Annotated in this window: 50 protein-coding genes and 1 pseudogene (1 of these 51 running past the window's edge); 11 read left to right on the forward strand and 40 right to left on the reverse strand. The window is 51.3% G+C overall.

Annotated features, from left to right (window positions below):
• From PGR23_RS16625 to PGR23_RS16635, 3 genes and pseudogenes are all read left to right on the forward strand, one after another.
• Positions 1-411, forward strand: a pseudogene (locus tag PGR23_RS16625) (relaxase/mobilization nuclease domain-containing protein); the annotation flags it as partial.
• Positions 412-608: 197 nt separating this feature from the next.
• Positions 609-887 (forward strand): hypothetical protein, encoded by a 279-nt coding sequence (locus PGR23_RS16630; RefSeq protein WP_117066691.1) that lies wholly within the window; start codon positions 609-611, stop codon positions 885-887.
• Between the two features lie 14 nt (positions 888-901).
• A complete protein-coding gene (locus PGR23_RS16635; RefSeq protein WP_001549598.1) occupies positions 902-1216 on the forward strand; it encodes a hypothetical protein in 315 nt (104 codons plus the stop codon).
• A gap of 49 nt (positions 1217-1265) precedes the next feature.
• On the opposite strand, the gene PGR23_RS16640 is transcribed toward PGR23_RS16635, so the two are convergent.
• From PGR23_RS16640 to PGR23_RS16660, 5 genes are all read right to left on the reverse strand, one after another.
• Positions 1266-1691, reverse strand: coding sequence for a hypothetical protein (locus tag PGR23_RS16640; RefSeq protein ID WP_001549600.1), 426 nt, complete (start codon positions 1689-1691; stop codon positions 1266-1268).
• 102 nt (positions 1692-1793) lie between these two features.
• Entirely contained in the window at positions 1794-2177 is a 384-nt protein-coding gene (locus PGR23_RS16645) for a hypothetical protein (RefSeq protein ID WP_001549601.1), read from the reverse strand.
• Complete coding sequence (locus PGR23_RS16650; RefSeq protein WP_001549602.1) at positions 2170-3816, reverse strand: hypothetical protein; 1647 nt, start codon at positions 3814-3816, stop codon at positions 2170-2172. Before PGR23_RS16650 ends, PGR23_RS16645 begins: the two co-directional genes overlap by 8 nt.
• Positions 3803-5173: a site-specific integrase gene (locus PGR23_RS16655; protein ID WP_430915641.1), complete on the reverse strand. Its 1371-nt coding sequence runs from the start codon at positions 5171-5173 to the stop codon at positions 3803-3805. Before PGR23_RS16655 ends, PGR23_RS16650 begins: the two co-directional genes overlap by 14 nt.
• Complete coding sequence (locus PGR23_RS16660; protein ID WP_430915642.1) at positions 5115-6407, reverse strand: tyrosine-type recombinase/integrase; 1293 nt, start codon at positions 6405-6407, stop codon at positions 5115-5117. Before PGR23_RS16660 ends, PGR23_RS16655 begins: the two co-directional genes overlap by 59 nt.
• Before the next feature lie 347 nt (positions 6408-6754).
• Here PGR23_RS16660 and PGR23_RS16665 point away from each other — a divergent pair, with 347 nt between their 5' ends.
• The gene (locus PGR23_RS16665) at positions 6755-7330 is read left to right on the forward strand and encodes a hypothetical protein (protein WP_015854628.1); all 576 of its coding nucleotides are present in this window, start codon (positions 6755-6757) and stop codon (positions 7328-7330) included.
• 33 nt (positions 7331-7363) lie between these two features.
• Here PGR23_RS16665 and PGR23_RS16670 read toward each other — a convergent pair whose 3' ends face one another.
• From PGR23_RS16670 to PGR23_RS16685, 4 genes are read right to left on the reverse strand one after another with little or no spacing between them, the layout of a single operon-like run.
• Entirely contained in the window at positions 7364-9211 is a 1848-nt protein-coding gene (locus PGR23_RS16670) for a UvrD-helicase domain-containing protein (RefSeq protein WP_038807056.1), read from the reverse strand.
• Complete coding sequence (locus tag PGR23_RS16675; RefSeq protein ID WP_038807057.1) at positions 9211-11190, reverse strand: ATP-dependent nuclease; 1980 nt, start codon at positions 11188-11190, stop codon at positions 9211-9213. The genes PGR23_RS16670 and PGR23_RS16675 overlap by 1 nt, the downstream gene beginning before the upstream one ends.
• Before the next feature lie 2 nt (positions 11191-11192).
• Positions 11193-11837 (reverse strand): hypothetical protein, encoded by a 645-nt coding sequence (locus PGR23_RS16680; protein WP_015854631.1) that lies wholly within the window; start codon positions 11835-11837, stop codon positions 11193-11195.
• Between the two features lie 2 nt (positions 11838-11839).
• Complete coding sequence (locus PGR23_RS16685) at positions 11840-13303, reverse strand: tyrosine-type recombinase/integrase (protein ID WP_038807059.1); 1464 nt, start codon at positions 13301-13303, stop codon at positions 11840-11842.
• Between the two features lie 147 nt (positions 13304-13450).
• On the opposite strand from PGR23_RS16685, the gene mutS reads away from it, so the two are divergent.
• Positions 13451-16018: a DNA mismatch repair protein MutS gene (gene mutS, locus PGR23_RS16690; protein ID WP_430915645.1), complete on the forward strand. Its 2568-nt coding sequence runs from the start codon at positions 13451-13453 to the stop codon at positions 16016-16018.
• Between the two features lie 81 nt (positions 16019-16099).
• On the opposite strand, the gene PGR23_RS16695 is transcribed toward mutS, so the two are convergent.
• The 3 genes from PGR23_RS16695 to PGR23_RS16705 are packed head-to-tail and all read right to left on the reverse strand — an operon-like array spanning position 16100 to position 18367.
• The gene (locus PGR23_RS16695) at positions 16100-16336 is read right to left on the reverse strand and encodes a non-oxidative hydroxyarylic acid decarboxylases subunit D (RefSeq protein WP_047078988.1); all 237 of its coding nucleotides are present in this window, start codon (positions 16334-16336) and stop codon (positions 16100-16102) included.
• A gap of 10 nt (positions 16337-16346) precedes the next feature.
• Entirely contained in the window at positions 16347-17774 is a 1428-nt protein-coding gene (locus PGR23_RS16700) for a non-oxidative hydroxyarylic acid decarboxylases subunit C (RefSeq protein ID WP_285177531.1), read from the reverse strand.
• A gap of 2 nt (positions 17775-17776) precedes the next feature.
• Positions 17777-18367, reverse strand: coding sequence for a non-oxidative hydroxyarylic acid decarboxylases subunit B (locus PGR23_RS16705; protein WP_047041933.1), 591 nt, complete (start codon positions 18365-18367; stop codon positions 17777-17779).
• Between the two features lie 173 nt (positions 18368-18540).
• Here PGR23_RS16705 and PGR23_RS16710 point away from each other — a divergent pair, with 173 nt between their 5' ends.
• Positions 18541-18960 carry a MarR family winged helix-turn-helix transcriptional regulator gene (locus tag PGR23_RS16710; RefSeq protein ID WP_047044293.1) on the forward strand — a complete coding sequence of 140 codons (420 nt, stop codon included), beginning with the start codon at positions 18541-18543 and terminating at the stop codon, positions 18958-18960.
• Here PGR23_RS16710 and PGR23_RS16715 read toward each other — a convergent pair.
• Entirely contained in the window at positions 18957-19844 is an 888-nt protein-coding gene (locus PGR23_RS16715) for a LysR family transcriptional regulator (RefSeq protein ID WP_396279452.1), read from the reverse strand. The two genes, PGR23_RS16710 and PGR23_RS16715, sit on opposite strands and share 4 nt — an antisense overlap.
• Positions 19845-19967: 123 nt before the next feature.
• Between PGR23_RS16715 and PGR23_RS16720 the strand changes: the two genes are divergently transcribed.
• Positions 19968-20345 (forward strand): DUF4440 domain-containing protein, encoded by a 378-nt coding sequence (locus PGR23_RS16720; RefSeq protein ID WP_047044290.1) that lies wholly within the window; start codon positions 19968-19970, stop codon positions 20343-20345.
• Between the two features lie 52 nt (positions 20346-20397).
• Here PGR23_RS16720 and rpoS read toward each other — a convergent pair whose 3' ends face one another.
• The 13 genes from rpoS to cysG all read right to left on the reverse strand — a co-directional run bounded on the left by rpoS (position 20398) and on the right by cysG (position 31625).
• Entirely contained in the window at positions 20398-21390 is a 993-nt protein-coding gene (gene rpoS / locus PGR23_RS16725) for an RNA polymerase sigma factor RpoS (RefSeq protein ID WP_015369990.1), read from the reverse strand.
• A gap of 157 nt (positions 21391-21547) precedes the next feature.
• Complete coding sequence (gene nlpD / locus PGR23_RS16730) at positions 21548-22690, reverse strand: murein hydrolase activator NlpD (protein WP_047044288.1); 1143 nt, start codon at positions 22688-22690, stop codon at positions 21548-21550.
• Between the two features lie 124 nt (positions 22691-22814).
• Entirely contained in the window at positions 22815-23441 is a 627-nt protein-coding gene (locus PGR23_RS16735) for a protein-L-isoaspartate(D-aspartate) O-methyltransferase (protein WP_015369988.1), read from the reverse strand.
• Entirely contained in the window at positions 23435-24196 is a 762-nt protein-coding gene (gene surE / locus PGR23_RS16740; RefSeq protein WP_015369987.1) for a 5'/3'-nucleotidase SurE, read from the reverse strand. Before surE ends, PGR23_RS16735 begins: the two co-directional genes overlap by 7 nt.
• Entirely contained in the window at positions 24177-25226 is a 1050-nt protein-coding gene (gene truD, locus PGR23_RS16745) for a tRNA pseudouridine(13) synthase TruD (RefSeq protein WP_047044285.1), read from the reverse strand. The genes surE and truD overlap by 20 nt, the downstream gene beginning before the upstream one ends.
• Positions 25223-25702, reverse strand: a complete 480-nt coding sequence (gene ispF / locus PGR23_RS16750) for a 2-C-methyl-D-erythritol 2,4-cyclodiphosphate synthase (RefSeq protein ID WP_047044283.1) — start codon at positions 25700-25702, stop codon at positions 25223-25225. The genes truD and ispF overlap by 4 nt, the downstream gene beginning before the upstream one ends.
• On the reverse strand, positions 25702-26412 hold the full coding sequence (gene ispD / locus PGR23_RS16755; RefSeq protein WP_047039060.1) for a 2-C-methyl-D-erythritol 4-phosphate cytidylyltransferase: 711 nt from the start codon (positions 26410-26412) through the stop codon (positions 25702-25704). Before ispD ends, ispF begins: the two co-directional genes overlap by 1 nt.
• Positions 26413-26431: 19 nt before the next feature.
• Positions 26432-26743, reverse strand: a complete 312-nt coding sequence (ftsB, locus tag PGR23_RS16760) for a cell division protein FtsB (protein WP_015369983.1) — start codon at positions 26741-26743, stop codon at positions 26432-26434.
• A gap of 138 nt (positions 26744-26881) precedes the next feature.
• Positions 26882-27208 carry a DUF3561 family protein gene (locus PGR23_RS16765; RefSeq protein ID WP_047044281.1) on the reverse strand — a complete coding sequence of 109 codons (327 nt, stop codon included), beginning with the start codon at positions 27206-27208 and terminating at the stop codon, positions 26882-26884.
• Between the two features lie 50 nt (positions 27209-27258).
• Entirely contained in the window at positions 27259-27864 is a 606-nt protein-coding gene (gene cysC, locus PGR23_RS16770) for an adenylyl-sulfate kinase (protein WP_047044279.1), read from the reverse strand.
• Positions 27864-29291 (reverse strand): sulfate adenylyltransferase subunit CysN, encoded by a 1428-nt coding sequence (cysN, locus tag PGR23_RS16775; RefSeq protein WP_047044277.1) that lies wholly within the window; start codon positions 29289-29291, stop codon positions 27864-27866. The genes cysC and cysN overlap by 1 nt, the downstream gene beginning before the upstream one ends.
• 9 nt (positions 29292-29300) lie before the next feature.
• Positions 29301-30209, reverse strand: coding sequence for a sulfate adenylyltransferase subunit CysD (gene cysD / locus PGR23_RS16780; protein ID WP_015369979.1), 909 nt, complete (start codon positions 30207-30209; stop codon positions 29301-29303).
• A 9-nt stretch (positions 30210-30218) separates the two neighbouring features.
• Positions 30219-31625: a siroheme synthase CysG gene (gene cysG, locus PGR23_RS16785; protein ID WP_396280090.1), complete on the reverse strand. Its 1407-nt coding sequence runs from the start codon at positions 31623-31625 to the stop codon at positions 30219-30221.
• 246 nt (positions 31626-31871) lie between these two features.
• Between cysG and PGR23_RS16790 the strand changes: the two genes are divergently transcribed.
• Positions 31872-32918: an aminopeptidase gene (locus PGR23_RS16790; protein ID WP_289578221.1), complete on the forward strand. Its 1047-nt coding sequence runs from the start codon at positions 31872-31874 to the stop codon at positions 32916-32918.
• Between the two features lie 73 nt (positions 32919-32991).
• Here the strand turns inward: PGR23_RS16790 and cysH are convergent, their stop codons facing one another.
• From cysH to cysJ, 3 genes are all read right to left on the reverse strand, one after another.
• Complete coding sequence (gene cysH / locus PGR23_RS16795) at positions 32992-33726, reverse strand: phosphoadenosine phosphosulfate reductase (protein ID WP_015369976.1); 735 nt, start codon at positions 33724-33726, stop codon at positions 32992-32994.
• A gap of 101 nt (positions 33727-33827) precedes the next feature.
• Positions 33828-35540, reverse strand: a complete 1713-nt coding sequence (gene cysI, locus PGR23_RS16800; RefSeq protein ID WP_015369975.1) for an assimilatory sulfite reductase (NADPH) hemoprotein subunit — start codon at positions 35538-35540, stop codon at positions 33828-33830.
• Positions 35540-37339 carry an NADPH-dependent assimilatory sulfite reductase flavoprotein subunit gene (gene cysJ, locus PGR23_RS16805; protein WP_396279451.1) on the reverse strand — a complete coding sequence of 600 codons (1800 nt, stop codon included), beginning with the start codon at positions 37337-37339 and terminating at the stop codon, positions 35540-35542. The genes cysI and cysJ overlap by 1 nt, the downstream gene beginning before the upstream one ends.
• Before the next feature lie 317 nt (positions 37340-37656).
• On the opposite strand from cysJ, the gene queD reads away from it, so the two are divergent.
• Positions 37657-38022 (forward strand): 6-carboxytetrahydropterin synthase QueD, encoded by a 366-nt coding sequence (queD, locus tag PGR23_RS16810; protein WP_162866946.1) that lies wholly within the window; start codon positions 37657-37659, stop codon positions 38020-38022.
• Between the two features lie 66 nt (positions 38023-38088).
• On the opposite strand, the gene PGR23_RS16815 is transcribed toward queD, so the two are convergent.
• Both PGR23_RS16815 and queE read right to left on the reverse strand, forming a co-directional pair.
• A complete protein-coding gene (locus PGR23_RS16815) occupies positions 38089-38877 on the reverse strand; it encodes an SDR family oxidoreductase (protein ID WP_213797107.1) in 789 nt (262 codons plus the stop codon).
• Between the two features lie 190 nt (positions 38878-39067).
• A complete protein-coding gene (gene queE, locus PGR23_RS16820) occupies positions 39068-39739 on the reverse strand; it encodes a 7-carboxy-7-deazaguanine synthase QueE (protein ID WP_047044321.1) in 672 nt (223 codons plus the stop codon).
• A gap of 512 nt (positions 39740-40251) precedes the next feature.
• On the opposite strand from queE, the gene PGR23_RS16825 reads away from it, so the two are divergent.
• Positions 40252-41361, forward strand: a complete 1110-nt coding sequence (locus tag PGR23_RS16825; protein WP_045395337.1) for an SDR family oxidoreductase — start codon at positions 40252-40254, stop codon at positions 41359-41361.
• A gap of 67 nt (positions 41362-41428) precedes the next feature.
• Here PGR23_RS16825 and eno read toward each other — a convergent pair whose 3' ends face one another.
• The 5 genes from eno to rlmD form a co-directional block, all read right to left on the reverse strand.
• Positions 41429-42727: a phosphopyruvate hydratase gene (eno, locus tag PGR23_RS16830; RefSeq protein WP_015369968.1), complete on the reverse strand. Its 1299-nt coding sequence runs from the start codon at positions 42725-42727 to the stop codon at positions 41429-41431.
• A gap of 80 nt (positions 42728-42807) precedes the next feature.
• Complete coding sequence (pyrG, locus tag PGR23_RS16835) at positions 42808-44445, reverse strand: glutamine hydrolyzing CTP synthase (protein ID WP_015703305.1); 1638 nt, start codon at positions 44443-44445, stop codon at positions 42808-42810.
• 279 nt (positions 44446-44724) lie between these two features.
• On the reverse strand, positions 44725-45516 hold the full coding sequence (mazG, locus tag PGR23_RS16840; protein WP_015703306.1) for a nucleoside triphosphate pyrophosphohydrolase: 792 nt from the start codon (positions 45514-45516) through the stop codon (positions 44725-44727).
• A gap of 309 nt (positions 45517-45825) precedes the next feature.
• Positions 45826-48063: a GTP diphosphokinase gene (gene relA / locus PGR23_RS16845; protein WP_045397579.1), complete on the reverse strand. Its 2238-nt coding sequence runs from the start codon at positions 48061-48063 to the stop codon at positions 45826-45828.
• Positions 48064-48245: 182 nt separating this feature from the next.
• Entirely contained in the window at positions 48246-49550 is a 1305-nt protein-coding gene (rlmD, locus tag PGR23_RS16850) for a 23S rRNA (uracil(1939)-C(5))-methyltransferase RlmD (RefSeq protein ID WP_047044242.1), read from the reverse strand.
• A gap of 110 nt (positions 49551-49660) precedes the next feature.
• Between rlmD and barA the strand changes: the two genes are divergently transcribed.
• Complete coding sequence (gene barA, locus PGR23_RS16855) at positions 49661-52411, forward strand: two-component sensor histidine kinase BarA (RefSeq protein WP_047044241.1); 2751 nt, start codon at positions 49661-49663, stop codon at positions 52409-52411.
• A gap of 157 nt (positions 52412-52568) precedes the next feature.
• On the opposite strand, the gene PGR23_RS16860 is transcribed toward barA, so the two are convergent.
• The 4 genes from PGR23_RS16860 to PGR23_RS16875 form a co-directional block, all read right to left on the reverse strand.
• On the reverse strand, positions 52569-53708 hold the full coding sequence (locus PGR23_RS16860; RefSeq protein WP_396279450.1) for a glycerate kinase: 1140 nt from the start codon (positions 53706-53708) through the stop codon (positions 52569-52571).
• Positions 53709-53774: 66 nt separating this feature from the next.
• Complete coding sequence (gudD, locus tag PGR23_RS16865; protein WP_396279449.1) at positions 53775-55115, reverse strand: glucarate dehydratase; 1341 nt, start codon at positions 55113-55115, stop codon at positions 53775-53777.
• 17 nt (positions 55116-55132) lie between these two features.
• Positions 55133-56473, reverse strand: coding sequence for an enolase C-terminal domain-like protein (locus PGR23_RS16870; RefSeq protein ID WP_396279448.1), 1341 nt, complete (start codon positions 56471-56473; stop codon positions 55133-55135).
• Positions 56474-56475: 2 nt separating this feature from the next.
• Positions 56476-57671, reverse strand: partial view of an MFS transporter gene (locus PGR23_RS16875; RefSeq protein ID WP_045397599.1) — the 3' portion only. Its footprint extends 157 nt past the window's final position; only the last 1196 of its 1353 coding nucleotides appear in the window; the start codon falls outside the window, past its right edge — the gene reads right to left on this strand; it ends in the stop codon at positions 56476-56478.

Consider the following 57671-nt stretch of genomic DNA (forward strand, 5'->3'; position numbering starts at 1 on the left):
CCTGCTCCTGCTCCTGCTCCTGCTCCTGCTCCTGCTCCTGCTCCTGCTCCTGCTCCTGCTCCTGCTCCTGCTCCTGCTCCTGCTCCTGCTCCTGCAACATTTTTAAAAACCACTGAGAGAAAGGAAAGTATCAGTGAAAAACTTGCTGAACTCGAACTGCAACTCAGAGAAGGCAAACGAAACGAGATTGTAGAAAAGATTCTTCAAAAGAATGTAGTACAACAGCAAAAGCATCACAGACTCAGTAGATGGGTTCCTTTACTACAACGGCTCATAGAGCTTCTCAGAAGCTATGGGAAGAGCATTCTTCATAAGACACCTACAAACTTCTCAGAAGTCTATTCAGCACATCATCTTAAACCGGTAAGAAAAACTCATTTAAAGACAGTCAATTACAAATGCCTTCTGTAACCGCACTTTTCCCACTAGTAAACAATTTGTGTTTAGTCAATAAAATATTGATCGTTATTACAGATCGATAATCGATATATGATAGATAATACCTATCAAGATACAATCATCGATCGGTACAAGCAATTTTACTAAAGCGAGTCGGTCATCGAGAATCTCTGTAAACGCACCATTTAATCTGCAACCTTGGGGTTGATATGAAAAACGAAACAATTAAGTGCCCGTTCTGCTTTCAGGAAAGTCCGTTTGGTGTCCGTGTTTGTACCGGCTGTCACTCAAAAATAAGTTATGGCGAAGTTTCACCCTGGTTATCGTTGTTCATAGGATTTATTTTATTAGCAATTGCCTACATCATACTTTATATAAGTCAAAGTTTTTTAGTAGCTTTCATTATTTTGTTGGTTTTAATGATTTCTACACGATTGTATATTCGTAAAAAATTTGCACATAGAGCCATTTTCACGCACCAACATTAATAAAGGGATTTAAAATGAAAACATATGCTATCATAACAATCATTCTTTCAACTTTTTTATTAACAGCTTGTGATTCTGAACCTTCCGATAAAGACATCTATAATGTATTCAAAAGTGTTGTAGATAGATCAAATGCAAGTATGAAAGCTTTTGATTCAAGAGTTTCAGAAAAGGATCTTTTAAGAATAGATTATGTGAAGAAAGTTAGCTGTTCAGAAGAAGCAAATAATGTATATAACTGCATTGTAGATGCATCTATTAGCAACAATAAACAAACGAAGCCAATTAAATTAGTTAAAGCTGATGGTGTATGGAAAGAAGTTCAGTAACAGCCGCAACCAAACACTCTCTGTTAGCCCCTACTTAGGGGCTATTTTACTACAGCCTAACGGTTCTTACGCGAACCTCATGAGTCAACTCTTGCTCGATTATTTTCATTTCATATTGTGCTCTGACCGTAGCATAGATTTCTTCTGCTCGTTCTTGATTATTATCAATATAGTTAACGAGAGAGTTTAACTCACGAAGAACAGCTTCTTTATTATTTAATTGCCTTAATAAACCACTCGTCAGAGATTTATACACAGAACTAAACATTGTCATAATGTTGTCTATGTTGCGATTAGAACGAGTATAAAGTTGTTTGGGATAGAAATACTTTAAGTGATAGCCAACGAACACTAAGTATAACTGGTGAGAAAAACTTTTATCGTTCGGCTGGTATCGTTTAGAGATATACTTATCAACGATAATAATAAGCTGTTCTTCCAGTGTTTCCACTGGAAAGTTGTTTTGTTTGTCCATAAATTGCATCCTTGCAAAATGTTTAAATGTCTTCCTGACAATACATATATAATTACCACATATTTAAAAAACATCAATAGACAAAACCTATTAATGTCAAAATTATTTTTTGTTTTCGGGAAAAATTTGATCTTCTCTAATACATTTACCATATGCAATCATTTGAAGATCTCTAACCATAAGTAGAAGCCTGTTATTTTCACTAACTAACCTCGAATTTTCTTTTTCTAATTTATTTATTTTATTCGAAGCATAGGCAAGACTTTGAGGACTTTTAATATGCTTAACAGTTTCACCTTTAATTCTCTTTTTCTGCTGATATGCATAAGCTATTACTGTATGTCTTGAAAGAGCCTGTCTCGTTGGTTTTTTACCGAAATGTTCCTCTACGGAATCACAAAGACTAACCCAGGTTAAATCGCCTTCCCAGCCATTTATTTTATCGAGAATGAATTCAATATCTTCCTTGTTAAACTTTTTACTCATTATGTTCTCCTCTAAGATAATAACTAACAATATGATTTATAATTCTACCAACTTCTTGAATTTCTCTTTCAACATAGTTTGCTTTCTGTGAATTATATTGGCTTCTGTATAAATTGTTTTTTTCTTCAAGTGTTTTTAAATGGTCTTTAAGTTTGCAAATGATTTCTTCCTTACTTCCTCCACCTAACTCCGAAATCATTTCATCAGCAAACAACACTCTTCGCTCGTTTTGTCTCAACTCCTCCCAAGTTCGATTGTCATACACATTATTTTGTTCAACATTTTTCCTCCCTGACCAAAAAGCTATTTCTATATCAGAAAGCATAGCTCTTTGAGCAAGAGTATTTAAAAGGTGTCTTGGCTGATGACTACTAAAAACCTCTTTCATACCATTAGGATGTAATGCCTTGTGCCGTTGAAAAAAATTTAAAGTAGTCTCCTTTCCTGACCTTTTTTTAAAGTCAGAATAAAATATCTTATCACTTGTTGGCAAGATACAGAATAAATCGACTCCTTTCTTCAAATGTAATTGGTCTTTATTTAGGAGTAATAATCTATTACTAAGTTTTATCGCTTTTGAAAATGTATCCCAGGGTTTAGTTTTATCATTATAATTAAAAACTTCATTCCAAAATTCCTTTGCACTAAGGACCCCACTCTCAACCCGCATTAAAATATTTTTGGTTTTAGCATTGAAGCACTTCTTACTATCTATATTTAAAAGTTCATACAACTTTTCATGAAAATATCTTCCATTCTCTTCAGTATCTAAACTATTATAGAACTCCAACTCCCCTTTTTCTCGTATGCTTGCTATACACCTTGCCATCCTGGATAATACCTTTAATCTTTGAATGGATAACTTTGCTATTGAGTGCATATTCCTTGGAACCCACTTTATACTTTCTCCATAGCCTTTTGCACTATGATAACGAATGCCATAGGTTCCTTTCCCCTCTTTATCTTTCCCTTCTACTTCACAATCAACCTCAAGGCTCAATACCTCAGATATTCGTGTTGGAGCACAAAGAAGCAGTGCAATGATAGATGTAGTAAATATATCTCTTTGACTTTTATCATTAGAACTAAAAACCCTACCAACAAGATCTATCACTTTATCTTCTGGTAATTTATTTTTAACTCTATTTTGTTCTGGAATATCCCTGATAGCTTTATTTCTATTTTTTCTCACTCTGGAGTTAAACTTACTAAGCTTTGGATTCACTATATTATTGATAGCCAATACATCTAAAATATTCTTTAATGCTTTCTCAATAGCCCCTGCCCGATCATTTGAGAATTTCTTTTCACCTTGAAGTATTATATCGTTAATAATGTCTGGGTTAATATTGACAATGTGTGGCTCAATTTTCATATTAATAAATGAATATTCCATTATCTTTATTGTCGCCAAATAAAGCAAAGATTTGCCCACATTAGGGAAGCATTCTCTGTATATAATAACTTTGGATAATTGTTGAAAATGTTCTCCCATTTCGTTGTATCTTTTTATGTGATTGTTATTTTTAAATGAAACCCCTTTACCCCATGACAAATCATCCCAATTTATAATATTTTCTTTTTTTGCCTGTGTCTTTACTTCATTAGCTAAGACTTCATAATTCTTATAATAACTCATTATTCATGCCCTCCCAGTTGAGCAATTCAACTATTTTATTTATTTTGCATTCTAAGATTGAGGAAAAGTCCGTTAGAATTTCAAACTCTGCTTGCTTCGTATAACCTGCTATTAATTCTTTAGTAAGCTCTTTTATGATTATCAAATCGTCAACCAATCCAAGTGTAATGTCGTCACTTTTTTTTGAAAATGAAGCGATATAAGGACTTACTGAATCATTTATCGCCTGATTAATTCTGAATGAAAACTCTTCATTGTTTTTTGCATACGATAATACTGATTTCAAATTGCTATGATCTAAAGCTTTTGCTATCGTTCCTAATCCATAACCTTTAAGTGCAAGCCTTGTGGCTAATGTAACCCTAAGTTGACGAGAGTTAATTTTTTTATTTTTATCTTTACTTACTCTCTTGCAAACGGCCTGAACCCTACGGGTTATTCTCTTAGAACTCATATGCAAATTGAAGAAATTATTTTCATATAATTCATCAAGCTTGTAAGTCGAATTAAAAAAATAAGGATCAATAAATAGGGGTAAATTGTTTAATTCCTCTTCAGTTAAGATATCTCCTACCTCACTCTGCACAAAAACTTTAGCTACTGATTTTAGTTCTGATAGTGAATTGAACAAATTATCCCCTATGCACAATTCGGAAAATTCTGTTCTGAAACTATCTCCTTGCTTTAATCTGGGTATGTTTAAATAATTACCATTTTTTTTGGCATAGAGATCCTTCCTTTTTAATTGGGCTATCTGCATCGGTCTTCTACCTGAATATATCATTAGCATGACTAAAAGGTAGTCATTCATAGTCATACTTCCCTCCTTGTATTCCTTTGTCATACACCCGATAAGATTCTTCAATTCATACTCTGATAATGGTCTTAACGACTCTTTACGCTCAATATAGGCAGTTGTCTTATTGGGCTTAGTTACTTTCCATTTGGAAATCAAATCCAGCATTTCTTGATCTAAGAATTCACCATTTAGTTCATAATGTTTTATTAAAAAGTACTTTAAACTTTCAACATGTGTATAACTTATTTTGTAATACGCATTGTAAAATCTATTTAGTAACCCATAATCAAATTTGTCCAACTTCCCTTGATTAAAAACAACAAGTTTCTTTATAGAAAAGAAAAACTTTCTTGCATAAGCTGAACTAAAATTAACAGCAGTATATGCAAGTGTATCTTTTATAGATGCTAATAAGTTAGCATTAATATTGCTTTCAAAATATGAGAAATTTAATTTAACATCTTTGCTCAGAAACCAAACACTGTCATTTAAACTAAAATTATTTCTGCTGTCTTTTGCCTTTAATACCAAGTAATTTTCTAACATTAATGCTTTCATCTATTTCTCCTTCAATTTTATTTATGATTTTATTATTTACCAAGTCTGCCTCTTCAAAAGCTTTTAAAGTTTCTTCGCTAATATAACGATTATTGTAAATCAAAGCCGTTTTGGAGTTCATTTTCCACCCCATTCTTACGCATCTGATTCTATCTAATTGGGTCAATCTGTATTGATCAGTGACCCCTATGTATTTCAAACTGTAAATATAATTCCATGTATGCCGTAGACAATGCCCTGTGAAATTTTGAAAAGATATTCCATTGAATTCAATTCTACTTATTTGCTTAATTACCTTATGATATGCACTTATTGATAGAGGAAACCCTTCCGTAGGACCAGATTTTTGAGTAATAAATAAGTAATTATGATTTAAGCTTTTCGAATAGAAAGACCTATCATTGTCTATATATGAAGAGATTTGCATAGACAATTTTTTGCTAATATTTAATTCTCGTTCAAATGTTTTAACAAGTGGTTGAAAAACCCTTGGATCTGCTGGGTCATTCACTCTTTTACAAACTTTAAGATATCTTTTCTCCTTGTTAAAATCAGAAATTTTCAAGTTCAATAGCTCCCCCCCTCGCATTCCAGTTTCCTGAAGAATGAGGATTATGAGTTGATTTCTTTTACGGCAACTGATATCAACAAATGGATTGTATTGGCTTTCAGGTTCTATACATTGCAATAGAATGTCTAAGCTCTCTTTTTCTAATGATTTAAAATCATTATTCAAATAGAGTTGAGAGTTTAATTTAGGTTTATGTTTACGAAAAAGTAAATTAACACTTTTTAATATAATGTTTGTCTCATATATTGTAGTGCTAAAATATGATTCATAAATCCAACAAATGTAGGAACTAATTACTGTCAATCTATAATGAAGATTTTCTTGATTGATCTTTTTATACTCTTTTATATCTATAACTTTTTGTTTTTTATTTTTAACTCTAAGTTGTTCTGACAAAGAATAGATTTCAGTAAAGCTAAGGAAGGTCTTAGATCTAATTCTTTCGATAAGATTTATATTTGATTCTATTAGATAATTTTCAAAAGCAATCAAAGTGTAAGCATTTCTCAATACTGTATTAAATGACTTATTCTTTTGCTTATATAGCAAACTAAGATAAATATTTTGATAATATAATGGCAAACCGTTTTTTGAATCCAAAATCATACAAAATCTGTTTCCATCACTCGCCATTATTTTCTTTACTGAATATCTCCTATTCATTATCACCCCATAAATTATTTTTTTATTTATAGGTAACATAATTTTTTAGCAAGTTACAAATTTATTTTCCATTATTTTTCAATTACCTTATGGTTCGCGGCCCAAATAAGTAATCGGCCATATATTCACCTTAAGGTGAATATATAACCCCCTATATTTACCTTAGTTAGTAACTTATTGATATAAAATGAATAATAGAAAAGTGTAATTTGTTTTGTAAAGTACAAATCAGGAATTAGTAAATATTGAAATGTACGGTGTACGAAAATTTAAACAACTATGTTAATGGACACTATATGATGATAAAATCACTGATCTAACGAGCTATATTATATGGGCAATGTTTCATGGGACGAAAAACTTCTGCATTTTTAAAGTTAATAGGAGTTATAGGTTCTTTATGCGGGATTATTGCGACAGCATTCGCAATCTATGCGCACTACAACCCGACCTCCCCTTCTACTCAGAGATATGACAGCATTGTAGGAAGCTGGCTATCTGATTACTCTTACACTGTAAAAGGTAATACCGTTAGGGTTAATGGAAAAACGACCTTCTTCTCTAATGGAAAATACAACTTTCATGGCAGTATCTCTATTGACTCTTATGCTCCAGGTGATCATATATTCATAGACTATCTTTCTGACGGTGCTGGTGATTGGCAACTATATGATAATGAGTTAATTACATCATTAAATAGCTTAAAAACAAAACCCATGAAGCTGGTTTTAAATAACAAAGATCTAGATCCACTGAAAATAGAGGTGGTAAACAATAAAAAGTTACCAACTATTGAGGAGAGTATGGCAGATGGGAAAAACCAAGCCTATAAAATAATTCAAACCACAAAGAGTCAGTTAACACTGGAAGTTATTAACGAAATAGGAAACAATTTTAAGTTTAACATGCACAAAGCAAACTAAGTCTGATGGCGATATAAAATCGCCATCCCATGATTAATCTTTATAAATCTCAGCTTCAAGACCACAATAGGTTAGCATATCCGTTATCAATGGGATCTCAGAAAAATTTTGTGAACATACTTCATCCCACCAGTTAGCTCTTTTTGCACAGCGAGTTAATATGACCTCTTCAATCGCTCGTGAAAATGCCACAAAGACTGTTTTTTGATTTTCTATCTGCTCTTCTTCATCGCCAAAATACGCACCAGGTTCAAGACCTACGACGATGACTTTTTTAAACTCCAAACCTTTACTTTTATGAATCGTCATAAGTGGTATCGTTTTATTTCCGAGTAACATATCAATAGCTGCTAATTTATTATCTTTGATACCTAAAGTTTCCAGATGTTGTGAAAGAGAATTAATAGTATAGTCCAAGCCATTTCCATTTATATATTGTGGGAAGTAAGACTTGATCTCATCGATACCAAATATACTTATTAATCCATATATATAATCAACAACATTTCCATTGATGTCCTTGTTCGATTTTATAAAACGACTAAGCTCTTTTTCCAAACGAGTAATATCTCTGCTTTTATTTACCCCTCTTATGTTGCATAAAAGTTCCATTGTAGAATTCCAGCCTTCAATAGACTTTTTATCGCAGGTAAACATTAGCATTTTTAAGATTAACTGAACTATTGCTTCATTGAGTAATTCCTGATAGGTATTCTCGATGCGGCACTTTATATCCAAGTCTTGTAGAGATGAGATGATTTTATCCGTGTAATGCTTAGACGGATTTCTGAATAAGATACATATTTCTCTTTCATCAACCCCTTTTTCAATCCATTTTTGGATACATAATGCTATGTATGCCCCTTCTATATTGCTTTCATCAAATTGTATTAACTTTGCTGAACCTTCATTCTCGATTAACTCCATCTCAGGTTTGTTATCAGCATGATTCATGAATGCCTCCATCATGCGTTGATAACTTATAAGATTTTTCAGCGATCTTCTATTACTTAATAATTCATTATGATGTTCAATCGCAAAGTCATTTTTAAAAATCTCAAATGCACTATGCAATGCTCCCGCCCATCCCATTATTCTTTGTTTAGTATCACCTACAGCTGTTATTTTTATTTTTTTATCTAAAAAAATACTTTTGAAAATTTCGTATTGTTGATAAGTAGTATCTTGAAACTCATCAATGAAAGCATATTCGTAAGTCGAATTAATAGCATTTGAAAGGAACTTATTGTTTCTTATGATATAATTCGCAAGGAAGTTTATCATTTTAAACGAAACTTTGGATTTTCCCTCCAATAAACGGAACCAAACAAATCGTTTAATACGAGCATCTACCGAATGCTCTTCACCCTTTTTATAAGGCCTAACAATATAATTATTTTCGAAATTGTTATGTTTTAATTTCTTAAGTTCCTCCGCAGTTAGTCCCTCAAAACCAACGGCATCTCGTTTAACCTCTTCTACGAATTTTTTATTTTCAGGAAAATATATTTCATAATCATCTGAAGGCCGATACGCCACTGGAAGTGTACTCTTAAATCTATCTACAATGCTTTTACAAAATGCATCGAATGTCGTTGACTCAAACTTTTGTCTATATTTCAAGTCAAGTCGTGAGTTAACTCGATCTTGAAGATTTTGCGCAGCATCTTTTTTAAAGGACAATGCAATTATTCTTTTATCCCTGCACTTTCCTGTCTCAATTAAGAAACATGCTTTCTGAGCTAATAACTCGGTTTTACCTGCACCGGGACCAGCAAGAACAAGATTATGTTCTGTGCTATTCCGTATTACTTTCATAGCCTCGTCTTCTACTTCTTGGATGTCTTTTAGAACCCAATCATCATCTTTTATTATTGGCATCACAGAAGACCTCTTACTGTTTCGATAAGTTCATTGAGAACTTCAGGACTGTTATCTCTTAACTTATCGTCTTCCATTTTTGATAGAACATAATTATGCGATAATGGCTTACCTCTTCCTAAAAATAAGTAGCGGTACCAAAAGTACTTCTCGAAGTCATCAAACTTACTAATATCAATATCTTTTTCTTCTTTTTTCAAAACTGAAGCTATTGCAGCTTTAACTTTCTTGTTATATTCAGGATCATCATCCTTTGGCAATCTTGGTCCTCCATTTTCAGGTACAAATTTTTTGTAATCCTCAAAGAATTCATTTAGCATTAGCCAATCTAAATCATAAGGGAAGGAAAAGTACACACCATATTCCTTTAACGACTCTATCCATGCAATTTCTTCATCCCTATCTTCATCCCATGAATGCATTACTTCTAAATCTTCGTCAGACAAAACCCCATCACTCATTTTAAGCAATATATTCTTGTCTACTCCAATTGAAATAAGTTGTTTTACCGCGTATTTAATCCTTCCCCAACCTCCACCCCCTCTCCTGAAATCATAATCGAGAAGAGTTACATGAGGAATTGAAAGCTCATTTAGAAGTTTCCAAAAATGATTAACATATCGACCACCCAATGGTGCAAATGTTATTAATGAAGTGTCAAGCTCTATTCCATTTACTTGTGCTATTTTAGGAATGACGATCTCTTCACTATCACCTTCACCAAGTATAACAACTTTTGCAAAATAAATTTCCGGATATGCTTTTACAGCTTCCTTAACATATGTAAAAGTATCAACATTCTCGGCATCATCTTTATCTTCCCTTGGTAATAATATTTCTTTGACAATTGTATTTTTATTATCATGAAGACGGAAATATCTTATATTCTCTGGCTCCACCCTATTAAGTAAAGATGGTGCATGTGTAGTCAAAACTACCTGTGCCCGATCATTCTCTGATATCTCTTCACACAGTTTAACTATCCTTCCTAAATATTGAGGTGAAAGGTGGTTTTCAGGTTCTTCTATTAATATTATAGTTAGATTTGGGGGGTCTAATGCTTCTACTGATATTGATAACTGTTTCCCATCAGAATTGATTATCTCATCTTCAATGTCAAACGCAGATTTGACTAAAGATAAATAAAATAATGATTTCATACCATCACTCAATCTTTCAGTTGGTAATGGTTGTGTATCTGGACTGGGTAAAAAGACAGTGTCGATATGTTTTAATACATCTTCAATTCCATTCACTACTGGCTTAATTTGAAGCTTTTCAAAGTAACCCCCAGTGAAGAGGGTTTTCCAATTTCTACCTAATGACGATGTTATCGTCTGAACCCCAACTTCTTCTTGGAACTGGTTTCCGATTGATACAGCAACCTCATCAACTGTTGACGCCATTTGATCAGACCATTCAACTGCATTTATCAGACGGTGCATGATGGTTCCGGCTGTTTGCTTCAGTTGTTGGGCAGGATCTCGGTATGCAGGGACATAATGAACATGAATTTTCGATCTTTCATATGCTGTTATATTTTTTTCATACTCCCCGATTTCCCACACTAGGTCGCTTTCTATATCTCCTTCTGCAAGGTTAGTCTTTGTCCATTTTGCTTTTAATTTTGCAGTACAGTATGGGATCTCTGCCGCTTCACTTGAAACTAAATGCTTAAAGAAATCTGCAACTGTATTGTCCTCACCATCTTCCAAATCTGCGAATTCGAATTTTACACGAACTGATAGCTCTCTTTCATCTTGAGTATCGATTTCATCCCCAGGAGGAACATAAAAATCATCAACTTGAATAATTCTATCGGAGCTTTTGACGCCAAACATTCTTGTTAATGCGAGTAAAACTGCCGTTTTCCCTGTTCCGTTCCCTCCAATTAAGCTGGTGAATGAATTTATATTTATAGTTTGCCCTACATTATCAAAGCTCTTAAAACCTTTGATCTCCATTTGTGTAATTTTCATTATCACCTCAATTGCTGTTTTAAAAAATCATAATCGCTAATTATTTCTGCATTTGTAATAATTTCTTCTGCGCACAACTTAAAACATTTTAAGAATATATTTTTATCATCTTTATGTTCCCAATGTTTCTTTAAAGCTTCTTCAATTGAAATCCAAATAACTTGCAAACCGTTATTAGATAATTCACCTGTTAAAACTGTTTCTTCCACACAGAGTATATGCCCTAAGATAACATCATCGTATATCTCAGTTTCTGATTTGCTAACTCCTAACCGTTTAATTTTTCTTTTTTGAATAATTTTACTTCTGACGATAAAAGGATGTTCTTCTATAAAGTCGGTCAATGATGTAAAAGCCAAACCACGAACCTGAGCACCATGCATTGAACTACTTACTTTATGGATATCTCTCCAAACTCGCAGATCACCTAATACATAGAGAACCCGCTGATTTCTCGCTTTCGTATCTTCTGCTTGGTATTGGATATAAGGTGGTCCTCCCCCATTTTGTCTATATCGGGCAAGGGTTTTGATGCTTATGCCAAGAAAGACAGAAGCAAGCTCACTATTTACAGTGGCAGAATCAGGCATTTGACCAAATAGTTTCCATACCTCTGAATACTCCCGCAAAACTTCCACCACACTCATCTTCACTCCCTCGTTTCAGGTAATGGAGGATACTTAGCCGAAGCAAGTAACACATTGTATAATTTAGGAGCAGTCATAAGCATATGCAACTCAATCCTTTGTAATGCTTCAAAAATTCGTTCTTGATCAGGTTCTGCATACCTTTCTGTTGGATCTGTTGTATTTCTGTGATTGAGCAATCTCTTAACGACGGCATATGAAACAAGTTCTTCAGCAACCCTACCAAATGTCCTTCGTAGATCATGCATACCAAGCTTCAGGATTCCCGCCTCTTGGCAGATATATTCTCTTAGACTTTTGCTATCGGAATAGTGACCAACTTTACTTCGAGAAGAACGGGCCGGGAAAACCCACTTCTGTTTGTCCTTCCGGGTTCCCGTATCGTTTACTATGTCTCTTCTATCTTCCAAAATTCTTTTGACGGCATCACAAATCGGAAGCTCGTGATCGTTTCGATTCTTAGTGTCGTAAAAACGGATAGTTCTGTTACTCAGGTCAACATAGCTTGTCGTTTTTGCTTCTTCATTGGTTAGAGCTTCCCTCCAACATAAAGATGCTGTTTCTTCCTTACGAGCACCTAAGAGAACGGTGAGTAGCAGATAATCGCACCCAAGGCGGTTGAAGCTTCTCTTATTATGTAATGCAGTCAAGAACCGACCAAGTGTATCTTTCGGAGAAAGTGGGTTTCGAACACCTTTCGCACGATAGCTATCCTCAAGCTCAGAACGAGTCCTAAACTTCTTCTGAACTTTCAAGATAGAGAATGGATTGTAGGACAAGGAGGGTTGTCGTTGCTGGGTCTGGGCATTGCTGGCTTCAATTTCGATTGCATGTCTGACAGCAACATTGATCCACCTAAAGGTCTGTTCCGCTGCTGTTCTAGCTCTTGAAGCAATCTCATCAAACTTCCGAAGAATTTCATTACCAGTAAGATCTTTAACTCGCAAACCAGCCCACTCAGAAAGCCTGTTCTCTGCTTTATCTAATACAGCCAAGGTGTTGGGTTTAGCTGGTTTCGCTCTACCCAGCAGATGCTGGCGGTATTGAGCAAAAACTTGACTGATAGTGAGTTCAGAAGCATCGGACTCCCGTTTTATCTTGTTAGGGTTCCTTTTGGTCAACTTCATGGTTTGAACTAAATTGCGAGCAACCTCGCGGGCTTGATCGATATTAGCGAAATCAGAGACATTGCCAATTGTAGACCTGATAACCTCAGATGGGGATTTCCCCCCTGTCTTAGGGCGGTTGCCAGGAGAAGAGACTCGTCGCTGAACGATATAGGTCTTTTTCGTTGCACTGATTTTGACACCAAAACCAACTGGTGAATCCCGGTGATTATCAGTGATAAGATACGGTTTTCGCTCTGGATTGGGTAAGTAGACTACTCTGCCTTGCGGATCAAGGCTCGGTTTCACGTCGATAGATAACTTATTGATTATAATCGACTGATTGAGTGTCATTTTCATCAATGTATACCAGTGGTTCAAGTGTGTATACCAGATAGTAGCTAGAATACTTCTGGTATACAAATTTATGGGTTTATGTGAGTTTAAAGGGGTATCACTTGGGGTCACATAAGTACTCAGAAGACTTTAAAAATGAGTAAAATCAATATGAAAGAGTCTGCAAGCAAGGATCTATCAGACCACACTCCTATGATGCAGCAGTACCTGAAGCTGAAGGCTCAGCATCCGGAGATCCTGCTGTTTTACCGGATGGGCGACTTTTACGAGCTGTTTTATGACGACGCCAAACGCGCCTCGCAGCTGCTCGATATCTCGCTGACCAAACGCGGCGCTTCCGCGGGCGAACCGATTCCCATGGCCGGCATCCCCCACCACGCGGTGGAAAACTATCTCGCGAAACTGGTAAACCAGGGCGAGTCGGTTGCGATTTGCGAACAGATTGGCGATCCGGCCACCACCAAAGGGCCGGTAGAACGCAAAGTGGTACGCATCGTTACGCCGGGCACCATCAGCGATGAAGCGCTGCTGCAGGAGCGCCAGGATAACCTGCTGGCCGCCATCTGGCAGGACAGTAAAGGCTTCGGCTACGCGACGCTGGATATCAGCTCCGGTCGCTTTCGCCTGAGCGAACCGGCCGACCGCGAGACCATGGCGGCGGAACTACAACGTACCAATCCGGCGGAACTGCTGTATGCGGAAGATTTTGCCGAATCTTCCCTGATTGAAGGCCGCCGCGGCCTGCGCCGTCGCCCGCTATGGGAGTTCGAAATCGACACCGCACGCCAGCAACTCAACCTGCAGTTCGGCACCCGCGATCTGGTGGGCTTCGGCGTCGAAAACGCCCCGCGCGGGCTGTGCGCCGCCGGCTGCCTGTTACAGTACGTCAAAGATACCCAGCGCACCTCGCTGCCGCACATCCGCTCCATCACCATGGAACGCCAGCAGGACAGCATCATTATGGATGCCGCCACCCGTCGCAATCTGGAGATCACCCAGAATCTCGCCGGCGGCGTTGATAACACCCTTGCCTCGGTACTCGACTGCACGGTCACGCCGATGGGCAGCCGCATGCTCAAACGCTGGCTGCATATGCCGGTACGCGATACCGCGGTGCTGGTTGAACGCCAACAAACGATTGGCGCCTTACAGGAACGCTATACCGAGCTGCAGCCGGTACTGCGTCAGGTCGGCGACCTTGAGCGTATTCTGGCGCGTCTGGCGCTGCGTACCGCCCGCCCGCGCGATTTAGCCCGTATGCGTCATGCCTTCCAGCAGCTGCCGCTGCTGCGCGAGCTGCTGGCCGACGTTGACTGTCAGCCGGTGCAACAGCTGCGCGAGAAAATGGGCGAGTTCGCCGAGCTACGCGAATTGCTGGAACGCGCGATCATCGACGCGCCGCCGGTACTGGTGCGTGACGGCGGCGTTATCGCTCCGGGTTATAATGAAGAGCTGGATGAGTGGCGGGCGCTGGCCGATGGCGCGACCGATTATCTCGACAAACTGGAAATCCGCGAACGCGAGCGCCTGGGCCTTGATACCCTGAAGGTCGGCTACAATGCCGTTCACGGTTACTACATCCAGATCAGCCGCGGCCAGAGCCAGCATGCGCCGATCCACTACGTGCGCCGCCAGACGCTGAAAAACGCCGAGCGCTACATTATTCCGGAACTCAAGGAATACGAAGATAAGGTACTGACGTCTAAAGGCAAGGCGCTGGCGCTGGAAAAACAGCTCTATGACGACCTGTTCGAAAAACTGCTGCCGCATCTGGCCGACTTACAAACCAGCGCCAGCGCGCTGGCCGAGCTGGACGTACTGGTGAACCTCGCGGAACGCGCGGAAACCCTGAACTACTGCTGCCCGACCTTTATCGATAAACCCGGTATTCGCATTACCGAAGGCCGTCACCCGGTGGTGGAGCAGGTACTGAAAGAGCCATTTATCGCCAACCCGCTGCAGCTGGCGCCGCAGCGCCGCATGCTGATCATCACCGGGCCCAACATGGGCGGTAAAAGTACCTATATGCGCCAGACCGCGCTGATTGCGCTGCTGGCCTATATCGGCAGCTACGTACCGGCGCAGAAGGTAGAAATTGGCCCTATCGACCGCATCTTTACCCGCGTCGGCGCGGCGGATGACCTGGCGAGCGGCCGTTCCACCTTCATGGTGGAGATGACCGAAACCGCCAATATTCTGCACAACGCCACCGAACACAGCCTGGTGCTGATGGACGAGATTGGTCGCGGCACGTCCACCTACGATGGTCTGTCGCTGGCGTGGGCCTGCGCGGAGAATCTGGCGAATAAGATCAAAGCGTTGACCCTGTTCGCCACCCACTACTTCGAGCTCACCCAGTTGCCGGAGAAAATGGAAGGCGTGGCTAACGTGCACCTCGATGCCCTGGAGCACGGCGATACCATCGCCTTTATGCACAGCGTGCAGGACGGCGCGGCCAGCAAGAGCTATGGCCTGGCGGTCGCCGCGCTGGCGGGAGTGCCGAAAGAGGTGATCAAACGCGCGCGGCAGAAACTGCGCGAGCTGGAGAGCATTTCGCCAAATGCCGCAGCCACGCAGGTTGATGGTACGCAGATGTCGCTGCTCTCCGCGCCGGAAGAGACCTCACCGGCGCTGGAAGCGCTGGATAATCTTGACCCGGATTCACTGAGCCCGCGTCAGGCGCTGGAGTGGATCTACCGCCTGAAAAGCCTGGTGTAGCTCCATTAATGTGAATTCTTGATTTAAGCTTCCATAATTGTGCTAAATATAAAAAAGGCCCGTCTTAGCGGGCCCGTTTTATTAACGCTTATCTTCCGGTAATAGCGGCGGTACGTGCGGCACCTGCGGCGCCTCATCAATATCTTTCTGCGTCATGCGGAACGCTTCCGGATAATGTTCGCGGCTGGTACGACGCAGCGGTTCGGTATTACGCCAGGTATAGAGGCAGTGCTGGCACTGATAAACAATCCATACCCCTTTTACCGGCGACGTCGCCATCACTTCAATCTTTTCATCAGCGCAACGTGGACAAATCATCTTTTTCTCCTTATTTACGGTTGGCCAACATGGCGGTCAGTTTTTCAGCCCAGGCTTTGGTTTCCGGTAAATCCTGCACCGGCTGGCTGTAGTGACCGCGAAGGTCCGGCGCAACCGGAGTGGTGGCGTCGATAATCAATTTGTCGGTGATCCCCGCCGGGCTTGAACCAGGATCGAGCTCCAGTACCGACATGTTCGGCAACTGCACCAGGTCGCCCGCCGGGTTGACCTTCGAGGAGAGCGCCCACATCACCTGCGGCAGGTTGAACGGATCGACATCTTCATCGACCATAATGACCATTTTCACGTAGCCGAGTCCGTGCGGGGTAGTCATCGCGCGTAATCCCACCGCGCGGGCAAAACCACCGTAGCGTTTTTTGGTGGAGATAATCGCCAGCAGGCCATGGGTGTACATGGCGTTGACCGCCTGCACCTCCGGGAACTCCGCCTTCAGCTGCTGGTACAGCGGCACGCAGGTCGCCGGGCCCATCAGATAGTCGATTTCGGTCCACGGCATACCGAGATACAACGATTCAAAAATCGGTTTTGTGCGATAAGAGACTTTATCGATACGCACCACCGTCATATTGCGGCCGCCTGAGTAGTGGCCAGTGAACTCGCCGAACGGCCCTTCGATTTCACGCTTGCGCCCTTCAATCACCCCTTCAAGGATCACTTCCGAGCCCCACGGTACGTCAAAGCCGGTCAACGGCGCGGTGGCGATCGGATACGGGCTTTCGCGCAGCGCGCCCGCCATCTCATATTCTGACTGGTCATATTTCAGCGGCGTCGCGCCCATCAGGGTGATAATCGGGTCGTTACCCAGGGTGATGGCAATGGGCAGATCCTCACCGCGCTCTTCCGCTTTATGCAGATGCAGCGCAATATCGTGCATCGGTACCGGCTGCAGGCCCAGCTTGCGCTTGCCTTTCACTTCCATCCGGTAAATACCGACGTTCTGTTTACCGAAGTTGTCCGGGTCAAGCGGATCGCGAGAAACCACACAGGCTTTGTCGAGATAGAAACCACCGTCGCCATCGTTCAGGCGGAACAGCGGCAGAATATCGAACAGGTTGATATCGTCGCCATCAACGGTGTTTTCCGCCCACGCTGGATTAGCGCGACGCTCCGGCGTTATCGGGAATTTATCCCAGCGGCGAATAAATTCATCAATCTGTTTTTTCACCGGCGTGTTTGGCGGCAGCCCCAGCGAAATCGCGTGGTTTTGCCAGGAACCGATGGTGTTCATGGCGACACGGGCATCGGTAAAGCCGCGAATGTTATCGAACCATAGCGCTGGCGCGCCGTCACCGATGCGCCCTGTGGCGTTAGCGGCAGCGGCGAGATCCGGCTCGGCATTCACCTCTTCGCTAATTTTTAGCAGTTGCCCCTGCTCATCAAGCGCCTGCAAAAAGCTGCGTAAATCATCAAAAGCCATGATTAATTCTCCTGTGATAAATTCTCGACCGCGCGCAGGCCGTTCCAGCGGCGCGCTTTGTGATATTCGAGACCAAACTGATCCAGCACGCGGGTCACGATATGGTTGGTGATATCCTCGACCGTTTCCGGATGGTTGTAGTAGGCAGGCATGGGCGGCACCATCGCCACGCCCATGCGCGACAGCGCCAGCATGTTCTCCAGATGAATGGTGCTCAGCGGCATTTCTCGCGGCACCAGAACCAGCTTGCGCCCCTCTTTCAGCACGACGTCCGCCGCGCGGCCGACTAACCCTTCCGCATAGCCAGCGCGGATACCCGCCAGCGTTTTCATGCTGCAGGGGATAACAATCATGCCGTCGGTACGAAACGATCCTGATGAGATGGTCGCGGCCTGATCCGCCGGGCTATGGCAGAAATCCGCCAGCGCGGCGACTTCACGAGCGCTATAGGGCGTTTCCAGCTCAATGGTGGTTTTTGCCCATTTCGACATCACCAGGTGCGTTTCCACATCCGGCATTTCGTTCAGCGCTTGCAACAGCGCGACGCCCAACGGCGCGCCGGTCGCCCCGGTCATCCCAATAATCAGTTTCATTCACTACCTCACACATTGTTCGTATACGAACCTTTGTATTAAAACTACGCTCATTTTTACGGGATCTCAATATCGTTCGCATACGATCCGCATCAATAATCAAAAAAATGAGATGTGAAAAGAAGCCGTAAATGCGGCTATCATAAAGGTAATATTTTTGTGACGGAGTGTTCATGGAGTTACGTAACGAAGCGTTCCACCTTCTGCGCCAGCTTTTTCAACAGCATACCGCGCGCTGGCAACATGAATTACCGGAACTGACCAAGCCGCAATATGCAGTGATGCGCTCGGTAGCCGAACATCCTGGAATCGAGCAGGTGACGCTTATCGAAGCGGCCGTCAGCACGAAAGCGACGCTGGCGGAGATGCTAAGCCGGATGGAAAAACGCGGGCTGGTGCGCCGCGAACACGATCCGACCGATAAACGTCGCCGTTTTGTCTATCTGACGGATGAGGGGCAGGCGCTGCTCGCAAATTCCATGCCGCAGGGCAACCGTGTCGATGAAGAGTTTTTGAGCCGCCTTAACGAAGAGGAGCGCGCGCAGTTTTCCCGTCTGGTCCTGAAAATGATGGAAAATAAAAACGCGGATTAAGCGGTTCGTTCACGCAGAAAATCGATAAATGCCCGGACCTTGGTTGGCACATGCTGCGCGTCCGGGTAGACGGCGTATACCCCCTGGGAGGGAAAAATATACTCCGGCAATACCCGCACCAGCTCCTGCCGCGCGATGGCTTCGGCCACCAGCCACTCCGGGAGTAGCGCCACCCCGCTTCCCGCCAGCGCAAAGCCCATTAACGCTTGTGCGCTATCGGCTGAGATCCGCGGCGGTTGCGTAATTTCAAAAGCGATCGATTGCCCTTCGGCGGTCAGGATCTGCCAGCGTAGCGGCGTCGCCAGGCGCTCGTTAACAATCCACGCCGCCTGCGCCAGGTCGGCAAGCGTGCGCAGCGGATGTTTATCCAGCCAAACCGGCGAGGCCACGGGCACGATGGCGAAACGCGAAATCCGAGCCGCGTGATAGCGCGAATCGGCCAGGGTACCGAGGCGTATCGCGACATCAAACCGTTCCGAGATCAAATCCGCATGATACGACGATGAGACGTGGCGCACCCGCAACGCCGGATGTCGACGAGCGAATTCCGCCAGCGCCGGGATGATCACCTGCGCGCCATATTCCGGGGTGGTGGTGATCCGCAGTTCGCCGCTTAACCCGGCGTGGCTGGCGCGCACCTCGTCCTGTAAATTCTCCGCGGCTTTCAGCAGCCCGACGCCGCGCTGGTAAAACACCGCCCCGGCTTCGGTGAGCGTTAACCGGCGCGTCGAACGCAGAAGCAACGTCACTCCCAGTTCACTCTCTAGCTGACGAACGTTAAAACTGACCACCGCTTTGGTTTGCCCAAGCGCCGCCGCCGCCGCGGTAAAGCTCCCGGCATCAACAACGGCGACAAACATGGTAACGCGCTGCAGGTTTAGCATTTGAATGACGCTTATTGTCAAAAAATTTTAGACAGTATATCCCTGAAAAGCGCATTTATCCGCCCCTGACGCGCGGTTTACAGTACTCATCTGCAATCGCCTGCTGCTTAACCCGGAGAAAACATGAACCCATGGATCCAAGAAGTTATCGACGCCCACGTAATCATTGAACAATGGCTGGGCCGGAAAGAAGGTAGCGCGCAAGCGCTGATGAGCCGCTTTGCGCAAGAATTTACAATGGTTCCTATCAGCGGCGCTAAGATGGATTACCCGACGGTAAGCGGTTTTTTCCATAGCGCGGGCGGCAGCCGCCCGGGATTAAGCATCGTGGTTGATAATGCGCAGGTATTGAGCGAATGGCAAGACGGCGGCGCGGTGCTGTACCGCGAAAGCCAGACCCTGCCGGAACAAGGCGAGATCGTGCGCTGGTCCACGGCGATATTTCAGCGCATTGAGGGGAAAATCTTCTGGCGTCACCTGCAGGAAACCCGCATCGGTTAATACAAAGGAAAAGGCCCAATCGCAGGATTGGGCCTTTTTGAGAGAAAACGATTTATTCGCGGAATAGCGCTTCGATGTTTAGCCCCTGTCCCTGCAGGATCTCCCGCAGGCGGCGCAGGCCTTCAACCTGAATCTGACGCACGCGTTCGCGGGTCAGGCCGATTTCACGACCCACATCTTCAAGCGTTGCGGATTCATAACCCAGCAGCCCAAAACGACGAGCCAGTACTTCGCGCTGTTTGGCGTTCAGTTCGAACAACCATTTGACGATGCTTTGTTTCATATCATCGTCCTGCGTGGTGTCTTCCGGGCCGTTGTCTTTTTCATCGGCCAGAATATCCAGCAGCGCTTTTTCTGAGTCACCGCCCAGCGGGGTATCCACTGAGGTAATGCGCTCGTTCAGACGCAGCATACGACTAACGTCATCAACCGGTTTATCCAGCTGTTCGGCTATCTCTTCAGCGCTTGGCTCGTGGTCCAGCTTATGCGACAACTCGCGCGCGGTACGCAGATAAACGTTCAGCTCTTTCACAATATGGATAGGCAAACGAATGGTACGGGTTTGGTTCATAATCGCCCGTTCAATCGTTTGACGGATCCACCAGGTAGCGTAGGTTGAAAAACGGAACCCACGTTCCGGGTCAAACTTCTCAACTGCGCGGATCAGGCCGAGGTTACCTTCTTCAATCAGATCCAGCAGCGCCAGACCACGATTGCTGTAACGACGAGCGATCTTCACCACCAGACGCAGGTTACTTTCAATCATGCGACGGCGTGAAGCAACATCTCCACGTAGTGCGCGACGGGCGAAATAGACTTCTTCTTCGGCCGTCAGCAGCGGGGAATAACCAATCTCACCAAGATACAGTTGTGTCGCATCGAGAACGCGCTGGGTGGCGCCTTGCGACAGCAGCTCTTCCTCAGCCAGATCGCTATCACTGGGTTCCTCTTCTACTAAGGCTTTCTCGTCGAAAACCTCCATTCCGTTCTCATCAAATTCCGCGTCTTCATTTAAATCATGAACTTTCAGCGTATTCTGACTCATAAAGGTGGCTCCTACCCGTGATCCCTGAGCAAAGCACCTTCCGCGACCCATCACTAAACGACGCCGGAGTTATCCTCTTTATGCCTCCACTGAAGGAGGCATATCGCGACCGCCCTGGCGCCTTTCATGGTGTTACGCTTATCCGTACTTTGCCAAATTATCGCTGCGGTAAGTACTGCAGCGGGTTGACGGATTTCCCCTTGTAACGAATTTCAAAATGTAATCTTGTTGAGCTGGTTCCGGTGCTACCCATGGTAGCGATTTTCTGCCCCGCTTTGACTTCCTGTTGCTCCCGAACCAGCATGGTATCGTTATGAGCGTAGGCACTCAGGTAATCATCGTTGTGTTTGATGATAATAAGATTACCGTAACCGCGCAGTGCGTTACCGGCATAGACGACGCGCCCATCGGCGGTCGCGACAATAGCCTGTCCTTTACTGCCTGCAATGTCGATACCTTTATTGCCGCCTTCCGCGCCGCTAAAGTTCTCGATAACCTTGCCATCAGTCGGCCAGCGCCATGATGAGATCGGCGAACTGGTAGACGTACTGCTTGCAGTCGGTTGGGTTGTGCTAACGGTTGATGGCGCCGTAACCGGAGCGACCGTCGTCGTGGTCGTTGCTGGTTTATTATTCGGCAACATCTTAGTAGCACTCTGTTCACCTGAAGATTCAGAATACGTAATAGTCGGTTGTGACGCAACCACTGCGGTGGATTTTTGTGCAGAAGTTGTGGTGGCCGTCGCACCGCCGCTTGCCTGCGCGCTAGCCTGAGATACCGGATTTTCGCCGGTGATCGGCTGGCCTGCGGAGTTGCCGACCTGCAGCACCTGACCCACGTTCAGCGCGTACGGCGCCGGGACGTTGTTGCGTTCCGCAAGGTCGCGGAAATCGTTGCCGGTGACCCACGCGATATAGAACAGGGTATCGCCGCGCTTAACGGTATAGGTACTGCCGCCGGTATAGCTACCTTTCGGAATATCGCCATATTTACGGTTGTAAACAATCTTACCGTTCACCGTCTGCACCGGCTGCTGTGCCATCGGCTGAACCTGGGTCGGCTGAGTCTGAATTGGCTGGGTCTGCATCGGTTGAATCGGCTGAGCCGGAGGAACTTGCTGCCCGCCGGAAGATGGCGGCGTAATCAGCATCCCGGAATTGGTGCTGGAGGACGCAGCGCCGCTTGCCGAATTCACCGGCGCAGGCGGATTATTGGTATTTGTACACCCGGCCAGCCAGAGTGAAACCAGTGACAACGCCGCAATACGGCTTACGGTAAATTTTGGGCTTCCCGCGCTCATTTATCCCCCAGGAATATGTTAACTGCCAATATCTTGCTTACCGGGCAGCGCCCGGCCAGGACACTGAAAAATGTGTCCACCCTACGCCTAAACTTAGGCAAAAAAAACCTGGAATAATCCGGGTTCAGGCCAGCTCCCCTCTGACGAGCGGAACAAAGCGAACGGCTTCGACGGTATCGATGAAAAACTCGCCGCCGCGGCGACGGATCCGCTTCAGATACTGATGTTCTTCACCGACCGGCAAAACCAGCACGCCGCCTTCATCAAGCTGCGCCATCAGCGCGGCCGGAATTTCCGGCGGCGCGGCGGTGACGATAATCGCGTCAAAAGGCGCGCGAGCCTGCCAACCCTGCCATCCATCTCCATGACGGGTTGAAACATTATGTAAATCAAGTTGTTTAAGACGCCGACGCGCCTGCCACTGCAGGCTCTTAATCCGCTCGACCGAGCAGACGTGGTGCACGAGGTGCGCCAGGATCGCCGTCTGATAGCCGGAGCCGGTGCCGATTTCCAGCACCCTTGAGTCCGGCGTCAGTTCCAGAAGCTCCGTCATCCGCGCCACCATATAGGGCTGCGAGATAGTTTGCCCCTGGCCAATCGGCAGCGCGGTGTTTTCCCACGCCTTATGTTCAAAGGCTTCATCAACGAATTTTTCGCGCGGAACCTGCGCGATTGCCTCGAGGACTCGCTCATCGACGATGCCCTGAGTGCGTAGCTGATTCAACAAACTTTCAACACGTTTACTTACCATTGCGTATCAACCCCGACGCGTTCTAACCAATCGGTCACCACCTCATGTGCCTGATGAGCGGTTAAATCGACATGCAATGGCGTTACGGAAACATAGCCTTCATCCACCGCCGCAAAATCGGTCCCCGGCCCGGCATCGCGCTTATCACCCGGCGGGCCGATCCAGTACAGCGTATTACCGCGCGGATCTTTTTGCGGAATGACCTGGTCGGCCGGATGGCGGTTGCCGCAACGGGTAACGCGAATACCTTTGATTTGCTCGAGGGGAAGATCCGGCACGTTGATGTTGAGGATCCGCCCGGTACGCAGCGGCTCGCGGCTTAACGCGCGCAGAATGGTGCACGTCACTGCCGCCGCGGTGTCGTAATGTTGATAGCCGTTCAGCGAAACGGCAAGGGCGGGAAAACCAAGATGGCGGCCTTCCATCGCCGCCGCGACGGTGCCGGAATAAATGACATCATCGCCAAGATTGGGGCCCGCGTTGATTCCTGAGACCACGATATCCGGACGCGGACGCATCAGCGCGTTAACGCCGAGATACACGCAGTCGGTCGGCGTGCCCATCTGGACGGCGATATCGCCATTTTCAAAGGTGAACGTGCGTAGAGAAGATTCCAGCGTGAGCGAGTTTGAGGCGCCGCTGCGATTACGATCGGGTGCAACAACCTGGACCTCGGCAAATTCGCGTAAGGCCTTCGCCAGGGTTTGGATCCCCGGCGCGTGGATACCGTCATCGTTACTCAGCAATATTCGCATAGTCACCCGTTGTATTGATAAGTTCCCTTACCACGCTGGTGGCAAAACTTCCCGCTGGCAGCCAGAAGCGCAGTTCAACAGTGACATCATCCCACCAGTTCCAGCACAATTGCTGCGGATACAGCAGCATCGCCCGGCGCGCGGCTTCAACTTTTTCGCGCGCCAGCAGCGCCTGTAGCGACGTTTCTTCGGCTATCGCGGCTTGCTCGGCGGCCAGCGCGTCGCGTTGGCTGCCCCAGTCGCCGCTGCCCGGCAGCGCAGCGGTAATCATCAGCTCGCGGTTATCGACCCGCGCCTGTAATTCCGCCAACTCTTCGGTGGTTGCCACAAACCAGCTTCCGCGCCCCGCTAATTGTAGCGCATCGCCATCAACAACCTGATTAAATTCCGTTTTTTTTAATCTAATTGCAACTTGCTGATTAAACAACGCGCTGCGTGCCGCCGACAACCAAAAACTGCGTTTATTGCGATCGCGCACCGGCTCGCCGCTCTCGGCCCAGCGCAATGCGCCCTGCAGGTTGCTACCGCCGATACCAAAGCGCTGCGCGCCGAAGTAGTTCGGCACGCCGCCGGCGGCAATCGCCTGCAAACGCTTTTCGACATCGTCGCGATCGCTGATTTCCCGCAGGATCAGCGTGAACTGGTTGCCCTTCAGCGCGCCTAAACGCAGCTTACGCTTATGGCGGGCATACTCCAGCACCTGGCAGCCTTCGAGCTGAAATTTGCTCAGATCCGGCATCTCTTTGCCCGGCACGCGGGCGCACAGCCACTGTTCGGTGACAGCGTGCTTATCCTTTTGCCCGGCAAAGCTCACTTCGCGCGCATGGATTTTAAGGAATTTCGCCAGCGCGTCGGCAACGAAACGGGTGTTGCAGCCATTTTTCAGAATCCGCACCAGCACATGTTCGCCTTCGCCATCGGGGGCGAAACCGAGGTCTTCGACCACCAGAAAGTCTTCCGGATTGGCCTTCAGCCGCCCCTGGCTGAGCGGCTTGCCGTGCAGGTATGTTAAGTCATCAAAGGCGATCATTGCGTAACCTTACGCAGCAGCGCCACCGCTTCACAGGCGATGCCTTCGCCACGGCCGGTGAAGCCAAGCTTCTCGGTGGTGGTCGCTTTCACATTGACGTCGTCCATATGGCAACCGAGATCTTCGGCGATAAATACGCGCATCTGCGGGATATGCGGCAGCATTTTTGGCGCCTGGGCAATGATGGTGACGTCAACGTTGCCAAGGGTATATCCCTTCGCCTGAATCCGCCGCCACGCTTCACGCAGCAGCTCGCGGCTATCCGCGCCTTTAAAGGCCGGATCGGTATCCGGGAACAGTTTGCCGATATCGCCCAGCGCCGCGGCGCCCAGCAGCGCGTCGGTCAGCGCATGCAGCGCGACGTCGCCATCGGAATGGGCAAGCAGCCCTTTCTCATAAGGAATACGTACCCCGCCAATAATAATTGGCCCTTCACCGCCAAAAGCGTGTACGTCAAAACCGTGTCCAATTCGCATTAAGCCTTCTCCTGGTGTCGGGAACGGGTAAGGTAAAATTCGGCCAGCGCCAGATCTTCCGGGCGCGTTACTTTAATATTATCAGCTCGTCCGGCGACCAATTCGGGATGGAAGCCACAGTACTCCAGCGCCGACGCTTCATCGGTGATGGTCGCGCCTTCATCCAGCGCGCGCGTCAGGCAGTCAAATAGCAGTTCTCGAGGGAAAAATTGCGGCGTCAGCGCATGCCATAAATCATTGCGTTCGACGGTATGGGCGATCGCGGTTTTGCCCGGTTCGGCACGCTTCATGGTATCGCGCACCGGCGCCGCCAGTATGCCGCCGACGCGGCTGGTCGCGCTTAGCGCCAGCAGCCGCGAGAGATCATCCTGATGCAGGCACGGACGCGCGGCATCATGAACCAGCACCCATTGCGCATCCGCTAAGGCTTTCAGCCCCGCCAGAACCGAATCGGCGCGCTCAGCGCCACCGTCAACGACGGTGACCTGCGGATGGTGGGCTAAGGGAAGTTGACTAAAGCGGATGTCGCCAGGGCTGACGGCGATCACCACCCGCTGAACGCGTTCGTTCGCCAGCAGCGCGGCGACCGAATGTTCGAGAATCGTTTTGTTACCGATTGAGAGATATTGTTTCGGGCACTCCGTTTGCATACGGCGGCCAAAACCGGCTGCCGGCACCACGGCGCAAACGCCCGGAAAAGTGGCTGCCATATTGTCATCCTGGGCTTGTTTATCGATTATTCTGCGCAGAACCCTGATTGCGTTTTGAGGCATCCGGCACCAGACGATAGAACGTTTCGCCCGGGCGGGTCATGCTGAGTTCATTGCGCGCGCGTTCTTCGATCGCTTCCTGACCGCCGTTGAGATCGTCAATTTCGGCGAAAAGCTGATCGTTGCGCGCTTTTAATTTGGCGTTAGTGGCCTGCTGAGCGGAGACATCGTCATTAACCCGGCTATAGTCGTGCAAACCATTTTTGCCAAACCACAGCGAGTACTGTAGCCAGACCAGCAAAGCTAATAATAGCAGCGTTAATTTACCCATCCTGCCCCCTGAAAAACGGCATCATCATCCCATAACTCGCCGGAGTACTCTACCCTGGCGCGCGGACGATGCCGCGTAACGCGGGGACTGTACCACATTTTTGCGATGGATACCCAGGCTTGATTCATCCCAAAAAGGCTATCCCAACAGCCAGAGGAACAGCAGACCAAACATTAGCCCGACGGTTAAAATCGTCGCGCAAACGCTGTAGATCAGTTTGCCGTCCAGTAATGAATGTAGCGCAATACCGACCACCACGGCGACCGGCATAATGGCAAGGAAGAAAGGCCAGGTATAGAGGAAGAAAAAGAGCGTATTACCGCCATACATGAGGAAGGGAATACCCAGCGCCAGCAGCCATGAAATAAAGCCCACGGCGGCGCCTGACAAAGACCAGGTGGTCTCGTCGCCGGCCGCCGGAGGCGGTTCTGAACGAATAATACTGAGGTTCTGGGTATTGCGCATATTGAATCCTGTTGACCGGGCGACCGGCACCCCTCGATGCCGTTGCCTTTTCAGGATCTGATAATATCGCTCTGTCGAAGCAGGTCTAATAGTTGGTGCACCAAATTTGTTACCAATTGTTCACCATCCAGATGAATTTCAGCATTCTCCGGGGATTCATAGACCGAATCGATACCGGTAAAATTACGCAACTCCCCTGCCCGCGCCTTCTTGTATAATCCTTTCGGATCCCGCGTCTCACAAGTGGCCAGCGGGGTATCGACAAACACTTCGATAAAGCGTCCTTCCCCCAAACGCTCGCGCACCATCTGCCGTTCCGCACGATGCGGAGATATAAACGCGGTCAATACAACCAGCCCGGCATCGACCATCAGCTTAGCTACTTCACCAACGCGGCGAATGTTCTCTTTGCGATCGTCGTCACTGAATCCCAGATCGCTACACAGCCCGTGACGCACATTATCGCCGTCAAGCAAGTAGGTGCTAACGCCAAGCTCGTGCAGCGCCTCCTCCAACGCCCCGGCGACGGTGGATTTACCCGACCCCGAGAGGCCGGTAAACCACAGCACCACGCCGCGATGGCCGTGATGCTGCTCGCGCTGCTCGCGGGTCACCGGATGCGCATGCCAGACGACGTTTTCGTCATGCCGGGCCATTACTTGCCTCCCAGCAGATCGCGTGCGTCCCAGTGCGGGAAGTGTTTACGAATCAGCTGATTCAGCTCCAGCTCAAACGCGCTGTACTGCGACGTCGGAGCCTGCGCCTGCAGGTGCGGTTCGTTGACCATTCCCGCGCCAACCGTCACATTGCTCAGGCGGTCGATAAAGATAAGCCCGCCGGTCACCGGGTTGTCCTGATACGGATCGAGCACCAGCGGCTCGTCAAAGGTCAGCTCCACCAGCCCGATGCCGTTCAGCGGCAGCGCTTCGACTTCACGCTGGGTCAGATTATTGATGTCGACCTGATAGCGGATAGCGTCAACGCGGGCGCGGGTTTTCTTGCCAGCCACTTTAATGTCATAGCTCTGACCCGGCGACAGCGCCTGTTCCGCCATCCACACGACGTCGATGCTGGCGCTTTGTACCGCGGGCAGCGAGGCTTCAGCGTCAACCAGCAAATCGCCGCGGCTGATGTCGATTTCATCTTTCAGGACGATAGTGATCGCTTCCCCCGCCCCGGCCTGCGGCAGGTCGCCGTCAAAGGTGACAATACGCGCCACGTTCGACTCCACGCCCGACGGCAGCACCTTCAGACGCTGGCCAACGGTGACCGTACCGGAAGCGACGGTACCGGAGAAGCCGCGGAAATCCAGGTTCGGACGGTTCACGTATTGCACCGGGAAGCGCAGCGGCTGGCTTTCGACATCGCGCTGGATGTCAACGGTTTCCAGCACTTCCAGCAGCGTCGGGCCGCTGTACCACGGCATTTTGTCGCTCTGTGTGGCGACGTTATCCCCTTCCAGCGCCGACAGCGGCACGAAACGGATATCAAGCTTGCCCGGCAGTTGTTCGGCGAAGGTCAGATAATCTTCACGAATTTCATTGAAGCGCGCTTCGCTGAACTCGACGAGATCCATTTTGTTCACCGCGACCACCAGGTGCTTAATCCCTAATAACGTGGAGATAAAGCTGTGGCGGCGAGTCTGGTCGAGCACGCCTTTGCGGGCGTCGATCAGCAGGATCGCCAGATCGCAGGTGGACGCGCCGGTCGCCATATTACGGGTGTACTGCTCGTGGCCCGGGGTGTCGGCAATAATAAATTTGCGTTTTTCGGTCGAGAAGTAGCGATAGGCGACATCAATGGTGATGCCCTGCTCGCGCTCGGCCTGCAGACCATCCACCAGCAGCGCCAGATCCAGTTTCTCGCCCTGAGTACCGTGACGCTTGCTGTCATTGTGCAGAGAAGAGAGCTGATCTTCATAAATCTGGCGCGTATCGTGCAGCAGACGGCCGATCAAGGTGCTTTTGCCGTCATCGACGCTGCCGCAGGTCAGAAAACGCAGCAGGCTTTTGTGCTGTTGCGCGTGCAGGTAAGCTTCTACGCCGCCTTCATTAGCAATTTGTTGTGCAATCGTAGTGTTCATGGCGGCTCCTTAGAAATAACCCTGACGTTTTTTCAGCTCCATGGAGCCTGCCTGGTCGCGGTCAATGACGCGCCCCTGACGTTCGCTGGTGGTGGATACCAGCATCTCTTCAATAATTTCCGGCAGCGTTTGCGCGTTGGACTCTACCGCGCCGGTCAGCGGCCAGCAGCCGAGGGTACGGAAGCGTACCATCTGCTTTTTGATCATCTCGCCCGGCTGCAGATCGATACGGTCGTCATCGATCATCATCAGCATGCCGTCGCGCTCCAGTACCGGGCGTTCTGCCGCCAGGTACAGCGGGACGATTTCAATATTTTCCAGGTAGATGTACTGCCAGATATCCAACTCGGTCCAGTTAGAGAGCGGGAAGACGCGAATGCTTTCGCCTTTGTTAATCTGACCGTTGTAGTTGTGCCACAGCTCCGGACGCTGATTTTTCGGGTCCCAGCGGTGGAAACGATCGCGGAAGGAGTAAATTCGCTCTTTAGCGCGGGATTTCTCTTCATCGCGACGCGCGCCGCCGAATGCGGCATCAAAGCCATATTTGTTCAGCGCCTGCTTCAGGCCTTCGGTTTTCATGATATCGGTGTGCTTGGCGCTGCCGTGAACGAACGGGTTGATGCCCATCGCCACCCCTTCCGGGTTTTTATGCACGAGCAGTTCACAGCCGTAGGCTTTGGCGGTACGGTCACGGAACTCGTACATCTCACGGAATTTCCAGCCGGTATCGACGTGCAGCAGCGGGAACGGCAGGGTTCCCGGATAAAACGCTTTGCGCGCCAGATGCAGCATTACGCTGGAATCTTTACCGATGGAGTACATCATCACCGGGTTAGAGAATTCGGCGGCCACCTCACGAATGATATGGATGCTTTCCGCCTCCAGTTGCCGCAGGTGAGTGAGTCGTTTTTGGTCCATAACCGTTCCTTAAGCCAGATTTACCACCGAAGAGTTAAACCCCTCGCTAGATGTTGTGTGTTGAAACCAGGCGAGCTGCTGATGCAGCTGTACCACTTCGCCCACCACCAGTAGCGCGGGCATTGGGGCATCTTTCGCCAGATGTTCGAGCTGTTGTAACGTGCCGGTCAGCGTCTGCTGATCCTCGCGGGTGCCGCGGGAAATCACCGCCACCGGGGTATTCGCGTCGCGGCCATGGGCGATCAGCTGAGCGCTGATGTCCGCCGCTTTCATGGTGCCCATGTAAATCGCCAGCGTTTGTTGGCTCTTCGCCAGCAGCGCCCAGTCAAACGGCGCGCTGTCAGATTTATAGTGACCGGTGACGAAAACTGCGCTTTGCGCATAATCGCGATGGGTCAGCGGAATGCCGGCATAGGCCGTCGCGCCCGCCGCGGCGGTGACGCCGGGCACCACCTGGAAGGGGATCCCGGCGGCGGCGGCGGCCTGCAGTTCTTCCGCGCCGCGCCCGAAGATAAACGGGTCGCCGCCCTTCAGGCGCACCACCGTTTTCCCGGCTTTGGCGGCATCCACCAGCATTTGATTCGTTTCGTGCTGCGGTACGGAGTGCTCGCCCGCGCGCTTACCTACGCAGATCATTTCGGCATCACGGCGCACCAGCTCGCGCACGCTCTCGGTCACCAGGTGGTCATAAAACACCACGTCCGCCTGTTGAATCGCCTGCAGTCCGCGTAGCGTCAGCAGCCCGGCATCTCCCGGCCCGGCGCCAACCAGAATAATTTCACCCATGCTGCGTTCCGGTCTGTCGAGTTCATCCTGGAGCGCTCGTTCCGCCGCCGCGTGGTTACCTGCCACCATCAGGCTGGCAAAACGCCCGGTGAAAACGCGCTCCCAGAAGCGACGCCGCGCTTCGGTGGTGGTCAGACGGGTTTTGAGATGATGGCGCCAGTAGCTCGCCGTTTCGGCCAGCCGCCCCAGATTGGTGGGCAGTAGCGCTTCGATTTTTTCTCGCAGAATGCGCGACAGCACCGGCGCCTTGCCGCTGGAGGAGATCGCCACCAGCAATGGCGACCTGTCGACAATAGAAGGAAAGACGAATGAGCACAGCGGCTGGTCATCCACCACGTTCACCAGGCGGTAGCGGGCGTTAGCCGCGGCAAACACCCGCTGGTTGAGTTCACGATCGTCGGTTGCGGCAATCACCAGAAATACGTCGTCCACTTGTTGTTCATCAAAGGCGGTCGCCCGCCAGCTAATTTGCTGACGTTCCACCTGTTCAGCGAGCTCCGGCGACAGAACGGCGGCGACCACCAGTACCTTCGCCTGCGCCCGCAGCAAGAATTTAATCTTGCGGACGGCAATTTCACCGCCGCCGATAACCAGCACGGGTCTTTCTTTCAACTCGGCAAACAGGGGCAAGTAATCCACGGCGCAACAACTCTCTTACATTCAGCAATAGAGGGACTATAGGGGGCTGCTTTGAGCAAATGAAATTACGAAATGGAATGAGTTGTGACGCAAAAGAATAACGAGCTGGAAATCTAAATATCAAAAAGTGCTTAACGCGCGCATTTTCCGCTATTTAAGAGCAAATGAAATTGTTTAAGCGGCGTCACAGTTTCATACTAACGCCGTCGAAATGTTTTGCTCGTGTAAGGACCCACTATGTTTTCCGCGATGTGCCGCCGTCTGCTTCCGCTGGCGCTTGGCACAGGTTTTGTCTTCTCCGCCGCTCCGGCATTCAGCGCCCTGGGCGACACCGCAAATACGCAGGCCCGCCATATTGCTACCGTCTTTCCTGGAAGAATGACCGGTACGCCGGCCGAGATGCTGTCAGCCGATTATCTTCGTCAACAATTTGCCCAGATGGGTTATCAGAGCGACGTGCGCAGTTTCAATACCCGCTACATCTATACCGACAGCAACCAACGTAAGAACTGGCACAACGCCACCGGCAGTACGGTAATCGCCGCGCATGAGGGCCAGTCTCGCCAGCAAATTATCATTATGGCGCACCTCGATACCTATGCCCCGCAGAGCGATAAAGACGTAGAGAACAACCTCGGCGGCCTGACCCTGCAGGGGATCGACGACAATGCGATGGGGCTCGGCGTATTGCTGGAGCTGGCGGAACATTTAAAGAACGTCCCCACCCGTTACGGCATTCGCTTTATCGCCACCAGCGGCGAGGAAGAAGGCCGCCTGGGCGCGCAAAATTTGCTGAAACGCATGAGCGAGGCGGAAAAGAAAAACACGCTGCTGGTGATAAATCTCGATAACCTGGTGGTCGGCGATAAGCTCTATTTCAACAGCGGGCGCAGCACGCCGGCATCGGTACGTAAGCTGACCCGCGATCGCGCGTTGGCGATTGCCCGGAGCCACGGCATTGCCGCGTTCACCAATCCAGGGCTGAATCCGGAGTTCCCGAAAGGTACTGGCTGCTGTAACGACGCCAGCGTTTTTGACAGCGCCGGGATCCCGGTACTCTCCGTGGAAGCGACTAACTGGTCATTGGGTAAAAAGGATGGATATCAGCAGCGCAGTAAAACCCGCAGCTTCCCGCAGGGTACCAGCTGGCATGACGTGCAACTGGATAACCAACAGTATATCGACAAAGCGCTGCCGGGAAGGATCGAGCATCGCGGGCGCGATGTAGTCAAAGTGATGCTACCGCTGGTTAAAGAGCTGGCGAAAGTTGAGAAGAAAAACTGATTTGCGCAAAGCGAACCCGCGGTATAGCCCGCGTGTCCGCTTTGGAATAACACTCTCCGGCATAGCGCATCGCTTAGCCTTCGTGCAATCCGCACTCGCGCTTGAGGCCAAAGAAGCGGGTCTCTTCTTCCGCCATACCGGGTTCCCATTTACGGGTGGTGTGAGTGTCGCCGACGGACAAATACCCCTGCTCCCATAGCGGGTGGTATTTCAGGCCGTGCTTTTGCAGATACTGATAAACCGTCCGGTTATCCCAGTCGATAATCGGCAGCAGCTTAAAGACGCCGCGCTGGATAGCCAGCACCGGCAAATGCGCCCGGCTGCCGGACTGCTCGCGGCGCAGGCCAGCGAACCAGGTGCGGGTATTAAGCTCCTTCAGCGCCCGGTTCATCGGCTCAACTTTGTTGATTTCATTGTACTTCTCAATGCCTTCAACGCCCTGCTCCCACAGTTTGCCGTAGCGCGCTTCCTGCCAGGCGGCGCTTTCCGTCGCCCGGTAGACTTTAAGGTTCAGGTTGAGCTTCTCGGTTAATTCATCAATGAACTGATAGGTTTCCGGGAACAGATAGCCGGTATCGGTCAGGATCACCGGAATGTCCGGGCGCAGCTGATTCACCAGATGCAGGCTGACCGCTGCCTGAATACCAAAGCTTGAAGAGAGCGCATAGTCGCCGGGCAGGTTTTCCAGCGCCCATGCCACGCGTTCTTCGGCACTGAGTTTTTCCAGCTGAGTGTTAACTTCCGCCAGCGCCATTACGCGTTCTACTTTAGGCAGATCGTTCAGCGCGTTTAGATCGAGTTTGGACATAGATTCCTCACTGTGTGCCTTGCCTGATGGCGCTTCGCTTATCAGGCCTACGCGAATGGTAGGCCGGATAAGGCATTCATGCCGCTATCCGGCAATTCAGGTTATTCCCAGAAATCACGCGCTGGATCGAGCACCGGGCGAATGATGCCCGCACGCACCGTAAAGTCGCCGAAGCCTTCACCCGCTTCGCGCTCTTTCGCCCAGCGCCCTACCAGCTCGTCGAGCGAAGCAAGGATCTCCGGCTCGGTGATATTTTCACGATACATCCGTGGGATGCGCGTCCCGCTACGGTTGCCGCCGATATGCAGGTTATAGCGGCCAGGCGCTTTCCCAACCAGGCCAACTTCCGCCAGCATCGCGCGGCCGCAGCCGTTCGGGCAACCCGTGACGCGGGTTACGATATGCTCATCACCGACGCCGTGCTTGCTCATCACCTCTTCCACTTTGTCGATAAACGATGGCAGGAAACGCTCGGCTTCTGCCATCGCTAACGGACAGGTCGGGAACGACACGCAGGCCATCGAGTTCTCACGCTGCGCCGTGACGGCATTCATCAGGCCATGATCGCGCGCCAGTTTCTCGATCCGCGCTTTCTGATCTTCCGGTACGCTGGCGATGATCAGGTTCTGGTTGGCGGTGATGCGGAATTCACCTTTGTGAATCTTCGCGATCTCCAGCAGGCCAGTTTTCAGCGGGCGGCCCGGATAATCCAGAATACGGCCGTTCTCAATAAACAGCGTCAGGTGCCAGTTATTATCGATGCCTTTAACCCAGCCGATGCGATCGCCGCGGCCGGTAAACTCGTAAGGGCGAATCGGTTCAAATTTGATCCCGGCACGGCGCTCAACTTCCGCCTTGAAGGTCTCCACGCCGACGCGCTCGAGGGTATATTTGGTTTTCGCGTTTTTACGATCGGTACGGTTGCCCCAGTCACGCTGGGTGGTCACGACCGCTTCCGCCACCGCCAGAGTGTGCTCCAGCGGCAGATAGCCAAACTCGCTGGCGGTACGCGCATAGGTTTTCTTATTCCCATGCTCGATAGACAAACCGCCGCCCACCAGCAGGTTAAAACCAACCAGCTTGCCGTTTTCCGCAATCGCCACGAAGTTCATATCATTGGCGTGCAGATCGATATCGTTCTGCGGCGGGATCACCACCGTCGTTTTGAATTTACGCGGCAGATAGGTCTGGCCGAGGATCGGTTCCTCATCGGTGGTGGCGACCTTTTCCTGATCCAGCCAGATCTCAGCATAGGCGCGAGTACGCGGTAACAGATGCTCGGAGATCTTCTTCGCCCACTCGTAGGCTTCGGCGTGCAGCTGCGACTCAAACGGGTTAGAAGTGCACAGCACGTTGCGGTTCATGTCGTTAGCGGTCGCCAGCGCGTCCAGCCCAACGGAGTGCAGCATCTGATGCACCGGCTTCACGTTCTTCTTCAGAATACCGTGGAACTGGAAAGTCTGACGGTTAGTCAGGCGAATACTGCCGTAGATGGTGTTATCCGCGGCGAACTTATCGATCGCCTGCCACTGTTTGGTGGTGATAACGCCGCCCGGCAGACGGCAGCGCAGCAGCATCGCGTGGCGCGGCTCCAGTTTCTGCGCCGCGCGTTCCGCGCGAATATCGCGGTCGTCCTGCTGGTACATGCCGTGAAAGCGGATGAGCAGGAAGTTGTCGCCTTTAAAACCGCCGGTCAGGCCGTCATTTAAATCTTCCGCAATGGTGCCGCGCAGGTAGTTGCTCTCGATCTTCATACGCTCGGCGTCGGAGAGTTTACCTTCGACCACCAGCGGGCCAGGATGTTTTTCGCTCATTAGTAGACATCTCGCTGATAACGGCGCTCAACGCGCAGCTCACTTAAAAATTCGTCCGCCGCTTCGGCGTCCATCGCGCCGTATTCGGCAATCACTTCCAGTAACGCCTGCTCGACGTCTTTCGCCATACGATTGGCATCGCCGCAGACATAAATATGGGCGCCGTCGTTAATCCAACGCCACACTTCAGCCCCCTGCTCGCGCAGTTTGTCCTGTACATAGACTTTTTGTTGTTGATCGCGGGACCAGGCCAGGTCGATACGGCTCAGCACGCCCTCTTTGACGTAGCTCTGCCATTCCACCTGATAGAGGAAATCTTCCGTGAAGTGCGGATTGCCGAAGAACAACCAGTTCTTCCCTTCCGCCCCTTCCGCCGCGCGCTGCTGCATAAAGGCGCGGAACGGCGCGATCCCGGTTCCAGGGCCAATCATGATAACCGGGGTTTGCGGGTTAGCAGGCAGACGGAAATTGTCATTGTGTTCGATAAAGATGCGCACTTCACCATCTTCTTCCACGCGGTCGGCGAGGAAGCTGGACGCGCCGCCGGCGCGGGCGCGGCCTTCGATGTCATAACGCACGACGCCAACGGTAACGTGAACTTCGTTTTCCGCTTCTGCCTGCGAGGAAGCAATAGAGTAGAGGCGCGGCGTCAGCGGGCGAAGCAGGCCGATTAAGGCTTCTGCGTCCAGCTGTGCCGGCGAGAAGCGCACCATATCGACGATAGGCGTCGTGGCAGCGTAGTGCTGCAACTGCGCTTTATCGCCGACCAGCGGCAACAACGTTTCACTACGGGTCAGGGTGGCATAGTTCTCAACAATATTGGCGGTATTGACCGTCAGCTCAAAATGCCACTCCAGCGCTTGCGCCAGCGGCAGCGTTTTGCCTTCTACCGTGACCGGTTCATCACCCTTCAGCCACAGCAGCTCCACCAGCTCTTTGACCAGCGCCGGATCGTTCTGGTACCAGACGCCAAGAGCATCTCCCGGCTGATAACGCAGGCCGGAATCACCCAGATCGATCTCGATATGACGGACGTCTTTTTCCGAGTCGCGACCGGTTATTTTCTGATTCACTGCAAGCGTCGCCGTCAACGGCGCTTCTTTAGTATATGGGCTGGTGTGAATTTCATTGACCACGCCGCTGGTAGCAAGCTGGGCCGGCGCAGCCATCGGCGCGCGCGCCTTCAGCACATCCACTACGCGAGCGCGCCATTCCGCCGCCGCGGCTTGATATTCAACGTCGGCATCAACGCGATCGAGCAGGCGTTCGCCGCCCAGCTCGGCCAGTTTGCTGTCGAAATCTTTGCCGGACTGGCAGAAAAACTCATAGGAGGTATCGCCGAGACCAAACACCGCGAAGGCGGTGCCATCAAGCTTCGGCGCTTTCTTTGAAAACAGGAATTTATGCAATGCGACGGCTTCTTCCGGCGGCTCACCTTCGCCCTGGGTCGACGTCACCACGACCAACAGTTTTTCACCGGCGATTTGTTTGAATTTATAGTCGCCAGCGTTCACCAGTTTCACATTCAGCTGCGCGGCCTGCAGATCGTCGCGCAGCGCTTCAGCAACCCGACGCGCGTTGCCGGTTTGCGAAGCGGAAATCAGGGTGATGGCCGGCGCTTCTACCGCCTGAGCGGGCGCGCTTACCGCGGCGCCGGGCTGCTGGTTCAGCATGCCCCAGAAGTAGCCGGATACCCAAGCCAGTTGGGTTGGCGTAAAGTCGGTCGTGGCCGCCTGTAGGCGCGCCAGTTGCTCCGGGTTAAGCGGCAGCAGATTGGAAGGTGGGGCCTGTGTCGTCATGCGTCGTTATGTTCCAGTAAGCAAAGCTGTTATTCACGCCCTGTCAGCGCGACAAAAACAGAAGAGATTGTAAGGTTAACGGCGGGCATACTAACAATTAAAGAAGGGATGGAAATAACAAATAACCAAATGGACTAACCTGTTTTAGTTATAGTTATTAACAACAAAACCGATTAGTTAATCCATTGAAAAGAAAGAAATTTAATCAACAAAAAAGCGCAAAAACGGTGATTTTGCGTTCAGGGCCGTTTTAGTTAATGCTAAAAAATGTACTTTCCGGTACCCTACGGCGGTTTTTTTCGTCCTGTTGAGAGTTAATGATGTCCACCACGCTGTTTAAAGATTTCACCTTCGAAGCCGCCCACCACCTGCCGCACGTACCGAAAGGCCACAAATGCGGTCGCCTGCATGGTCACTCTTTTATGGTGCGTCTGGAGATTACCGGTGAAGTCGATCCCCATACCGGGTGGATCATGGATTTCGCCGAGCTGAAAGCCGCGTTTAAACCGACTTACGATCGTTTAGACCACTATTACCTGAACGATATTCCAGGACTGGAGAATCCCACCAGCGAAGTGCTGGCCAAATGGATTTGGGATCAAATGAAACCGCAGGTTCCTCTGCTGAGCGCGGTAATGGTGAAAGAGACCTGCACCGCAGGCTGCGTCTATCGCGGCGAGTAATTCCCTGCCTATCCGCCATCGGGCTGCTGCCCTGGCGGTTTTCTATTTCATCCAACGCCGTGTGAATCAGCGCACCAGATAGCCGCCATCCACCGCCAGAATATGACCGTTGACGTAGTCCGAGGCCCGGCTGGCGAGGAAAACAACGGCACCCATTAAATCCTCTGCTTCTCCCCAACGGCCCGCGGGTATATGCGCCAGCACGCGTCGGTTCTCTTTTGGGATGCTGCGGGTAATAGCGGTCATTTCGGTTTCGTAATAGCCGGGCGCGATGCCGTTGACCTGGATATTATATGGGCCCAGCTCATCGCAGTAGGCTTTGGTTAATCCAGCCAACGCATGTTTGGTGGCGGCATAGGCCGGCGACCAGCTGCCGCCGAGATAAGAAAACACCGAGCAGATGTTAATAATCTTACCGCTTCGCCGCGGGACCATAATTTTAGCGGCTTCGTGGCTGAGCTCAAATGCCGCCGTCAGGTTAGTTTCGATCATCGGATCCCAGTCTGTGCGACCAAAGCGCAGCACCTTATTCAACTGACAAATACCAGCATTGTTCACCAGAATATCAACGGTACCAAAACGCTCGCAGCAGGTGGCGATAATCCGCTGCGGCATGCCGACATCGGTGATATCCGCCAGCATGAATTCCATCTCAACGCCCTGCTGTTCGATAAGTTCGCGGGTTTGAGTATGTTCTTCGCGCAGGGCGGGAATAAACAGATTCGCGCCGGCTGTCGCCAGGGCGACGGCAAAAGCCTGACCAAGGCCGCTATTGCCGCCGGTAACGATAGCGGTTTTCCCCTTGAGCGAGAAGAAGTCCATAGAGAAGGCAGTAGGTCGATCAATTGGCTGCATGGTTAACTCATTCCTTAAGTCAACGTATCAATAGCCCGCCTGAGCGGCTGAATTAACGCGCCAATGATAGCATTGCTGTCATGACGGCGTATCTCAACCCCAGCGCTGGAGCCAAATGCGAAGATGAATTCATATATGAAGAAGAGAGCTGCCGGGCGGTGAGCCACCTACCCGGCAAATAGAGTGGGGATCAGGCGATGTTAAGGTATTTATGCGTCTGCATGGATAACCGCCAGTTCCGGGCGATACAGGTCTCGATGCACAGACGCGTCGCGTCTTCTTTTTGGCTAATCGGCTGTAATGCAATAATCCGCGGCTTTTCATCTGCCAGCGTTTCCAGCAGTTCATCCAGCGCTTCGATATCCCGCACGCGGCCAACCGGATGCTTGATTTCATCTGCACGTTGCAACGCCTGAGAGAGCACATCGTAGCCGCCGCGCATGTTCACCTTCGGCGAGACCGTAACCCAGGTATTGTGGCTGCAGCGCACTTCATGGGTGCCGCTGGTTTCAATCTGGCAGCTGAAACCGTTTTGCTCAAGCAGGTCGGTCAACGGCGTAAGATCGTGAATACAAGGTTCGCCGCCGGTAATCACTACGTGACGGGCGGTCCACCCCTGACGGCCAATGATTGCCAGCAGATCGTCGCTGGTCGCCGGGCCCCATTTATCGCTCTCTTTGGTTTTGGCGAGAATACTAAATAGAGACACTTCCCGATCGGCCAGCTTATCCCAGGTATGTTTGGTATCGCACCAGGCGCAACCAACCGGGCATCCCTGCAAACGAATAAAAATGGCAGGCACGCCGGTAAAGTAACCCTCGCCTTGCAAGGTCTGGAACATCTCGTTAATCGGGTACTGCATAGTCATCTCTGTTCAGGTGGTAAAAAGGTATTATCGCAGATTCAGGCGCTCAGGTCTTGTCCTCAGCTGCGCTTACCTGAGCCCATGGTCAGCGGGGCGTAAACCCTCTTTTTATATTAGTTAGCGAACTATGAAATAAGCACAAAATGTATTTACGATATATTAAGTATTATTTTAGCATGTGCCACACTCACTCATTAACCCGTTCATTGATTACTCTCTTCAGAAGTATCTGCGTGCGGATAAAGATGTAACAAATAATGTTTTTCATGATCGTAATAGCATTATTTATGATTGTCTAAATCGATAAAAAATCACAATTAATCAAAGATGTACAAACCGATACATGAAACAATGAATCTTTTATCTATGCATACTGTCCAATTCAATTCACTTAATTTCCATAGCTTAAAATAAGCTTAAGAAACCGACGGTTACAGCATTTTTTATTTAATCTCCGTTTAATTTTCCGCGCCTAGAATCCAGTCGACCAACCATGAGAGACTGCATTCATGAATACATTATTAATTACAGGCGTTACCGGATTTCTGGGTGGAGCGGTATTAGAAAATATCCTTAATAACGAAAATGGGATTAATCTATTGCTCCTGGTGCGAGCCAATAACGATGAAGCGGCTCTGGCCCGGGTGAAGGAAAACCTGCGTAAATTCAATATTGCAGAGGAGAAGCTGGCCGCATTAACTACCCGGCAGATCCTGCTCGGCGATTTGTCATCCCCGGAGGCGTTCCTGAGCGACCCGCGTCTGGAGCAGGTCACTCACGTTATCAACAGCGCCGCCGTCGCCTCATTTGGCAATAACCCGCTCATCTGGAAAGTGAACGTCGAAGGGACGTTCAAATTTGCCCAACGGATGTCCCGCGTAGCTGGACTACAGCGTTTTCTCCACGTCGGGACCGCGATGTCCTGTACCCCGGAGCCCGATTCGCTGGTCGCTGAAAGCGCTGAATTCCGCGAGCACGCCGAGCATCTGGTGGAGTATACCCATTCCAAATCGACGATTGAGCGCCTGATGCAGGAGCAGTGCCCGACGTTACCGTTAGCCATCGCCCGCCCTTCTATCGTCGTTGGTCATACTCATCACGGTTGCCAGCCCTCCAGCAGCATTTTTTGGGTGTTCAGTATGGGGCTGATGTTGCAAAAATTCCTCTGCTCCCTGGAAGACCGCGTTGATGTTATCCCGGTCGACTACTGCGCCGACGCGCTGCTGATGTTATTGCAGCGCCCGCTGGCGCGCGGCGAAGTGGTGCATATCTCCGCCGGAGAAGAAAACAGCGTGAAATTTGCGGAAATCGATCGCGCGATGGCCTCAGCGCTGGAGCAGGCTCCGGTAGGCGATCGATACGCGCAGGTCAGCTATGAGACGCTGGTTAAAATGCGCCGTGAGTTGAAGGATATTTTCGGCCCGTGCAACGAGCGCCTGATGCTCAAAGCGATGCGCCTGTATGGCGCCTTCGCGACGCTGAACGTCCGCTTCAGCAATGATAAGCTGCTGAGCATGGGCATGCCCAAACCGCCGCGTTTCACCGATTATATCGACCGCTGCGTACAAACCACCCGCGGGCTTTCTATCCCCCAGCAAATGGCCGTCGATTTCAAGTAAGTGCAAATAGCGGATAAAAAAAATGCCAGTCCGCAGACTGGCATTTTTATTTCACAAAAAGTCAGGATTACGCCTGGCCTTTGATCTCTTTACGACCGTTGTACGGCGCTTTTTCACCCAGCGCTTCTTCGATACGAATCAGCTGGTTGTATTTAGCAACGCGGTCAGAACGGCTCATAGAACCAGTTTTGATCTGGCCTGCAGCGGTACCAACAGCCAGGTCAGCGATGGTAGCGTCTTCAGTTTCGCCAGAACGGTGAGAGATGACAGCGGTGTAGCCAGCGTCTTTCGCCATCTTGATTGCAGCCAGAGTTTCGGTCAGAGAACCGATCTGGTTGAATTTGATCAGGATGGAGTTAGCGATGCCTTTCTCGATGCCTTCTTTCAGGATCTTGGTGTTGGTTACGAACAGATCGTCACCAACCAGCTGGATTTTGTCGCCCAGTACTTTGGTCTGGTATGCGAAACCGTCCCAGTCAGACTCGTCCAGGCCATCTTCGATGGACACGATCGGGTACTGTTTGGTCAGTTCTTCCAGGAAGTGGGTGAATTCTTCAGAGGTGAACGCTTTGTTGCCTTCGCCAGCCAGAACGTATTTACCGTCTTTGTAGAATTCAGAAGCTGCGCAGTCCATCGCCAGAGTGATGTCTTTGCCCAGTTCGTAGCCTGCTGCTTTAACCGCTTCAGCGATAACAGCCAGCGCTTCAGCGTTGGAACCCAGGTTCGGCGCGTAGCCGCCTTCGTCACCAACTGCAGTGTTCATGCCTTTGGATTTCAGAACTTTCGCCAGGTGATGGAACACTTCAGAACCCATACGTACGGCTTCTTTCAGAGTCGGCGCGCCAACCGGCTGAATCATGAATTCCTGGATGTCGACGTTGTTGTCAGCGTGCTCACCGCCGTTGATGATGTTCATCATCGGAACCGGCATAGAGTATTTGCCCGGAGTGCCGTTCAGTTCAGCAATGTGTTCGAACAGCGGCTGGCCTTTAGAAGCAGCTGCTGCTTTGGCGTTCGCCAGGGATACCGCCAGGATTGCGTTCGCACCGAAGTTGGATTTGTTTTCAGTACCGTCCAGGTCGATCATGATCTTATCGATGCCAGCTTGATCTTTAGCATCTTTACCCAGGACTGCCTGAGCGATCGGGCCGTTTACCGCAGCAACAGCTTTGGTTACGCCTTTACCCAGGAAACGGGATTTGTCGCCATCGCGCAGTTCCAGCGCTTCGCGGGAACCAGTAGAAGCACCTGACGGAGCAGCTGCCATACCGACGAAACCACCTTCCAGGTGTACTTCGGCTTCAACAGTCGGGTTACCACGGGAGTCGATGATTTCACGACCGATGACTTTAACGATTTTGGACATTAGGTTTTCCTCAGTACAAGTTAAACTAAAACTCCAGACAAACAATGCACCCAATTGGGTGCATTGCCGTTCTAACTCTTTTACTTCGCCTGACGTTTCTGGTACTCGCTCGCGGCTTTCACAAAGCCGGCAAACAGCGGGTGGCCGTCACGCGGCGTCGAAGTAAACTCCGGGTGGAACTGGCAGGCCACAAACCACGGATGGTTCGGCACTTCGATGATCTCGACCAACTGATCATCCCCGGAACGGCCCGCAACGCGCAGGCCGGCAGCTTCAATCGGTTTCAACAACATGTTGTTGACTTCGTAGCGGTGACGATGGCGCTCGGTGATTGTCGGCTCGCCGTACAGCTGACGAACCAGAGAATCATCACCCAGCTGGCACTGCTGCGCGCCAAGGCGCATGGTGCCGCCGAGGTCGCTCTTCTCGGAACGAACCTCAACGTTGCCTTCTTCGTCACGCCATTCGGTAATCAGCGCCACCACCGGGTACTTACAGTCTGGCACAAATTCCGTAGAGTTGGCGTTTTCCATGCCCGCTACGTTGCGCGCGAACTCAATCAGCGCAACCTGCATACCCAGGCAGATGCCCAGATATGGAATATTGTTCTCACGCGCATAGCGCGCGGTGGCGATCTTGCCTTCAACGCCGCGGTAGCCGAAGCCGCCCGGGATGAGGATCGCGTCCAAATCTTTGAGGATTTCGACGCCGCGCGTTTCAACATCCTGCGAATCGATAAGCTTGATGTTGACGGTCACGCGGTTTTTCAGACCACCGTGTTTCAGCGCTTCAATCACCGATTTGTAGGCATCCGGCAGTTCAATGTACTTACCGACCATACCAATGGTGACTTCGCCTGCCGGATTAGCTTCTTCATAGATTACCTGTTCCCATTCGGCCAGGTTTGCTTCCGGACAAGTTAAGCTGAATCGTTTACAAATATAATCGTCCAGCCCCTGAGATTTCAACAGGCCTGGAATTTTATAAATGGAATCGACGTCTTTCAGAGAAATCACAGCCTTTTCCGGGACGTTACAGAACAATGCAATTTTTGCACGCTCGTTGGCCGGAACCGCGCGATCGGAGCGGCAAATCAGAATATCAGGCTGGATACCGATGGAGAGCAGCTCTTTCACAGAGTGCTGAGTCGGTTTAGTTTTGACTTCACCCGCCGCCGCCATGTATGGCACCAGGGTCAAGTGCATGAACAGGGTATGCTCACGGCCGATTTCTACCGCCATCTGGCGAATAGCTTCGAGGAACGGCAGGGATTCGATATCGCCTACGGTACCGCCGATTTCAACCAGCACCACGTCATGGCCTTCGCCGCCAGCCAATACACGCTCTTTGATGGCGTTGGTGATGTGCGGGATAACCTGTACGGTTGCGCCCAGATAGTCGCCACGGCGCTCTTTACGCAGAACGTCGGAGTAGATACGACCAGTGGTGAAGTTGTTGCGGCGAGTCATCTTGGTGCGGATGAAACGCTCGTAGTGGCCCAGGTCCAGATCGGTTTCAGCGCCGTCTTCAGTAACGAACACTTCCCCGTGCTGGATTGGGCTCATGGTGCCCGGATCGACGTTGATGTACGGATCCAGTTTCATGATAGTTACATTGAGCCCACGGGCTTCAAGAATGGCTGCCAGGGAAGCTGCGGCAATGCCTTTACCCAGAGAGGATACGACCCCGCCGGTCACAAAAATATAGTTCGTTGTCATGCTGAACCTGAGAAGTTAGGGTAAAACGATGGAATAACCAGGACGGGAAAGTAGTATACCCGAACATGCGTGACGCCACAAACTTTCATTCTCCCCTCCTCTTCTTTCTACCAGCCGCACCTGCGTTGCGACTCGAACAACTCGAAGAGGCAGGCTACATGGTGTTTCAACAACATAACGGAATGAGAAAATAGCCGCTTTTGGCGAAATGTTTTTGACGTAAATCAAGCGCTTGTTATTTATAAAATCACACAAATAGCGCTTGATCACGAAAACTCGTTAGAGATCAGTTTCCTGGCGTTTTACTTCCTGCCACACTTCTTCCATGGTTTCGAGGTCAACGCCGGTCATTTCCAGACCTCTGGCGGCAACAATACGCTCAACTTCGCGGAAGCGGCGCTCAAATTTGAGGTTCGCTTTCTGCAACGCGACCTCGGCTTTGACTCCTAAATGGCGGGATAAATTCACCGTGGCGAACAGCAGATCGCCCACTTCCTCTTCCAGTTTAGCTTCATCAACCACCGCCTGCTGCGCTTCATGCATGACTTCATCTATCTCTTCATGCACCTTATCGAGCACCGGCCCAAGCGAGGTCCAGTCGAAGCCCACCGCCGAGCAGCGACGCTGAATTTTATGCGCGCGCATCAGCGCCGGCAGGCTATGCGGAATATCATCCAGCGCCGAGTGTTGCGCCTTTTCCGCTCGCTCCGCGCTCTTGATCTGCTCCCAGCGCGCCAGCACTTCCGCACTGTTCCCGGCTGAAGCATCGCCGAAAATATGCGGATGGCGACGTTCCAGTTTGTCGCTGATGGCGGCGCAGATATCGTTGAAATCAAAACGCCCCTCTTCTTGCGCCATCTGCGCATAGAACACCACCTGGAATAGCAGGTCGCCAAGCTCGCCGCGCAGATCGTCAAAATCTTCGCGCGCAATGGCGTCCAGCACTTCATAGGTCTCTTCAAGGGTGTAAGGGGCGATAGTGGCAAAGGTCTGTTCTTTATCCCACGGGCAGCCGTTTTCCGGGTCGCGCAGGCGGCGCATGATGCCGAGCAGGCGGTCAATTTGAGTCATGTGACAATCCTGGAAATTTAAAAAATAGTCGGCCGGATAAGGCATTGATACCTTATCCGACGTTACGAAATTGCCGGATGGCGGCTTCGCCTTATCCGGCCTACAGACGAATTAACCGCCGTGTAGCGATTGTCGCGCGGGCGCTTTTAAGACAAAGCCGCGGACCGTAGGCCGGATAAGGCATTTATGCCGCCATCCGGCGCGGCGAAATTAACCGCCGTGTAGCGATTGTCGCCCGGGCGCTTTTAAGACAAAGCCGCGGACCGTAGGCCGAATAAGGCATTTATGCCGCCATCCGGCGCGACGAAATTAACCGCCGTGCAGACGACGCGCGTCGATCACATCCGGCACCTGGTTCAGCTTGCCGAGCACCCGGCCCAACACCTGCAGGTTGTAGATTTCAATGGTCATATCGATGGTCGCCAGCTGCTGTTTGGTATCGCTGCGGCTGGCCACGCCCAACACGTTCACCTTCTCGTTGGCAAGAATAGTGGTAATGTCGCGCAGCAGGCCGCTGCGGTCGTTGGCAACCACGCGCACCACCAGCGAATATCCCGCCGAGTAGCTCTCGCCCCATACCGCATCAACGATGCGTTCCGGCGCGTGAGACTGCAGCTCAGCCAGCTGATCGCAGTCGGCGCGGTGCACCGAGATCCCGCGCCCCTGGGTGATGAAGCCGACGATTTCGTCGCCAGGAATCGGCTGGCAGCAGCGGGCAATGTGATGCATCAGGTTACCGACGCCCTCAACCACCACCCGGCCATTGTCTTTACTGCGGTTCTGCGGGGTATAGGTTTTCTGCTGCAGCTGCTTCAGCGCGGCGGCATCCTGTTCCGCAGCGCTCGGTTTGTTGAACTGCGCCTGCAGGAAGTTGACCATCTGGTTAAGGCGAATATCGCCGCCGCCGATGGCCGCCAGCAGTTCATCCAGTTCATTAAAGTTGTAGCGCGGCAGCAGATGTTTCTCGGCATCCTTCAGGCTGATCCCCAAATGCTCGAGCTCATCGTCAAGGATCTGCCGCCCGGCGAGAATGTTCTTGTCGCGATCCTGTTTACGGAACCAGGCGTGAATTTTGGAGCGCCCGCGGCTGGTGGTCACGTAGCCGAGGTTCGGGTTCAGCCAGTCGCGGCTTGGGTTGGGCTGCTTCTGAGTAATTATCTCAATCTGATCGCCCATCTGCAGCTGATAGGTGAACGGCACAATGCGCCCGCCAATTTTCGCGCCGATGCAGCGGTGCCCGACATCGCTATGGATATGGTAGGCAAAGTCGAGCGGAGTGGAGCCCGCCGGCAGGTCAACCACGTCGCCCTTCGGCGTAAACACGTAGACCCGGTCGTCGAAGACCTGGCTGCGCACTTCATCGAGCATTTCGCCAGAGTCGGCCATCTCTTCCTGCCAGGCAATCAGCTTACGCAGCCAGGCGATACGGTCTTCATGGCCGCGACCGCCGCTCGCCCCGGCGCTGGCGCCCTCTTTATACTTCCAGTGCGCCGCCACGCCGAGTTCGGCGTCTTCATGCATCTGTTTGGTGCGAATTTGGATCTCGACCGTTTTCCCGCCCGGCCCAAGCACTACGGTATGAATAGACTGGTAGCCGTTCGGTTTCGGGTTAGCGACGTAATCATCAAATTCGTCAGGCAGATGACGATAGTGGGTATGCACGATCCCCAGCGCCGCGTAGCAATCCTGTAAACGTTCGGCGACGATACGAACCGCGCGCACGTCAAACAGCTCATCAAAAGCGAGATGCTTCTTCTGCATTTTGCGCCAGATGCTATAGATATGCTTCGGACGCCCGTACACCTCAGCCTTCACGCCTTCGGTTTTCATTTCTGAGCGCAGATGGCCGACGAACTCATCGATGTAATGCTCGCGATCGATACGGCGTTCGTGCAGCAACTTTGCAATGCGCTTGTATTCGGCTGGATGCAGATAACGGAAGCAGTAGTCTTCCAGTTCCCACTTCAGTTGACCGATGCCTAAGCGGTTCGCCAGCGGCGCATAGATATTGGTACACTCTTTTGCGGCCAGTACGCGCTCATCTTCGGGTTCATCTTTTACCTCGCGCAGGTGAGCGATACGTTCCGCAAGCTTGATAACCACGCAGCGGAAATCATCGACCATCGCCAGCAGCATGCGGCGAATATTGTCGACCTGTTCTGAGGAGACGGTATCGGTGTGCGTGGCTTTGAGCTGGCGAATCGCCGCCATATCACGCACGCCGTGAATCAGGGTAACGACGGATTTGCCGACGCTCTCTTGCAGGACTTCTTCGCTGACGACGTTGCCGTCCGCCAGCGGAAACAGCAAAGCGGCCCGCAAGGTATCGATATCCATATTCAGCATGGAGAGAATTTCAACCATCTCCACGCCGCGCCATAACAGGAGATCTGCCTGCGGGTGCCCCTGCGTTGTTGCGCGACAATAATCCCAGGTCTCGGCTAAGCGCTCACACGACTGCTGGCTGGAAATCCCCAGACTCGCGATCCATTTCTTCGGGTCAAACTCACCAGCTTTATTTAGATGTGCACTTCTTACCGCAACCATTGTCCTCTCCTTAAGGGACTCAGCCTACCGAAGTCAGCAAGCCATATTTATACCCGTCATTCTTCAAGTTGCATGTGCGTTAGCTTTCCTGCAACTCGAGTTATTGAGGGTATCTACTTCATCCTTCAGTCCACACCGCCACCAGGCATCTTCACTGTCGCCTCGATGCGGGCTGAACAATTTTATGTAAGCTCGCGCTCAAACAATACTATCGATTCCAGGTGCCCGGTGTGCGGGAACATGTCCAGCATCGCCAGACGTTGAATGCGATATCCCGCCTGAAGCAATGCCTCGCTATCGCGCGCCAGCGTCGCCGGGTTACATGAAACATAGACCACTCGCCGCGGAGCCAGCTTGATAATATGCGCCATCACGCCCGGCGCCCCGGCCCTTGCCGGATCGAGTAGAATTTTATCAAAGCCGTGCTTCGCCCAGGCTTGCCGGGTGACATCTTCCTCCAGGTTTTCATGAAAGAAAGTCACGTTTTGCAACCCATTGAGAGCGGCATTTTCCCGCCCCTTTGCCACCAGCGCGGGCACGCCTTCGACGCCCACCACGCTCGCCGCCGCTTTGGCCAGCGGCAGGGTGAAATTACCCATACCGCAAAACAGATCCAGAACGCGGTCCTGCGGCTGAATATCTAACCAGGCCAGCGCCGTACTTACCATCTTCTGGTTTACGCCATCGTTGACCTGGATAAAATCGCGCGGACTGAACACTAAGCGTAGTCCGTCTGACGTGTACCATGGCTCATCGCCGCGAATATGTTCAAGTATCTCGCTTTGCGGCGCGAGGTACAGGGATAGACCGTGAGTTTGCGAAAAACGTTCCAGTTTTTCTTTATCCGCCGCCGTCAGCGCGGCAGTATGGCGTAAAACCATCAGCGGGCCGTTGTCCGCCTGCACCAATTCAACGTGGCCTAGATGACGCTGTGACTGCAGGCTGGTTAAACACTCGCGCACCGCAGGCAACAACGCCTCAAGTTGGGGCACCAAAACAGGGCACTGCACCACATCGATGATTTCGCTGGAGTTGGCCTTACGAAAACCCATCTGCAGTTGTTGGGTCTTCGGCTGATAATTCAAGCTCAAACGCGCCCGACGACGATAGCCCCAAGGTTCAGCGGCTATAATGTCGTCAACGTCACGTTTCATCAGGCGGGAGAGCGCGGCGCGCTTGCTTTGCTGCTGTAGTTCAATGCTAGCATGCTGCTGCTGGCATCCGCCGCAGACGCCGAAATGCGCACAGCGCGGCGCAACGCGCTGTGGGCTGTCGTTGAGGCGGCGTTTAACCTGAGCGCGGGCATACTGTTTTTTATCCTCTACCAGCACGACTTCCGCCTGCTCTTGCGGCAACAGGCCGGGGACAAACAGCGCCTTACCCTGATGACGGGCTACGCCCTGGCCAAAGGGATCAAGGTCATTTACCGTCACGGTTATGATCTGGCGCGTCGTCACACGCCGTTTTGCAGAGTAGAATTGCGCCATTGTAGAGGATTATCTCAAAAATATACTGATTCTATACATGAAATCATTCGGGCTATCGATTCAGAAGCCGTCTGAAGGTTGATATGTATATTCTCCCATAATGGAACCGCATGACCAACTACAGCCTACGTGCTCGCATGATGATTCTTATTCTGGCGCCGACCGTTTTGATTGGTTTGCTGCTCAGTATTTTCTTCGTCGCCCACCGCTATAACGATCTGCAGAGGCAGTTGGAGGATGCCGGCGCCAGTATTATCGAACCGCTGGCGGTATCCAGTGAATACGGCATGAATTTGCAAAATCGCGAGGCGATCGGCCAACTTATCAGCGTGCTTCACCGCCGCCATTCCGATATCGTGCGGGCCATTTCAATCTATGATGCAAAAAACCGGCTTTTCGTTACCTCTAACTTCCAGCTCGATCCGCGAGAAATACAGCTCCCGCGCGGCGCCCCCTTCCCTCGCCGTCTAAGCGTCACCCGCCACGGCGATATCATGGTGCTGCGCACGCCTATTGTGTCAGAAAGCTATCTGCCCGATGAGTCGCCGGAAAGCGATGCTAAAATGCCGGGCAACATGCTTGGCTATGTGGCGCTGGAGCTCGACCTCAAATCCGTTCGCTTACAGCAGTACAAAGAGATATTTATCTCAAGCGTCATGATGCTGTTTTGTATCGGCATTGCGCTGATTTTCGGCTGGCGATTGATGCGCGACGTGACCGGGCCAATTCGCAATATGGTCAACACCGTTGACCGCATCCGTCGCGGCCAGTTGGATAGCCGCGTTGAAGGCTTTATGCTCGGCGAGCTGGATATGCTGAAAAACGGCATTAACTCGATGGCGATGTCGCTTGCGGCATACCACGAGGAGATGCAGCACAATGTCGATCAGGCCACCTCGGATCTGCGCGAAACGCTGGAGCAGATGGAGATTCAGAACGTCGAGCTGGATCTGGCGAAAAAGCGCGCCCAGGAGGCCGCGCGCATCAAATCCGAGTTCCTGGCCAATATGTCGCATGAGCTACGAACCCCGCTTAACGGCGTGATTGGCTTTACCCGCCTGACGCTAAAAACCGATCTGAATGCCACTCAGCGCGACCACCTCACCACCATTGAGCGTTCTGCCAACAATCTGTTGGCCATCATTAATGACGTGCTGGATTTCTCCAAGCTGGAAGCGGGCAAGCTGATACTGGAAAGCATTCCTTTCCTGCTGCGCAATACCCTGGATGAAGTGGTGACCCTGCTGGCCCATTCGGCGCACGATAAAGGGCTCGAACTCACCCTCAACATTAAAAGCGATGTCCCGGATAATGTGATTGGCGATCCGCTACGTCTGCAGCAGGTCATCACCAACCTGGTGGGTAACGCCATTAAATTCACCGAGCACGGCAACATTGATGTGCTGGTGGAACAGCGGGCGATGAGCAATTCCCGCGTGCAAATTGAAGTACAGATCCACGATACCGGCATCGGTATTCCGGAGCGCGATCAGTCACGGCTGTTCCAGGCATTCCGCCAGGCCGACGCCAGTATCTCGCGCCGCCACGGCGGCACCGGCCTGGGTCTGGTCATCACCCAGCGCCTGGTCAAAGAGATGGGCGGTGATATCTCATTCCATAGTCAACCGAACCGTGGCTCCACCTTCTGGTTCCATATCAGCCTTGACCTGAACCCGAACGCCGTTACGGACGGTTTCGATACCCATTGCCTGGCGGGCAAGAAGCTGGCCTACATTGAAGCCAATGCCACCGCTGCGCAAAGCACGATGGAACTGCTGGCAACCACGCCATTAGAGGTGGTCTACAGCCCGACGCTGTCAGCGCTGCCGGATGCCCACTACGATATTTTACTGGCCGGTATTCCGGTGTCGATGCGCGATCTCAGCAATCAGCGGGAGAAGCTGGTCCGCGCCTGCTCGCTATCCGATACCCTGGTACTGGGGTTGCCTTGTCACGCGCAGGTCAGCGCCGAAGAGCTGAAAAGAAATGGCGTCGCCGCCTGCCTGCTCAAACCGTTGACCTCCACGCGGCTTTTCCCGGTGCTGATGGCCTCTTGCCGCGCGCAGCCGCCGGTGCCGCAGCCCTATATCGATAGCGATAAACTGGCGATGACGGTGATGGCGGTAGACGATAACCCGGCCAACCTCAAGCTTATCGGCGCATTGCTGGACGATCTGGTGCAGCATGTCATTCTGTGCGATAGCGGCCAGGATGCCGTAGAGCAGGCAAAACAATCGCAGTTGGATCTCATTCTGATGGATATTCAGATGCCGGATATGGACGGTATTCGCGCCTGTGAATTGATCCGCCAACTCCCTCATCAGCAGCAGACACCGGTGATCGCCGTGACCGCTCACGCCCTTGAGGGTCAGCGCGAGAAACTGCTGGCTGCCGGGATGAACGATTATCTGGCGAAGCCAATTGAAGAAGATAAACTCAGCACCCTGCTATTGCGTTATCAGCCCGGCATGCACGTCGTCACGCCGCAAATCGCCGAACCGGTTGAGCCGGTTATCGACCATAACGTCACGCTCAACTGGCAGCTGGCGCTGCGTCAGGCAGCCATGAAGCCAGACCTCGCGCGGGAAATGCTGCAAATGTTGCTCGCCTTTATGCCGGAGGTGCGCAATAAAGTTGAAGAGCAGCTGGTTGGCGAGACGCCGGAAGGATTGCTGGATTTAATCCACAAGCTGCACGGTAGCTGCAGCTATAGCGGCGTACCGCGGCTGAAAAAACTGTGCCATACCCTTGAAAGCCAGTTGCGCGCGGGTACCGCGCCGGAAGAGCTGGAGCCGGAACTGCTGGAACTGCTAGACGAGATGGATAACGTCGCCCGCGAAGCATGCAAGATGGGAGTGTAAACCCCGGATAGCGGCGCTACGCGCCTTATCCGGGCTACGCCCTACGGTCCGGTACTCGGTTGGTAGCCCCGGTAAGCGTAAGCGCCACCGGGGACGGTTCCCGGATCGCGGTGTTACGCGCCTTATCCGGGCTACAAATCCCACTGCGCTGCCCGGGTTACCGCTTGCCGCCCATCTGCAATACCGCGGCCACGTTACGCGCCGTCATCCGCACGTTGGCGGCGGCGTTCTCCAGCGCTTCGTCCAGGGTACAGACGGTATACAGCACGCTAAAGACCGCATCCAAACCATGCTGATGCACGACGCCCACATCGGCGGTCAGGCTACCGGCAATCCCAATCACCGGCACGTTGAAGCGTTTCGCGACCTTCGCCACCCCCACCGGCACCTTACCATGAATGGTCTGGCTGTCGATGCGCCCTTCACCGGTAATCACCAAATCAGCCTCCGCCACTAAATCCGCCAGCCGCAGCGCATCGGTCACTATCTCGATCCCCGGTCGCAATTTGGCGCCGCAAAACGCATACAACGCCGCCCCCATACCGCCCGCCGCGCCGCCCCCTTCCAGGCTCAGTACGTCGATATCCAAATCGCGGTCGATAATCTGCGCAAAGTGTTGCAGGCCGCTATCAAGACGTTCAATCATCGCCGTCGTCGCCCCTTTTTGCGGGCCGAACACCGCGCTTGCCCCCTGCGGGCCGGTTAACGGGTTGGTGACGTCGCAGGCGACATCAATCCGGCAATCCGCCAATCTTGGATCCAGCTCGCTGAGATCGATCCGCGCCAGCGTCTCCAGCGCGCCGCCGCCCGGCGCAATTTGCTGTTGCTCCGCGGTCAACAATTTCGCACCCAGCGCCTGCGCCATGCCGGCGCCGCCGTCATTGGTCGCGCTGCCGCCGATCCCAATAATAATCTGCGAGACTCCCGCATCTAACGCGTAACGAATCAGCTCGCCGGTTCCCCAGGAGGTGGTCAGCAGCGGATTACGTCGCGTCGGCGGCACGCTTTCCAGTCCGCTGGCTGCCGCCATTTCAATATAGGCGCAGCGCATATCGCCGGATAGACCGTAAAAGGCTTCGACCGGTTCGCCTAACGGCCCGGTAACGCTGACCTGTACGATATGTCCCTGCGTCGCGGCCACCATCGCCTCAACGGTACCTTCTCCGCCGTCGGCAACCGGGACTTTAACGTACTCCGCATGGGGATAAATCTCGCGGAACCCCGTTTCTATCGCGGTAGCGACATCCAGCGCACTCAGGCTCTCTTTGTAAGAATCCGGCGCGATCACTATCTTCATAAGTGTCCTTAATATGAATAACCCCGGCGACCGGCAGTTGCCGACCCCAACAGGGTCGGCGTTATCTTAGCGAACCATGCAAGGACGTTTGTTATCAAAGGTCCAGTTCGGGATTAAATATTGCATCGCCATGGCGTCATCACGAGCGCCCAGGCCATGTTTCTTATATAGCTCATTAGCCTGCATCACGCGGTCCATATCCAGCTCAACGCCTAAACCTGGCGTCGTCGGCACCTGCACCATACCGCCTTTGATTTCAAACGGCTGTTTGGTCAAACGCTGGTTGCCCTCCTGCCAGATCCAGTGGGTATCGATAGCGGTAATTTTACCCGGCGCCGCCGCGGCCACATGGGTAAACATCGCCAACGACACATCGAAGTGGTTATTAGAGTGCGAACCCCAGGTCAGGCCAAATTCATGACACATTTGCGCCACGCGCACCGATCCCTGCATGGTCCAGAAGTGCGGGTCAGCCAGCGGAATATCCACCGATTGTAACGACAGCGTATGGCCCATCTGCCGCCAGTCGGTGGCAATCATGTTGGTTGCGGTCGGCAGCCCGGTCGCCCGACGGAATTCGGCCATCACTTCGCGGCCGGAGAAACCTTGCTCAGCGCCGCATGGGTCTTCCGCATAGGCCAGTACGCCTTTCAGCTGCTTGCCTATCTGGATGGCTTCATCCAGCAGCCAGGCGCCGTTCGGGTCGAGGGTCACGCGCGCGTCTGGGAAACGCTTCGCCAGCGCGCTAATGGCTTCGGCTTCTTCAAAACCGGCCAGTACCCCGCCCTTCAGTTTAAAGTCATTGAAACCATATTTTTCGTAAGCGGCCTCCGCCAGGCGAACTACCGCATCCGGCGTCATCGCCTCTTCATGACGAATACGGTACCAGTCGCACTGCTCATCCGGTTGGCTTTGATAAGCCAGCGGCGTCGCGTGGCGGTTGCCGACGAAGAACAGATAGCCAAGCATTTCGACTTCGCTCCGCTGCTGACCGTCGCCAAGCAGAGAAGCAACGTTCACGCCCAGATGCTGGCCCAGCAGATCCAGCAGCGCCGCTTCAATCCCGGTCACCACGTGAATAGTGGTGCGCAGATCGAAGGTTTGCAGGCCGCGGCCGCCGGCATCGCGGTCGGCAAACTGGTTACGCACGGCATTCAGCACATTTTTGTACTCGCCCAGCGTTTTCCCCACTACCAGCGGCGCGGCGTCTTCCAGCGTCTGGCGGATCTTTTCGCCGCCGGGAATTTCGCCGACGCCGGTATGCCCGGAGTTATCTTTGATGATAACGATATTACGGGTGAAGTACGGCGCGTGCGCGCCGCTCAGGTTCATCAGCATGCTGTCATGCCCGGCGACCGGGATAACCTGCATAGCGGTCACAATTGGCGTTGAAGATGATGTAGTCATGACGTAATCCTTTTTAATTAATGACGGCCGAAAACGGGGCGTTTACGGTCGAATGTCCAACCGGGAATCAGGTACTGCATCGGGCCCGCATCATTACGCGCGCCGCCAGGCAGCGCCTTATAGGCCTCATGAGCTTTATGCACCTGTTCCCAGTCCAGCTCCACGCCGAGTCCCGGCGCGTCTGGCACGGCGATTTTGCCGTTGATAATTTGCAGCGGATTTTGCGTCAGGCGCGAATCGCCCTCCTGCCAAATCCAATGGGTATCGATAGCGGTCGGCTTGCCCGGCGCCGCGGCGCCGACGTGGGTAAACATCGCCAGCGAAATATCAAAATGGTTGTTCGAGTGGCAGCCCCAGGTCAGCCCCCAGTCATCGCACAGCTGCGCCACCCGCACCGCGCCCGAGAGCGTCCAGAAGTGCGGGTCAGCCAGCGGAATATCGACGGCGTTGAGCATCACCGCATGCCCCATCTCGCGCCAGTTAGTGGCTATCATGTTGGTCGCCACCGGTAACCCGGTTGCGCGACGGAACTCGGCCATCACTTCCCGGCCGGAAAAGCCCTGTTCCGCGCCGCACGGATCTTCGGCATAGGTCAGGACATCCTGCAGCCCTTTGCACAGCATAATAGCTTCATCCAACAGCCAGGCGCCGTTCGGATCAACGGTAATGCGCGCGTCAGGGAAGCGTTTTTTCAGCGCGCGAGCGGTGTCGATCTCCTGCTCGCCAGGTAATACGCCTCCTTTTAACTTAAAGTCTTTAAAGCCGTAGCGATCCTGAGCCGCCTCCGCCAGTCGCACCACCGCGTCGCTATTCAACGCCTGCTGATGACGCAGGCGATACCATTCGTGGTTGCCTGGCGTCCGCTCAAGGTATCCGAGATCGGTTTTTTCGCGGTCGCCGATATAGAACAGGTAGCCCAGCACGGTCACCGCATCACTCTGTTTGCCGGGCCCAAGCAGTTCGCAGACCGGGACATTCAACACCTTGCCAAGCAGGTCGAGCAGCGCGGCTTCCAGCGCCGCCACCGCATTGACTTTCAATTCGAAGGTCCATGCGCCTTTGCCGAAGGTGTCGAAATCCGCCGCCTGGTTGCCTTTATGTACCTGCTGCACCACGCGGTTGAGGCGAGCGACTTCCTGCCCAACTACCTGCGGAATCGCCTCCACCAGCGTCTGATAGATGACTTCGCCGCCGGGCGCTTCGCCGACGCCGGTATGGCCAGCGTTATCGGTTAACACCACGATGTTGCGGGTAAACCAGGCGTTATGCGCGCCGCCGATATTCATCAGCATGCTGTCGCGCCCGGCGACCGGAATCACCTTCATTTCGGTAACGATTGGGCTGGATTGGGTATTCATGATTAACGCCCCGCAACCGGTTTAAGTTCGATACGTTTGATATCGCCCACCAGCACCAGGTAGCTGAGAACCGCCACCAGCGCATGGATACCGACGTAAATCAGCGCGCCGTTGAAAGAGCCGGTGGTGCCGACGATATAGCCGATAGCGATAGGGGTTACGATGCCGGAAATATTGCCGAACATGTTGAACAGACCGCCGGACAGGCCGCTAATCTCTTTCGGCGCAGTGTCCGCCATTACCGCCCAGCCCAGCGCGCCGATGCCTTTACCAAAGAAGGCCATCGCCATAAAGCCGATGATCATCCATTCCACATTCACGTAATTACACATCAGCATGGTCATGGACAACAGCATGCCCAGCACTATCGGCGTTTTGCGCGCAATATTCAGCGAGCCGGTACGGCGCATCAACCAGTCGGAAATAATCCCGCCCAACACGCCGCCGACAAAGCCGCACACCGCCGGAATCGAGGCGACAAAGCCCGCTTTAAGGATCGACATGCCGCGCGCCTGCACCAGATAAACCGGGAACCAGGTGATAAAGAAGTAGGTTAAGGCGTTGATGCAGTACTGACCGATATAGATCCCGACCATCATTCGCGAGCCAATCAGCTGCTTGATTTGGCCCATTTTTACGCTAAAAGGCACCTTCTGCGCACTGCTCTTTTGATCCATGTTGATCAACGCGCCGCCTTCGGCGATGTAGTCCAGTTCTTTCTGGTTCACGCCTGGATGGTTATTCGGATCGTGGATCACTTTCAGCCACACGAAGCTGATGACAATACCCAGTCCGCCCATAAAGAAGAATACGTGCGACCAGCCCACTTCATGGGTCAACCACCCCATAATCGGCGCGAAAATAACGGTAGCAAAATACTGCGCGGAGTTAAAAATCGATACCGCCGTCCCTCTCTCCTGCGCCGGGAACCAGGCGGCCACAATACGGCTATTGCCCGGGAACGAGGGCGATTCGGCAAGGCCGACGAGGAAGCGCAGGGTAAACAGCGCGATGATAATGCCAAAGCCGCTAAAGATATCCACGAAACCCTGCAGCAGGGTAAACACGGACCAGATAAAGATGGACCAGAAATAGACGCGTTTAGAACCAAAGCGGTCAAGCAGCCAGCCTCCAGGGATCTGTCCGATCACATAGGCCCATGAAAACGCGGAGAAAACGTAACCCATGCCAACAGGAT

It is taken from the genome of Klebsiella sp. 141162, assembly GCF_050600755.1.
Lineage (GTDB): Bacteria > Pseudomonadota > Gammaproteobacteria > Enterobacterales > Enterobacteriaceae > Klebsiella > Klebsiella aerogenes.

Excerpts from the sequence above, each read along its gene's own strand:
- PGR23_RS16660 (WP_430915642.1), bottom strand. The coding sequence starts at position 6,407 with ATGAATAGGAGATATTCAGTAAAGAAAATAATGGCGAGTGATGGAAAC.
- PGR23_RS16720 (WP_047044290.1), top strand. The coding sequence starts at position 19,968 with ATGAACCCATGGATCCAAGAAGTTATCGACGCCCACGTAATCATTGAA.
- PGR23_RS16710 (WP_047044293.1), top strand. The coding sequence starts at position 18,541 with ATGGAGTTACGTAACGAAGCGTTCCACCTTCTGCGCCAGCTTTTTCAA.
- mutS (WP_430915645.1), top strand. The coding sequence starts at position 13,451 with ATGAAAGAGTCTGCAAGCAAGGATCTATCAGACCACACTCCTATGATG.
- PGR23_RS16700 (WP_285177531.1), bottom strand. The coding sequence starts at position 17,774 with ATGGCTTTTGATGATTTACGCAGCTTTTTGCAGGCGCTTGATGAGCAG.
- PGR23_RS16635 (WP_001549598.1), top strand. The coding sequence starts at position 902 with ATGAAAACATATGCTATCATAACAATCATTCTTTCAACTTTTTTATTA.
- eno (WP_015369968.1), bottom strand. The coding sequence starts at position 42,727 with ATGTCCAAAATCGTTAAAGTCATCGGTCGTGAAATCATCGACTCCCGT.
- ftsB (WP_015369983.1), bottom strand. The coding sequence starts at position 26,743 with ATGGGTAAATTAACGCTGCTATTATTAGCTTTGCTGGTCTGGCTACAG.
- truD (WP_047044285.1), bottom strand. The coding sequence starts at position 25,226 with ATGATCGCCTTTGATGACTTAACATACCTGCACGGCAAGCCGCTCAGC.
- PGR23_RS16715 (WP_396279452.1), bottom strand. The coding sequence starts at position 19,844 with ATGCTAAACCTGCAGCGCGTTACCATGTTTGTCGCCGTTGTTGATGCC.
- PGR23_RS16860 (WP_396279450.1), bottom strand. The coding sequence starts at position 53,708 with ATGAAGATAGTGATCGCGCCGGATTCTTACAAAGAGAGCCTGAGTGCG.
- PGR23_RS16815 (WP_213797107.1), bottom strand. The coding sequence starts at position 38,877 with ATGCAGCCAATTGATCGACCTACTGCCTTCTCTATGGACTTCTTCTCG.
- PGR23_RS16765 (WP_047044281.1), bottom strand. The coding sequence starts at position 27,208 with ATGCGCAATACCCAGAACCTCAGTATTATTCGTTCAGAACCGCCTCCG.
- mazG (WP_015703306.1), bottom strand. The coding sequence starts at position 45,516 with ATGACTCAAATTGACCGCCTGCTCGGCATCATGCGCCGCCTGCGCGAC.
- PGR23_RS16665 (WP_015854628.1), top strand. The coding sequence starts at position 6,755 with ATGGGACGAAAAACTTCTGCATTTTTAAAGTTAATAGGAGTTATAGGT.
- cysH (WP_015369976.1), bottom strand. The coding sequence starts at position 33,726 with ATGTCCAAACTCGATCTAAACGCGCTGAACGATCTGCCTAAAGTAGAA.
- ispF (WP_047044283.1), bottom strand. The coding sequence starts at position 25,702 with ATGCGAATTGGACACGGTTTTGACGTACACGCTTTTGGCGGTGAAGGG.
- cysI (WP_015369975.1), bottom strand. The coding sequence starts at position 35,540 with ATGAGCGAAAAACATCCTGGCCCGCTGGTGGTCGAAGGTAAACTCTCC.
- barA (WP_047044241.1), top strand. The coding sequence starts at position 49,661 with ATGACCAACTACAGCCTACGTGCTCGCATGATGATTCTTATTCTGGCG.
- cysD (WP_015369979.1), bottom strand. The coding sequence starts at position 30,209 with ATGGACCAAAAACGACTCACTCACCTGCGGCAACTGGAGGCGGAAAGC.
- nlpD (WP_047044288.1), bottom strand. The coding sequence starts at position 22,690 with ATGAGCGCGGGAAGCCCAAAATTTACCGTAAGCCGTATTGCGGCGTTG.
- PGR23_RS16705 (WP_047041933.1), bottom strand. The coding sequence starts at position 18,367 with ATGAAACTGATTATTGGGATGACCGGGGCGACCGGCGCGCCGTTGGGC.
- PGR23_RS16640 (WP_001549600.1), bottom strand. The coding sequence starts at position 1,691 with ATGGACAAACAAAACAACTTTCCAGTGGAAACACTGGAAGAACAGCTT.
- relA (WP_045397579.1), bottom strand. The coding sequence starts at position 48,063 with ATGGTTGCGGTAAGAAGTGCACATCTAAATAAAGCTGGTGAGTTTGAC.
- cysJ (WP_396279451.1), bottom strand. The coding sequence starts at position 37,339 with ATGACGACACAGGCCCCACCTTCCAATCTGCTGCCGCTTAACCCGGAG.
- PGR23_RS16825 (WP_045395337.1), top strand. The coding sequence starts at position 40,252 with ATGAATACATTATTAATTACAGGCGTTACCGGATTTCTGGGTGGAGCG.
- PGR23_RS16790 (WP_289578221.1), top strand. The coding sequence starts at position 31,872 with ATGTTTTCCGCGATGTGCCGCCGTCTGCTTCCGCTGGCGCTTGGCACA.
- gudD (WP_396279449.1), bottom strand. The coding sequence starts at position 55,115 with ATGACTACATCATCTTCAACGCCAATTGTGACCGCTATGCAGGTTATC.
- PGR23_RS16870 (WP_396279448.1), bottom strand. The coding sequence starts at position 56,473 with ATGAATACCCAATCCAGCCCAATCGTTACCGAAATGAAGGTGATTCCG.
- PGR23_RS16655 (WP_430915641.1), bottom strand. The coding sequence starts at position 5,173 with ATGAAAGCATTAATGTTAGAAAATTACTTGGTATTAAAGGCAAAAGAC.
- surE (WP_015369987.1), bottom strand. The coding sequence starts at position 24,196 with ATGCGAATATTGCTGAGTAACGATGACGGTATCCACGCGCCGGGGATC.
- cysC (WP_047044279.1), bottom strand. The coding sequence starts at position 27,864 with ATGGCCCGGCATGACGAAAACGTCGTCTGGCATGCGCATCCGGTGACC.
- PGR23_RS16735 (WP_015369988.1), bottom strand. The coding sequence starts at position 23,441 with ATGGTAAGTAAACGTGTTGAAAGTTTGTTGAATCAGCTACGCACTCAG.
- queD (WP_162866946.1), top strand. The coding sequence starts at position 37,657 with ATGATGTCCACCACGCTGTTTAAAGATTTCACCTTCGAAGCCGCCCAC.
- PGR23_RS16650 (WP_001549602.1), bottom strand. The coding sequence starts at position 3,816 with ATGAGTTATTATAAGAATTATGAAGTCTTAGCTAATGAAGTAAAGACA.
- pyrG (WP_015703305.1), bottom strand. The coding sequence starts at position 44,445 with ATGACAACGAACTATATTTTTGTGACCGGCGGGGTCGTATCCTCTCTG.
- ispD (WP_047039060.1), bottom strand. The coding sequence starts at position 26,412 with ATGGCAGCCACTTTTCCGGGCGTTTGCGCCGTGGTGCCGGCAGCCGGT.
- PGR23_RS16685 (WP_038807059.1), bottom strand. The coding sequence starts at position 13,303 with ATGAAAATGACACTCAATCAGTCGATTATAATCAATAAGTTATCTATC.
- cysN (WP_047044277.1), bottom strand. The coding sequence starts at position 29,291 with ATGAACACTACGATTGCACAACAAATTGCTAATGAAGGCGGCGTAGAA.
- PGR23_RS16695 (WP_047078988.1), bottom strand. The coding sequence starts at position 16,336 with ATGATTTGTCCACGTTGCGCTGATGAAAAGATTGAAGTGATGGCGACG.
- PGR23_RS16680 (WP_015854631.1), bottom strand. The coding sequence starts at position 11,837 with ATGAGTGTGGTGGAAGTTTTGCGGGAGTATTCAGAGGTATGGAAACTA.
- PGR23_RS16645 (WP_001549601.1), bottom strand. The coding sequence starts at position 2,177 with ATGAGTAAAAAGTTTAACAAGGAAGATATTGAATTCATTCTCGATAAA.
- rpoS (WP_015369990.1), bottom strand. The coding sequence starts at position 21,390 with ATGAGTCAGAATACGCTGAAAGTTCATGATTTAAATGAAGACGCGGAA.
- rlmD (WP_047044242.1), bottom strand. The coding sequence starts at position 49,550 with ATGGCGCAATTCTACTCTGCAAAACGGCGTGTGACGACGCGCCAGATC.
- PGR23_RS16630 (WP_117066691.1), top strand. The coding sequence starts at position 609 with ATGAAAAACGAAACAATTAAGTGCCCGTTCTGCTTTCAGGAAAGTCCG.
- PGR23_RS16670 (WP_038807056.1), bottom strand. The coding sequence starts at position 9,211 with ATGCCAATAATAAAAGATGATGATTGGGTTCTAAAAGACATCCAAGAA.
- queE (WP_047044321.1), bottom strand. The coding sequence starts at position 39,739 with ATGCAGTACCCGATTAACGAGATGTTCCAGACCTTGCAAGGCGAGGGT.
- PGR23_RS16675 (WP_038807057.1), bottom strand. The coding sequence starts at position 11,190 with ATGAAAATTACACAAATGGAGATCAAAGGTTTTAAGAGCTTTGATAAT.